Source organism: Streptomyces sp. NPDC079020, assembly GCF_044542225.1.
GTDB lineage: Bacteria > Actinomycetota > Actinomycetes > Streptomycetales > Streptomycetaceae > Streptomyces.
This window is the reverse complement of sequence record NZ_JBITUB010000004.1, coordinates 1-56401: the sequence shown is the minus strand read 5'-3', so window position 1 is coordinate 56401 and position 56401 is coordinate 1. Positions and strand designations below refer to the sequence as shown.

The 56401-nt window shown below is 72.0% G+C and carries 54 protein-coding genes and 1 pseudogene (1 of these 55 cut by a window edge); 32 read left to right on the top strand and 23 right to left on the bottom strand.

Going from position 1 to position 56401, the window contains the following annotated elements; genetic code table 11:
• The 3 genes from ACIGJO_RS09805 to ACIGJO_RS09795 all read right to left on the bottom strand — a co-directional run.
• Positions 1–3157, bottom strand: partial view of a DNA repair ATPase gene (locus ACIGJO_RS09805; protein WP_399954727.1) — the 5' portion only. 1820 nt of this gene lie to the left of the window's left edge; 3157 of the gene's 4977 nt are visible here — the first part of the coding sequence; its start codon is at positions 3155–3157; the stop codon falls past the left edge of the window.
• Between the two features lie 163 nt (positions 3158–3320).
• Entirely contained in the window at positions 3321–5429 is a 2109-nt protein-coding gene (locus ACIGJO_RS09800; protein ID WP_399954724.1) for a flotillin family protein, read from the bottom strand.
• Between the two features lie 99 nt (positions 5430–5528).
• Positions 5529–6152, bottom strand: coding sequence for a hypothetical protein (locus ACIGJO_RS09795; RefSeq protein WP_399954721.1), 624 nt, complete (start codon positions 6150–6152; stop codon positions 5529–5531).
• 710 nt (positions 6153–6862) lie between these two features.
• Between ACIGJO_RS09795 and ACIGJO_RS09790 the strand changes: the two genes are divergently transcribed.
• Entirely contained in the window at positions 6863–8044 is a 1182-nt protein-coding gene (locus tag ACIGJO_RS09790) for a vanadium-dependent haloperoxidase (protein WP_399954718.1), read from the top strand.
• Between the two features lie 36 nt (positions 8045–8080).
• On the opposite strand, the gene ACIGJO_RS09785 is transcribed toward ACIGJO_RS09790, so the two are convergent.
• Both ACIGJO_RS09785 and ACIGJO_RS09780 read right to left on the bottom strand, forming a co-directional pair.
• Positions 8081–9181 (bottom strand): CU044_5270 family protein, encoded by a 1101-nt coding sequence (locus ACIGJO_RS09785; RefSeq protein ID WP_399954715.1) that lies wholly within the window; start codon positions 9179–9181, stop codon positions 8081–8083.
• Positions 9178–9876 carry a sigma-70 family RNA polymerase sigma factor gene (locus ACIGJO_RS09780; RefSeq protein ID WP_399954712.1) on the bottom strand — a complete coding sequence of 233 codons (699 nt, stop codon included), beginning with the start codon at positions 9874–9876 and terminating at the stop codon, positions 9178–9180. Before ACIGJO_RS09780 ends, ACIGJO_RS09785 begins: the two co-directional genes overlap by 4 nt.
• Before the next feature lie 145 nt (positions 9877–10021).
• Here ACIGJO_RS09780 and ACIGJO_RS09775 point away from each other — a divergent pair, with 145 nt between their 5' ends.
• The 6 genes from ACIGJO_RS09775 (at position 10022) to ACIGJO_RS09750 (ending at position 15970) form a co-directional block, all read left to right on the top strand.
• The gene (locus ACIGJO_RS09775) at positions 10022–11596 is read left to right on the top strand and encodes a serine protease (RefSeq protein ID WP_399954709.1); all 1575 of its coding nucleotides are present in this window, start codon (positions 10022–10024) and stop codon (positions 11594–11596) included.
• Between the two features lie 381 nt (positions 11597–11977).
• Positions 11978–12901: an endonuclease/exonuclease/phosphatase family protein gene (locus ACIGJO_RS09770; RefSeq protein ID WP_399955646.1), complete on the top strand. Its 924-nt coding sequence runs from the start codon at positions 11978–11980 to the stop codon at positions 12899–12901.
• 76 nt (positions 12902–12977) lie between these two features.
• The gene (gene cseB / locus ACIGJO_RS09765) at positions 12978–13742 is read left to right on the top strand and encodes a two-component system response regulator CseB (protein WP_399954706.1); all 765 of its coding nucleotides are present in this window, start codon (positions 12978–12980) and stop codon (positions 13740–13742) included.
• 5 nt (positions 13743–13747) lie between these two features.
• The gene (locus ACIGJO_RS09760; protein WP_399954703.1) at positions 13748–15061 is read left to right on the top strand and encodes a sensor histidine kinase; all 1314 of its coding nucleotides are present in this window, start codon (positions 13748–13750) and stop codon (positions 15059–15061) included.
• A 74-nt stretch (positions 15062–15135) separates the two neighbouring features.
• Positions 15136–15798, top strand: coding sequence for a DUF6338 family protein (locus tag ACIGJO_RS09755; protein ID WP_399954700.1), 663 nt, complete (start codon positions 15136–15138; stop codon positions 15796–15798).
• Entirely contained in the window at positions 15782–15970 is a 189-nt protein-coding gene (locus ACIGJO_RS09750; protein WP_399954697.1) for a hypothetical protein, read from the top strand. Before ACIGJO_RS09755 ends, ACIGJO_RS09750 begins: the two co-directional genes overlap by 17 nt.
• Before the next feature lie 52 nt (positions 15971–16022).
• Here the strand turns inward: ACIGJO_RS09750 and ACIGJO_RS09745 are convergent, their stop codons facing one another.
• On the bottom strand, positions 16023–16577 hold the full coding sequence (locus tag ACIGJO_RS09745) for a hypothetical protein (protein ID WP_399954694.1): 555 nt from the start codon (positions 16575–16577) through the stop codon (positions 16023–16025).
• 62 nt (positions 16578–16639) lie between these two features.
• Between ACIGJO_RS09745 and ACIGJO_RS09740 the strand changes: the two genes are divergently transcribed.
• Genes ACIGJO_RS09740 through ACIGJO_RS09730 form a run of 3 tightly spaced genes read left to right on the top strand, consistent with a single transcriptional unit; the run spans position 16640 to position 20653 of the window.
• Complete coding sequence (locus tag ACIGJO_RS09740) at positions 16640–19939, top strand: CHAT domain-containing protein (protein ID WP_399954691.1); 3300 nt, start codon at positions 16640–16642, stop codon at positions 19937–19939.
• Between the two features lie 37 nt (positions 19940–19976).
• Positions 19977–20102 (top strand): hypothetical protein, encoded by a 126-nt coding sequence (locus tag ACIGJO_RS09735; RefSeq protein WP_399954688.1) that lies wholly within the window; start codon positions 19977–19979, stop codon positions 20100–20102.
• Positions 20093–20653 (top strand): P-loop ATPase, Sll1717 family, encoded by a 561-nt coding sequence (locus ACIGJO_RS09730; protein ID WP_399954685.1) that lies wholly within the window; start codon positions 20093–20095, stop codon positions 20651–20653. Before ACIGJO_RS09735 ends, ACIGJO_RS09730 begins: the two co-directional genes overlap by 10 nt.
• 307 nt (positions 20654–20960) lie before the next feature.
• Here ACIGJO_RS09730 and ACIGJO_RS09725 read toward each other — a convergent pair whose 3' ends face one another.
• Both ACIGJO_RS09725 and ACIGJO_RS09720 read right to left on the bottom strand, forming a co-directional pair.
• A complete protein-coding gene (locus ACIGJO_RS09725) occupies positions 20961–22145 on the bottom strand; it encodes a hypothetical protein (RefSeq protein WP_399954682.1) in 1185 nt (394 codons plus the stop codon).
• Between the two features lie 9 nt (positions 22146–22154).
• Complete coding sequence (locus ACIGJO_RS09720) at positions 22155–23117, bottom strand: LysR family transcriptional regulator (protein ID WP_399954679.1); 963 nt, start codon at positions 23115–23117, stop codon at positions 22155–22157.
• Between the two features lie 129 nt (positions 23118–23246).
• On the opposite strand from ACIGJO_RS09720, the gene ACIGJO_RS09715 reads away from it, so the two are divergent.
• Positions 23247–24452, top strand: a complete 1206-nt coding sequence (locus tag ACIGJO_RS09715) for an MFS transporter (protein ID WP_399954675.1) — start codon at positions 23247–23249, stop codon at positions 24450–24452.
• A 201-nt stretch (positions 24453–24653) separates the two neighbouring features.
• Here ACIGJO_RS09715 and ACIGJO_RS09710 read toward each other — a convergent pair whose 3' ends face one another.
• Together ACIGJO_RS09710 and ACIGJO_RS09705 are read right to left on the bottom strand one after the other, a co-directional pair.
• A complete protein-coding gene (locus ACIGJO_RS09710; protein WP_399954672.1) occupies positions 24654–25511 on the bottom strand; it encodes a choice-of-anchor K domain-containing protein in 858 nt (285 codons plus the stop codon).
• A 451-nt stretch (positions 25512–25962) separates the two neighbouring features.
• On the bottom strand, positions 25963–26193 hold the full coding sequence (locus ACIGJO_RS09705; RefSeq protein WP_399954669.1) for a hypothetical protein: 231 nt from the start codon (positions 26191–26193) through the stop codon (positions 25963–25965).
• 214 nt (positions 26194–26407) lie between these two features.
• Here ACIGJO_RS09705 and ACIGJO_RS09700 point away from each other — a divergent pair, with 214 nt between their 5' ends.
• The 4 genes from ACIGJO_RS09700 (at position 26408) to ACIGJO_RS09685 (ending at position 30185) form a co-directional block, all read left to right on the top strand.
• Positions 26408–26812: a peptidoglycan-binding protein gene (locus ACIGJO_RS09700; RefSeq protein WP_399955643.1), complete on the top strand. Its 405-nt coding sequence runs from the start codon at positions 26408–26410 to the stop codon at positions 26810–26812.
• 470 nt (positions 26813–27282) lie between these two features.
• On the top strand, positions 27283–27879 hold the full coding sequence (locus ACIGJO_RS09695; protein ID WP_399954665.1) for a hypothetical protein: 597 nt from the start codon (positions 27283–27285) through the stop codon (positions 27877–27879).
• A 392-nt stretch (positions 27880–28271) separates the two neighbouring features.
• A complete protein-coding gene (locus ACIGJO_RS09690) occupies positions 28272–29033 on the top strand; it encodes a polysaccharide deacetylase family protein (protein WP_399954662.1) in 762 nt (253 codons plus the stop codon).
• Between the two features lie 468 nt (positions 29034–29501).
• A complete protein-coding gene (locus ACIGJO_RS09685) occupies positions 29502–30185 on the top strand; it encodes a hypothetical protein (RefSeq protein WP_399954658.1) in 684 nt (227 codons plus the stop codon).
• A 403-nt stretch (positions 30186–30588) separates the two neighbouring features.
• Here ACIGJO_RS09685 and ACIGJO_RS09680 read toward each other — a convergent pair whose 3' ends face one another.
• Positions 30589–31056 carry an NUDIX hydrolase gene (locus ACIGJO_RS09680; RefSeq protein WP_399954655.1) on the bottom strand — a complete coding sequence of 156 codons (468 nt, stop codon included), beginning with the start codon at positions 31054–31056 and terminating at the stop codon, positions 30589–30591.
• Between the two features lie 205 nt (positions 31057–31261).
• The gene (locus ACIGJO_RS09675) at positions 31262–31840 is read right to left on the bottom strand and encodes a TetR/AcrR family transcriptional regulator (RefSeq protein ID WP_399954652.1); all 579 of its coding nucleotides are present in this window, start codon (positions 31838–31840) and stop codon (positions 31262–31264) included.
• A 119-nt stretch (positions 31841–31959) separates the two neighbouring features.
• Between ACIGJO_RS09675 and ACIGJO_RS09670 the strand changes: the two genes are divergently transcribed.
• The 5 genes from ACIGJO_RS09670 (at position 31960) to ACIGJO_RS09650 (ending at position 35456) form a co-directional block, all read left to right on the top strand.
• A complete protein-coding gene (locus ACIGJO_RS09670) occupies positions 31960–32163 on the top strand; it encodes a hypothetical protein (RefSeq protein WP_399954649.1) in 204 nt (67 codons plus the stop codon).
• Entirely contained in the window at positions 32157–33287 is a 1131-nt protein-coding gene (locus tag ACIGJO_RS09665; RefSeq protein ID WP_399954646.1) for an MFS transporter, read from the top strand. The genes ACIGJO_RS09670 and ACIGJO_RS09665 overlap by 7 nt, the downstream gene beginning before the upstream one ends.
• 140 nt (positions 33288–33427) lie before the next feature.
• Entirely contained in the window at positions 33428–34093 is a 666-nt protein-coding gene (locus tag ACIGJO_RS09660) for an O-methyltransferase (RefSeq protein WP_399954643.1), read from the top strand.
• Between the two features lie 311 nt (positions 34094–34404).
• On the top strand, positions 34405–34887 hold the full coding sequence (locus tag ACIGJO_RS09655; RefSeq protein ID WP_399954641.1) for a hypothetical protein: 483 nt from the start codon (positions 34405–34407) through the stop codon (positions 34885–34887).
• On the top strand, positions 34887–35456 hold the full coding sequence (locus ACIGJO_RS09650) for an AAA family ATPase (protein ID WP_399954638.1): 570 nt from the start codon (positions 34887–34889) through the stop codon (positions 35454–35456). The genes ACIGJO_RS09655 and ACIGJO_RS09650 overlap by 1 nt, the downstream gene beginning before the upstream one ends.
• Here ACIGJO_RS09650 and ACIGJO_RS09645 read toward each other — a convergent pair.
• Positions 35437–36183 (bottom strand): response regulator, encoded by a 747-nt coding sequence (locus ACIGJO_RS09645; RefSeq protein ID WP_399954635.1) that lies wholly within the window; start codon positions 36181–36183, stop codon positions 35437–35439. The genes ACIGJO_RS09650 and ACIGJO_RS09645 overlap by 20 nt on opposite strands.
• Positions 36184–36468: 285 nt before the next feature.
• Between ACIGJO_RS09645 and ACIGJO_RS09640 the strand changes: the two genes are divergently transcribed.
• The 3 genes from ACIGJO_RS09640 to ACIGJO_RS09630 all read left to right on the top strand — a co-directional run bounded on the left by ACIGJO_RS09640 (position 36469) and on the right by ACIGJO_RS09630 (position 40423).
• Positions 36469–37512, top strand: coding sequence for an ABC transporter ATP-binding protein (locus ACIGJO_RS09640; protein WP_399954632.1), 1044 nt, complete (start codon positions 36469–36471; stop codon positions 37510–37512).
• On the top strand, positions 37509–38324 hold the full coding sequence (locus ACIGJO_RS09635) for an ABC transporter permease (protein ID WP_399954628.1): 816 nt from the start codon (positions 37509–37511) through the stop codon (positions 38322–38324). Before ACIGJO_RS09640 ends, ACIGJO_RS09635 begins: the two co-directional genes overlap by 4 nt.
• A gap of 371 nt (positions 38325–38695) precedes the next feature.
• Positions 38696–40423: a sensor histidine kinase gene (locus ACIGJO_RS09630; RefSeq protein ID WP_399954626.1), complete on the top strand. Its 1728-nt coding sequence runs from the start codon at positions 38696–38698 to the stop codon at positions 40421–40423.
• Between the two features lie 217 nt (positions 40424–40640).
• Here the strand turns inward: ACIGJO_RS09630 and ACIGJO_RS09625 are convergent, their stop codons facing one another.
• Positions 40641–41120, bottom strand: coding sequence for a hypothetical protein (locus ACIGJO_RS09625; protein WP_399954624.1), 480 nt, complete (start codon positions 41118–41120; stop codon positions 40641–40643).
• Positions 41121–41750: 630 nt separating this feature from the next.
• Positions 41751–41966: a DUF6243 family protein gene (locus tag ACIGJO_RS09620; protein WP_399954622.1), complete on the bottom strand. Its 216-nt coding sequence runs from the start codon at positions 41964–41966 to the stop codon at positions 41751–41753.
• Positions 41967–43060: 1094 nt separating this feature from the next.
• On the opposite strand from ACIGJO_RS09620, the gene ACIGJO_RS09615 reads away from it, so the two are divergent.
• The 6 genes and pseudogenes from ACIGJO_RS09615 to ACIGJO_RS09590 all read left to right on the top strand — a co-directional run bounded on the left by ACIGJO_RS09615 (position 43061) and on the right by ACIGJO_RS09590 (position 47257).
• Positions 43061–43936 (top strand): sulfurtransferase, encoded by an 876-nt coding sequence (locus ACIGJO_RS09615; RefSeq protein WP_399954620.1) that lies wholly within the window; start codon positions 43061–43063, stop codon positions 43934–43936.
• A gap of 624 nt (positions 43937–44560) precedes the next feature.
• Entirely contained in the window at positions 44561–44911 is a 351-nt protein-coding gene (locus ACIGJO_RS09610; RefSeq protein WP_399954618.1) for a hypothetical protein, read from the top strand.
• On the top strand, positions 44908–45909 hold the full coding sequence (locus ACIGJO_RS09605; RefSeq protein WP_399954616.1) for a hypothetical protein: 1002 nt from the start codon (positions 44908–44910) through the stop codon (positions 45907–45909). Before ACIGJO_RS09610 ends, ACIGJO_RS09605 begins: the two co-directional genes overlap by 4 nt.
• A gap of 96 nt (positions 45910–46005) precedes the next feature.
• Positions 46006–46404, top strand: a pseudogene (locus ACIGJO_RS09600) (SDR family NAD(P)-dependent oxidoreductase); the annotation flags it as partial.
• A gap of 121 nt (positions 46405–46525) precedes the next feature.
• Entirely contained in the window at positions 46526–46798 is a 273-nt protein-coding gene (locus tag ACIGJO_RS09595) for an SDR family oxidoreductase (RefSeq protein ID WP_399955640.1), read from the top strand.
• Positions 46799–46828: 30 nt separating this feature from the next.
• Complete coding sequence (locus ACIGJO_RS09590; protein ID WP_399954614.1) at positions 46829–47257, top strand: NUDIX domain-containing protein; 429 nt, start codon at positions 46829–46831, stop codon at positions 47255–47257.
• A gap of 238 nt (positions 47258–47495) precedes the next feature.
• Here the strand turns inward: ACIGJO_RS09590 and ACIGJO_RS09585 are convergent, their stop codons facing one another.
• Positions 47496–48236: a putative quinol monooxygenase gene (locus ACIGJO_RS09585; RefSeq protein WP_399954612.1), complete on the bottom strand. Its 741-nt coding sequence runs from the start codon at positions 48234–48236 to the stop codon at positions 47496–47498.
• 105 nt (positions 48237–48341) lie between these two features.
• Between ACIGJO_RS09585 and ACIGJO_RS09580 the strand changes: the two genes are divergently transcribed.
• Entirely contained in the window at positions 48342–49319 is a 978-nt protein-coding gene (locus tag ACIGJO_RS09580) for a helix-turn-helix transcriptional regulator (protein ID WP_399954610.1), read from the top strand.
• 438 nt (positions 49320–49757) lie between these two features.
• Here the strand turns inward: ACIGJO_RS09580 and ACIGJO_RS09575 are convergent, their stop codons facing one another.
• Together ACIGJO_RS09575 and ACIGJO_RS09570 are read right to left on the bottom strand one after the other, a co-directional pair.
• Positions 49758–50390 carry a hypothetical protein gene (locus ACIGJO_RS09575; protein WP_399954608.1) on the bottom strand — a complete coding sequence of 211 codons (633 nt, stop codon included), beginning with the start codon at positions 50388–50390 and terminating at the stop codon, positions 49758–49760.
• Positions 50387–50824 carry a hypothetical protein gene (locus tag ACIGJO_RS09570; protein ID WP_399954605.1) on the bottom strand — a complete coding sequence of 146 codons (438 nt, stop codon included), beginning with the start codon at positions 50822–50824 and terminating at the stop codon, positions 50387–50389. The genes ACIGJO_RS09575 and ACIGJO_RS09570 overlap by 4 nt, the downstream gene beginning before the upstream one ends.
• A 727-nt stretch (positions 50825–51551) precedes the next feature.
• Between ACIGJO_RS09570 and ACIGJO_RS09565 the strand changes: the two genes are divergently transcribed.
• Positions 51552–52349: a hypothetical protein gene (locus tag ACIGJO_RS09565; RefSeq protein ID WP_399954602.1), complete on the top strand. Its 798-nt coding sequence runs from the start codon at positions 51552–51554 to the stop codon at positions 52347–52349.
• A 170-nt stretch (positions 52350–52519) separates the two neighbouring features.
• Here ACIGJO_RS09565 and ACIGJO_RS09560 read toward each other — a convergent pair whose 3' ends face one another.
• The 4 genes from ACIGJO_RS09560 to ACIGJO_RS09545 form a co-directional block, all read right to left on the bottom strand.
• Complete coding sequence (locus tag ACIGJO_RS09560; RefSeq protein ID WP_399954599.1) at positions 52520–52792, bottom strand: hypothetical protein; 273 nt, start codon at positions 52790–52792, stop codon at positions 52520–52522.
• Between the two features lie 41 nt (positions 52793–52833).
• Positions 52834–53100 (bottom strand): hypothetical protein, encoded by a 267-nt coding sequence (locus ACIGJO_RS09555; protein WP_399954597.1) that lies wholly within the window; start codon positions 53098–53100, stop codon positions 52834–52836.
• 105 nt (positions 53101–53205) lie between these two features.
• Complete coding sequence (locus tag ACIGJO_RS09550) at positions 53206–53433, bottom strand: hypothetical protein (RefSeq protein WP_399954594.1); 228 nt, start codon at positions 53431–53433, stop codon at positions 53206–53208.
• Positions 53421–53993 (bottom strand): DUF5994 family protein, encoded by a 573-nt coding sequence (locus ACIGJO_RS09545; RefSeq protein WP_399954592.1) that lies wholly within the window; start codon positions 53991–53993, stop codon positions 53421–53423. The genes ACIGJO_RS09550 and ACIGJO_RS09545 overlap by 13 nt, the downstream gene beginning before the upstream one ends.
• A 281-nt stretch (positions 53994–54274) precedes the next feature.
• On the opposite strand from ACIGJO_RS09545, the gene ACIGJO_RS09540 reads away from it, so the two are divergent.
• Entirely contained in the window at positions 54275–54769 is a 495-nt protein-coding gene (locus tag ACIGJO_RS09540) for a DUF5994 family protein (protein ID WP_399954588.1), read from the top strand.
• Between the two features lie 66 nt (positions 54770–54835).
• Here ACIGJO_RS09540 and ACIGJO_RS09535 read toward each other — a convergent pair whose 3' ends face one another.
• Complete coding sequence (locus ACIGJO_RS09535) at positions 54836–56035, bottom strand: PP2C family protein-serine/threonine phosphatase (protein WP_399954585.1); 1200 nt, start codon at positions 56033–56035, stop codon at positions 54836–54838.
• Positions 56036–56401: the final 366 nt, after the last annotated feature.

Sequence of the window (56401 nt, the reverse complement as noted above, 5' to 3'; positions counted from 1 at the left end):
AGAGGTACTCGGCGGCGAGGTCCCCGGCGGGACCGCCCATGGCGGTGGCCAGCTCGGCCCGCAGCCCGGCGATCGCGGGGGAGGGCCCGAACGCGGCGCGGGCGCGGGCCAGCGAGGTCATGCGCCGCAGCCAGGCCGCGCGGCCCGGACCGGTCGTGCCGTGCGCCCAGAACAGCTGGGCCTCGGCGCGTGCCGAGGGCGGGTAGCGCAGCAGACCCGCACCCTGGTGCAGGCGCAGCAGCGCTCCGAGGACCGCGGTGGCGTCGTGGTCGTGGACACCCCGCTCGTAGCCCTCGTCGTAGGCCGCCTCGGCGGCGCCGCGCACGAGGGCGGGCAGGTCGGCCCCGGCCAGGGCCTCGGGCCCGTGCTCGGTGAGCAGGCGTACGGCGAGGTATTCGGCGCGGTAGACCTCGGCGTTCTCGGACGGCAGCGACCGGCCCCAGTAGGGGCGGGTGGCGGCGAACTCCGGGTCGGTGATGGGGGAGCGGTAGTCGGTGCCGGTGAGGGCGAAGGCGAGCCCGTCGTCCTGCGGGACCAGGGTGAGTTCCAGGGACTGGGCGTTGACGGCGAACCGGTGCCGGCCCAGACGCACCGTCCGGCCGCCGTCCGCGTACAGCTCGGTGCGGTCGCGCAGCGCGCGGGCGGCCTCCTGCCGGGCCGCCTTGAGCCGGCCTTCGAGCTCCCCGGCCCGCACCTCCTCGCCCAGCCCGCGCAGCTCCTCGGCGATCCGGCGGATCCGCGCGGTCATGGGGTCGGAGGCGAAGTAGGTGCTGACCGCGTCGGCGTCGGCCAGCGTCGCCGCCCGGCGGGTGACCGTCTCCAGCACCCGGACGGCCGAGGCCGCCAGCCGCTCGGCGCGGCGGGAGCGGTCGTCCTGAAGCGTCTGCCGGCGCGCCGAGAACGCTTCGTACACCTCGGTGCGCTTGGCACCCAGTTCGGCGAGGAAGGCATCGGAGTCCGCGAACCGGGACTCCAGGTTCTCCAGCTGGAGCAGCAGCCCGGCGAGCTGCTGCTCGCAGCCGTCCGGCGTGTCCGCGGCGGCGAGCGCACCGGTGACCGACTGGCCGAACAGGCTGAATTCCGCGGCGAATTCGGCCCGGCCCTCATGGACACGGAGTTCACGGCGGCGGGCGTCGAGCAGGGCCCGGGACCGGTTGACCCCGCCGAGCACCTCGGCGATCCGCTCCAGGACGGAGGTGCGCAGGGTGGCATCGCCGATGTCGAGCCCGGCCACCACCTCGGTGACGGTCCGCAGCCCCGCAGCCCGTTCGTCCAGCCGGGCGGCGATCGGCTCCGCCGCGGCGACGGTGCCGATGGCCCCGGCCTCCTCGGCGAGCCGGCCGATGTCCTCGTGGAAGTCGGCGAAGGCGTCCTCCCGCTCCAGGAACGCGACGGCGCGCCGGGCGAAGGACGCGATGTCGGCGTCGGCCGAGGCGGCCAGTCCGTCGATGCGCCCGGTGTCCGCGTACCGCATCTCCTTGAGGGTGAGCAGATGTCCCTGCGCCCGCCGCAGCGCGGTCAGCCGTTCCACCCAGCCGGCGGCGCCGTCGGGCACCTCCCCGCGCACGCGGCGCACCAGCGACGCGAGGGCCTCGGCGGATTCGTCCAGTGCCTCGGCGGCCCGGCGGGTCAGCGCCGTCACGGTCTCGAACTCGGACAGCACCTGCTCGGCCGTGGCCCGCACCTGGTCCAGCGGCGTGCGCAGATCACCGGCCTCCGGGTCACCGAGCCAGTGGTAGCGGTCCTGGGCCCGGACACAGGCGGCGACGAGCGTCCCGTACACGCCGGTGGTGGGTTCCGTCCCCGAGACGCCGCGGGCGATCGAGAGGCAGTCGGAGATGCCCCGCACCAGGTCCGCGTTGCCGATGCGGGACAGGGCGCCGGTGCCGGGGGCCCGCGCGGCGGCGTGGGTGTCGGAGACGTACGGGGACCGCCACCGCTGGACGGGGTGCACCCGGGACGGCTCGTCGGACCCGCCGCGCAGCACCAGGAGGGTGCCGTCGTCGAAGAGCGCGTGGCCGTGGCAGGCAACCGGCGTGGCGACGGCCTTGCGGATGATGTTGTACGGGAGGAGAAGGCTGCGGCCCGCGGTCCGTGCGCGGAACTCGTACAGCACGTCCTCGCCGTTCGGCGAGCGCACCGTCCGCTCGAACTCCATGGCCTCGTCGCCGGACGCGTCGTCGGCGTGGTCCCCGGTGTCGAACGTCTTCGACTCGCCGGAGGTGAGGTAGTAGCCGCCGGGGAAGACGACCCCCTGGTCCTCGGGGAGACGACGGCAGGCCTGGCCGATGCCGTCGAGCCGCGTCACGGTCCCGGTGACGCCGTTGAAGACGAGGTGGCGCCGCCGCTCCTCCTTGTAGGGGCGCACGCGCAGCAGGACCAGCGGCCCCACCCGCGCGTACTCGATCTCGGCGTCGGCCAGCGACTGGAGAGGGTCCTCGACCGGCTCCGAGTGGATCCCCGTCCCCGACTCGGTGTCGTCCACGGTCTTCACGGTGAGCGTGCCGCCGACCGCGGCGACGAACACCTCGCCGCCGATGGACACATGCGGGTGGCGGCCCAGGACATGGTCCTCACGGGTGGCGGCGGTCCACTCGACGTCGTGCGAGGGCGGCAGGACATGGTCCCGCTCACCACGGGCGTCCAGGAACGCGGCCCTGCCGTCCGCGTCCAGGGTCCACCGCAGGACGCGGATGTCGTCGCTCTTCTCCCCGGTCCGGAAGACGGCGAGGAGTTTCCCGTCGATGTGCCGGAGCCTCAGGAGCCGGGCCTCGCGGAAGTAGCGGTACAGCGCGGCGAACTCCCGCCGGAACGCGGGGTCGTCGAGCAGACCGGGGACGGCGTCCTCGGGAAGCCGCTCCAGCTCACGGTCGTGCAGGGCGAAGACATCGCCCACCGCCGTCTCGGGCCGCAGGCCCGGGGACACGTTGTGGCCGAGGAGCAGCCGGTCCCCCACGGCGACGATGTCACGGGGCACGGACGGCTGCCCGGTGCGCAGGTTCTCGGTGCCCGCCAGGGTCAGCCCGGTGGAGCCGAACTCCTCGGTGCGGCGGGCGTTGAGCGCCTCGGCCCGGCGGGCCAGCTCGCCGGCCTGCGCGCCGAGCCGGTCCCGCAGCACCTCGTAGGTGCCCGCGTCCATGGCGGACGTGCTGTTCATGGTGATGGCTCCCTGCGGATACGTACGGTGCCCGGACGGTCGGACCAGGCGGGGTTGTGCGGGGCGGGGCGGTGCGGCCGGTTACCGTGTGTGCGGCCGCACCGAGCCGTGAGGGGCCGTGGTGGCCGCCCGGCCGCGGTGGCCGCGGCCCGGACCCCCGGCCTCAGACCCCCTTGGCCCCGGCCCCCGCTCCGGCCCCGTTGAGACCGACTCCCAGCTCGGCCAGCGGTACGTCGGCCAGCCCCAGCTGCCCGGCCTTCTCCAGCAGCTCACGCAGCGGCCCGGACTGGGCGCCACCGGACTTCATCAGCTTCATCAGCAGGGCCGACACCGTCAGATTCCGTACGTCGGCGGTGGACACGGAGCCGAGCACACGGGTGATGTCCTCGGTGAAGTCGGACGTGCCGTCCAGCCAGCTCCTCCCCAGCGCCTGCGCGGTGTCGGAGTTCTGGACGAAGGCGTCGACGCTCCTGCCGTGCGAGATGGAGGAGACGAGCCGGTCGAAGAAGACGGACTCGCCGCCGACGATGCTGATGTCGGCGCTCTCCAGGCCGGTCGCGATCATCGTGGCCTGCGCCTCGGCGACCTGGCGCTGGGTGTCGAGCCCGGCCAGCCGGATCTCCTTCTCCGCGTCCAGCCGCAGCCGGTACTCCTCGTGACCGCGCGAGGCCTCGTCCAGCGCCGCCATCGCGGCCGCCTTCTCGGTGAGCCCCGCCGCCTCGGCCTTCAGCTTCTCGCCGATGACCGCCGCGTCGGCCGCCGCCTGCGCCAGCGTGCCCTCGGCGACCGCCAGCGCCTTGAGCCTGGCCCCCTCGGCCTCCGCCCGCAGCCGGGCGGACGTGGCCTCGGCCTCCGCGAGGCCCGCCTTCTCGATGACGTCGGCCTCCTTCTCCCGCACCTGTACGGCGGCGAGTCCGGGGGCCGCCGCCTCCGCCTGGGTGCCCTCGGCCAGCCGCAGCTTGGCCCGCGCGTCCAGTTCCGCCGACTTCACCCGGGCCTCGGCGAGGGTGAGTTCCTCGGCGGCCCGGTGCACGGCCGCCTGCTCCGCCGCCTCCGCCGCCTTGATGTCCTTGACCAGCAGTTCCTGCGCCTCGGCCTCGGCGGCGATGACGATCGCCTGACGGTTGCGCTCGGCCTCCTCCACGGCCCGCAGCTTCTTGATCGACTCCTCCTGCTCGGCGACCGTACGGTCCACCGCGACCCGCTCCCGGATCACCTCGGCGATGTCCCGGCGCTCCGCCTCCAGCTCCTTCTCGGCGGAGATACGGCTCAGTTGGGTCTCCCGTTCCCGGGCGATGACCTCCAGCAGCCGGTCCTTCTCGATGCGCTCGCTCTCGATGGCGATGACCCGCTCGCGGTTCTTCTCGGCGACCGCGACCTCACGGGCCTGGTTCTCCCGCTGGACACCGAGCTGCTCCTCGGTCTTGAGGAAGGCGGCCTGCGCCCGCAGCCGCTGCTCCTCCTGCACCTGCGAGGTCTCGGCCTCCTCACGGGCCCGGACGGTCTCGATCTCGCGGCGCTGCCTGATCTCGGCATCGGCCTGACGCCGCTCCAGCTCCAGGATGGCCTCCCGGGCGTCGACGTTCTGCCGGGTGATCTCCTTCTCCTCCGTGCGCTGGAACTCGTTGGTGCGCACATGCTCGATCGCCGTCAGCTCGGTGATCTTGCGGATGCCCTGGGCGTCCAGGATGTTGGTGGCGTCCAGCTGCTGGAGCGGTGTCTGCTCCAGGTAGTCGATGGCCGCGTCCTCCAGGCTGTAGCCGTTCAGATCGGTGCCGATGACCTGGATGATCCGGTCCCTGAACTCGTCGCGCTTGGTGTACAGATCCGTGAAGTCGAGCTGCTTGCCCACGGTCTTGAGAGCCTCGGAGAACTTGGCGTTGAACAGCTCCTGCAGCGTCTCCTTGTCGCTCGCCCGCGCCGTGCCGATGGCCTGGGCGACCTTGATGACGTCCTCGACGGTCTTGTTGACGCGGACGAAGAACGAGATCCGGATGTCGGCACGGATGTTGTCGCGGCAGATCAGCCCGTCCCGTCCGGTCCGGCTGATGTCGATGGTCTTGACCGCGATGTCCATCGTCTCGGCCTTGTGCAGCACGGGGAGCACGACCTGCCCGGTGAAGGTGACGTCGACCTTCCGCATCTTGGAGACGATCAGCGCCTTGCCCTGCTCGACCTTCCGGAAGAGCCGGCTGACGACGAGGAGCAGGACGACGGCGATGAGCAGGACAACGGCGATGAGCACGCCGACGCCCAAGGAGATGGCTTCCATGGTGAAGTCCTAGCGGTGGAGGTGCGGCGAGGATCGCCGGAGAAGGGGGAGAGGACGCCGGGGCCGGACGGCCCGCGGTGCTCCGGCCGGGGCGGACGCTCAGGCGGCGGTACGTGGATCGAGCGCCGCGTCGTAGGGCGCGACCCAGAAGAACTCGCCGTCGTCGTCGTAGGCGTACAACAGCCCCGTACTGCCCCGCGTCAGCGTGGCCGCCAGGTCCTCGCCGAGGCGGCGGACCTGGACGAGGGCCGTGGAGCCGTCCGTCGCGGCGACCTCCGCCTGGCCGAACGCACCGTCCACCCGCCCCGTGCGAATGGTGCACGTCTGCCCGATGAAGTCCTCCCGGGACGGCCCGGGTTCATCGGGGAAGAGCCTGGCCAGTGGCCGTACGAGCTGCCGGGTGAGCCACCAGGACAGGAGCAGCGAGCCGAGGAGGACCCCGGCGGCGAGGGCGGAGTGGACCGGTCCGGCGGGTCCGGCGCGATGCAGGGCCAGCGTCCCGGCCAGGCCGGTGAACCAGGCGATGGCGGTCATCAGGGAGGCCCCGACCGTGACCGGCACCCCGTCGGCGATGCCCAGCGCGGTGCCGGACAGGTCCCCGTCGAAACTGTCGTGCTCGACAGCACCGAACAGGACCAGCAGCCAGAAGGCCACGACCACGACGAGCGCGGCGCTGAAGAGTGAGGCGGGAAATCCGAACGCGGCATCAAGGAATTCGCTCACTGTTGCGCCCCCTACGTCCGTGACTCCCGTCGGCGGGGACGCCGGTGCGGCCCCGCTCCGGATGTCACCGCTGCCGTGTTCCGGCAGTGGGACTGTCCCTCGCGCTCCCCGCGATCATCCTGGCAAAGGGGCACGATTGTTCGCATTGCCGGAGTCCGGCAATCTTTACGCGTTCTTCATGCCGGGTCGTGCCGGTGGTGGAATGGCCGCGTTCCTCCCGTTCCGGCACCGTGCGACGAGGCGTGCGACGAGGCGTGCGACGTGTCACCGGTGCGCACGGCGGCGCACGGGAGGGGCGCGGGCAGGGGAGCGACGCGCTGCGGCGTCCGGCTCATGGAGTCCGGGCCATGGCGGTTGATCTTGATCCCGCACTCCTGGCGGTGCTAATTCGGGCCTACCGAATCAAGGGAGAGCGCCGTGCGCCAGCTTCACCCCCTTTCGTTCCGCTGTTTCCCCTCCTTCTCCTTGTTCTCCTCCGCCACCGTCCGTCCTCCCCGTACGCCGCGTTCCGTCCGTACGCGGCTACGGGCCGCCCTCGGCGGCCTCGCGGTCCTCGCGGTCGTCACCGTCCCCGTGCAGGCCCCCGCGGCCGCGGCCGCGGGGGACATCCTCCGCCCGCCGCCGCGGACCCCGCGGCGATCCGCGACTGGAACGTCATCGCCACCGGGACGATCAGCGCCAACCTCGGCACCACCCGCCCCTCCGGGCAGGTGGCGATCTGGCACGGGTTCGTCTCCGCCGCCGTCTACAACGCCGTGGTCGGCATCACCGGCACCTACGCCCCGTACAAGTGGAACGAACGCGGGCCCGCCAAGGCGTCCCCCGAAGCGGCGGCCGTGACCGCCGCGCACCACGTCCTGCTCACCTGCTTCCCGGCCTCACGGGCCGGCCTCGACACCGCGTACGCCGCCTCCCTGGACAAGATCCCCGCGGGCCCGGCGAAGGACCGGGGCGTGGCCTTCGGGGAACGGGCCGCGGCCCACCTCATGGAGCTGCGCGAGGGCGACGGCCGCTTTGCGGACGTGCCCTTCACGATGCCGCCCGCACCCGGCGTCTGGCGTCCCACCGCGCCCGCCCGGCTGCCGTTCATCGACACCTGGCTCGGCAGGCTCCGGCCGCTCCTGCTCACCTCGCCCGGTCAGTTCCGCCCCGGACCGCCGCCCGCCCTGCCCTCGGCCCGCTACGCGCGGGACGTGAACGAGGCGAAGAGCATGGGAGCGAAGACCGGCTCGGGCCGAACGGCGCGGCAGACCGAGACCGCCCTCTTCTTCGGGGGCAATCTGCTGGTCCAGGTCCAGTCGGCCCTTCGCGACCACGCGGCCCGGCACCGCCTCGGCATCGCGGAGACGGCACGGCTGTTCGCCGCGGCGAACACCGCGGCGGCCGACGCCGCCATCACCGCGTGGGACTCCAAGCTCCAGTACGGCTTCTGGCGGCCGGTCACCGCGATCCAGCTCGCCGGGACCGACGGCAACCCCGCGACGGAGGCGGACCCGCAGTGGGAGCCGCTGCTCGTCACGCCCCCGCACCCCGAGTACATCAGCGGTCACGCGACGGTCGCGGGCGCGGTGATGCGGGCGGTCACCGGAGTCCTCGGCACCTCACGGGTCGACCTCGACGTCCCCTCCGAGACCACCGGAACCACACGGCACTACGAGTACGCCGATCAGCTCAACGCGGACATGATCGACGCCCGCGTGTTCGGCGGGATCCACCTCCGTACGTCGGACATCACCGGATGCCGGGCCGGCGACCGTATCGGCAGCTGGGCGCTGGCCCACTACTTCCGGCCGCTGGGTCCGGGGGACGTGCGGGCGTCAGCACGGCCGGCGGGCCCCGGCGTCACCGACCGGCCGAACTGTCCGGGCGGTGACGCCGGGAACGCCCCATGACCACCGGGGCTCCCGGCCTCCCGCGTTCCTCGGCCGTTACGCCGTCGTCGGCGCCGGGGTCTCGCCGGCGCGGCCGACCGCGGCCCTGGTCAGGACGGCGGAGGAGCCGACCACGGTCCCGGCCGGTCCGGCGTCGCCCGCCTCGGTGAGGACCGTGCGCTCCCCGAGGAACGCGTAGGTGGTCCGGTCGAAGATCCACTGCGTCTGCTGCCCGTGCGACGTACGGGCGACGGCGACGCCCTTGCGGCCCGCGGCGTCGGTGGCCGTGTCGACCACCGTGACCCCGGGGATCTTCCCGGCGGCGGCGTAGAGCGCGGCGCCGACCCGCGGCGGCGCCCAGGTCTCGGCCAGCAGGTCACCGATCGCGGTGAACGCCCGCTGGTCCGGGTCCTGGCCCGATCCGCTGGTCTCCTCGCGGATCAGCTTCAGCAGGGCGTCGGGGTCGGTGGGCAGCGACGCGACGTACGCGTGGGTCGGGTCGCCGACCGACGGCCCGCTCCCGGACAGCGTGCTCGGCCGGGGCTTCGCTCCGGGGCGGTCGAGGGACTGGACCGGGGTGTCCGCCTCGGCGCCGAGGCGGCTGTCGGGCTCGCCCTCCTCGCGCAGCAGTCCGGGACGACTGCCGTCGGCGGACAGCCACACCTGCCGGGAGTGCGCGGAAGGCAGGGTCACGGGGCCGCCGCCCGCGCTCTGTCCGGCGTAGGCGACCTTGCTCTCGATGTACACGAACTGGTCGTCGGCGACGGCCTGCCGCTTCTCCCCGCCGGCGGCGAGCGCGATGCGGTCGAGGAGCTGGGCCGCCTCCGGCGTGGCGGGGGTGGCGCTCACGGTGCCGGGGGTGCCGCGGCCGGGGGTGTCCGTGAGGTTCACGGCCACGACGCCGCCGACCGCCAGCGCGCAGGCGATGGCCGGTACCAGGAACCGGACCGTACGCCGACGCGGGCGCGGGGCGCGGGCGGTGGCGGTGGCGGAGGACTCTTCGGTACGGGCGGTCTCGCGCAGCATGGCTTCCTTCAGCATCAGTTCACGGTCGGCGCGCAGGCCGGGGACCGGCGGCGCGGGCAGCAGGGCGGTGAGGCCGAGGCGCTCGGCCTCCTCGGACCGGTGGTCCGGACGGGGCCGCGAGGGGTTGTTCATCCGAGGTTCTCCTGGGTCAACGGGGGGACGGCCGGGAAGCGGCCCGGTCCCGGCCTGTCGGGGGTGGCGGAGGGGGCTCTGCCCCCTGCCGCGGGCGGCCGGCCGGCTCCGGACCCGGTGGCGCGGGCCTCGGATCCGGTGGCACGGCCCCCGGATCTGGCGGCGCGGGTCTCCTCGGCGGCGAGTTCGCGCAGCCGGGTCCGGGCGCGGGACAGCCGTGAGCGGACGGTGCCGACCGGTACGCCGAGCGCGTCGGCGGCGGCCGCGTAGTCCAGACCGGCCCACACCACGAGGGTGAAGACCTCCCGGTCACGGCGTCGCAGGCGGGCGAGCGCGGCGTGCGCGGCGCGCAGCTGCTCGGTGTCGGCGAGATGCGTGACGAGATCGTCGGCGAAGTCCGGGACCGCGTCCCGTTCCGGGGCGCGGGCGAGCGCGATCTCGCGGCGCCGCCGTGCACGGGCGCTGCGGCGCATGATGTTGGTGGCGATTCCCAGCAGCCACGGGCGCAGACTGTCCCCGTCGGGGCGGAGTTTCTCCCGTCCGCGCCATGCCTCCAGGAAGGTCGCCGAGACGACGTCCTCGGCTTCCGCCCAGTCGCCGGTCACCCGCAGGGCATAGCGGTACAGCACTTGGGCGTGCTCGTCGTACAGCTCTGCCAGGGCGTCGCGGTCCCCGCGGCGGAAACGGTTCCTCATGAGTGATTCCACACTCTGCACTGCCACCTGCGTTGCGGGAGTTCCCGTGACGTGGGCCACAGGGGCCGGACGGAACGCCGTGGACCCTGCCGGTGGTGTGGCGCGGCTCACAGGAACTCCGGGGCCCGGCGGTGCAGTGCAGAGCATGAACAGTTCATCCGTATCCCGCCGGAGCGCCCTGCGGACCCTCGCCGTCGCCGTCGCGTTGACCGCCGGCGCCGCCCCGCTCTGGGAGGCCACCGCCTCCGCAGCGTCCGCCGCGGAGCCGACGACGTACACCCTGACGATCACCCACCTCGACCGCGCCGGTGCCCGAACGGCGGACTACACCACCCACGTCACGGGAATCTCCGGTCCGGGTGCCGAGGAGACGGTCCATCCGTACGACGCCTCCGGCACGACCACCGTGCGGCTGCCCCGGGGCCGGTACCTGCTGGACAGCTCCCTGACCACGGGGAAGGAGGGGGACGGTACGGACTGGATCGTCCAGCCGCGCCTGGACCTCGACCGCGACACCGCGGTCACCGTCGACGCGCGGACCACCGCCCCCGTCGACGTACGGCCGCCCGACCGCTCGGCGGGCTTCCTGCACAGCGCGATGTTCGTCCGGGTCACGCACGACGGTGTCACCCGGGACGCCAACCTGGTCAGCTCCTCGCCCGACCTGCGCGTCGCGCACCTGGGCCCCGACAGCGAACCCGGCTCGGTCCGGCAGTGGTTCGACGCGTACTGGAGCGCCGGCGCCGCCGACTACGCGCTCGGCTACACCTTCACCGGCCCCCGTGCCCTGACCGGGCTCACCCGGCACCCCGCGCGGCGGGACCTGGCCACACTGCGGGCGCGCGGCGCGGCCCGGCCGGGTACGGAGGGAGGCGCCTCCCTCGACCTTCAGCCGAGCGCCGGACCGACCGTCGGGCTCGCCCGGCGGCTGGCGGTCCCCGGCACGGCCACCTACTACGTGACACCGGAACGCGGCACCTGGGACCTCGCCTACACCACCCCGGGTGCGCCCGGCGCGCGGCCGAACCGCTACGCCGCCGACGGCATCGCCGTACGCGCGGGGCGCACGACCACCCACACCTTCGACAACGCCGTCTTCGGCCCCGACCTCACCGGACGCCCCGGTGTCGTACGCCAGGGCGACCGCCTCACCCTCGATGTCCCGCTGCTCGCCGACGGCGACGGCCATGTGCCCTCGGCACCGTCGTACGTCACGGCCCGCACCACGCTCCACCGCAACGGCGTGCGCGTCGGCTCCCGGACGGACGCCCCCGGGAAGGCCGCGTTCACCGTGCCGCCGGGGAACGCGGCGTACCGCCTCACCAGCACGGTGGACCGCGAGGGCGCGCCCGGCACCTCCACCCGGGTGACCGCCGAGTGGACCTTCACCTCGCGCACGACGGCCGGACCGGTCCCGGTGCCGGTGAGCGCCGTGCGGTTCTCGCCCGCGCTCGACCCGGCCGGTACGGCGCCGGCGGGCGCGGCACTGCGTGTTCCGGTCACCGTGCTGGGCGCCGGGGCGGACGGCCACGCCGGCGCTCCGGCGGTCTCGGTCTCCGTGGACGGCGGAACCACCTGGACCCGGGTGCCGGTGGAGCGCGGTGCGGTCACGATCCGCAGTCCGCGTGCGGGCAGGGGCGTTTCGCTGCGCGCCGAGCTGACCGACGACCGGGGGAACACCCTCACCCAGACGATCATCGACGCCTACCGGACGGCGTGAGGGTCTGACGGCCCGGGGGCGCGTGCGGGGGGGCGCGCTCCTGGACCGGCCGGCTCCGTACCGGCCGTCCCCGTACCGGCCGTCCCCGGACCGACCAGCTCCGGACCATGTGCGCGCCGATACCCACCTGATACACAGCCGCGCGATACCCGATGCCTTCCCCTGACCGGCCGGAAGCGCGCCTCCCGGAGGCTGGGGGACGTACCCGACCCCCGGCGTACGAGAGGTTGGGAGGCACATGCCGTGCTGAGTTCTCCGGAGGCTTCCGCACCCGTCACGAAAGCCGCACCTGCCACGGAAGGCGCACCCGTCACGGATACCGCACCCGTCACGGATGCCACACCCGTCACGGATGCCGGGCCCGCACCCGCCGGGCGCCGCATCCCCGGCCCCTGGCGGGACGGCGTACTGCTCGCCGCCACCGCGCTGCTGTGCGCGGCGCTGATGGCGCTGCACGGGCAGATCCCGAACACCGTCGGCCATCTCGGCAGCCTCTTCCAGACGCTGCTGCCCTGGACCGGGCTGATCGTCCCGGTCCTGCTGGTACCGGCGGTCCTGCGCCGCTCCCGGCTCGCGGCCGTGGCGGTGCTCGCGCCCGCCGCGGTGTGGGTGACGCTCTTCGGCGGCATGCTCACCGACAAGGGCTCCGGCGGCGGTGACCTCACAGTGGTCAGCCACAACGTGGACGAGGGCAACACGGACCCGGTGGGGACCGCCCGCGGCCTCGCCGCCGCGGACGCGGACCTGCTGGCATTGGAGGAGCTGTCGCAGGAGGCCGCGGACGTCTACCGGCGCGAGCTGGCCCCCGCCTACCCGCACCACGCGGTGATCGGCGGGGTCGGCCTGTGGAGCAAGTACCCGCTCAAGGACGTGGCGGAGGTGCCGATCATGCCGTGGACCCGCGCGATACGGGCCACGGCCCTGACGCCGAAGGGGTCCGTCGCCGTCTACGCCGCCCATCTCGCGTCGGTACGCGTCCACCCGGTGGCCGGGTTCACCGCGGGCCGGCGCGACGAGGCGGCCCGGGAGCTGGCCGCGGCGCTGCGGGCGGAGCGCTCGCCCCGGGTCGTGGTGGCCGGCGACTTCAACGGCACGTTCCAGGACCGGGCGCTGGCCCCGGTGACCTCGCGGCTGCGCTCCGCGCAGCGGGAGGCCGGTGACGGGTTCGGCTTCAGCTGGCCCGCCGCGTTCCCGGTGGTCCGCATCGACGACATCCTGGTGAGGGGGATGAAGCCGGTCTCCTCCTGGAACCTGCCCGCCACCGGCAGCGATCACCTCCCCGTGGCGGCCTCCCTGCGCCTGTGACGCCCCGCACCGGCCGGGGGACGGCGGACACCGCCCCGCGCCCCGGACGCCCGACTGACTACGATACGAGCGACAGATGACCCAGGACGGCCAGGTAGGTGCGGTGTCGGAAGCCCGGGTCCCGGACCCAGTCAGCGTGCTCGTCGTCGAGGACGACGCCACCATCCGCCGGGCCGTCCAGCTCGCCCTGGAACGCTACGGCTACCGGGTCACGGTCGCCGCCGACGGGCTCAGCGGGCTGGAGGCCTTCCGCGCGGGCGGGCACGATCTGCTGATCCTCGATGTGATGCTGCCCGAGCTCGACGGGATCGGTCTGTGCTACCGGATCCGGGAGGCGAGCCTCGTCCCGGTCCTGATGATGTCGGCGCGCGGCGACGCCCTCGACGTGGTCGCCGGTCTGGAGGCGGGCGCCGACGACTATGTGATCAAGCCCGTCGACACCGCCGTCCTGGTCGCCCGGATCCGCGCCCTGCTGCGCCGCGCCACCTTCGAGCCGCCCGCCGGGGGCCCGGCCCGGACCGGCGGGGGCGGCAGCGGCGCCCGGGTCCCCGAGGGGCTGCTGGTCTTCGGCGACCTCAGCGTGGACACCCTCGGCATGGAGGTGCGCCGGGCGGGTGAGACCGTGCCGCTGGCCCCCACCGAACTGCGCCTGCTGCTGGAGTTCGCCGCCGCCCCCGGCACGGTGCTGGACCGCCGCCACCTGCTCCGCGAGGTGTGGGACTACGGCTGGGAGGGCGATACCCGCGTCGTGGACCTGTGCGTGCTCCGCCTGCGCAAGAAGATCGGCAGCGCCCGGATCGAGACCGTCCGCGGCTTCGGCTACAAACTCGTCCGCGGCTGACCGCCGTGCGCTTCCTCAACCCCCTCTCCCTGCGCTGGAAGACCGCCGCGCTGACCGCCGCCGCCTGCTGCGCGGTCGCCGCCGTGATCGGTCTCCTCGTCCACGACGAGACCCGGGAGCGGGGGATGAGGGTGGGGAAGGAACGGGTCTCGGCCGCGCTGTCCGCCGCGGAGCGGGAGTACGCCCGGACGGGGGAGAGGCCGCCCAGCGCCGATCTCAGGGCGCCCGACGCGCTCCCCGGGCCGCTGGCGCGGGACCTGGCCGCCCAGGCGCGGGAGGGCGGGGCCTACGGCATCTGGTACGACGCCGAGGACCCCGACTGGTACTGGATGTGGGGGGCCGTGGCCGTCGGGGACGAGGTGCTGGTCGTACGGACGGACATGAGCGGCGAGGTGCGCGGCCTCCAGCTCCTGGACCGCAGCATCCTCACGTCCGTGCTCGCCGCCCTCGCCGTCGTCGTCCCGCTCGCCGCGCTGGCGGCCGAGCCGGTCAACCGGCGCCTGCGGCACGGCGCCCGCACCGCCCGGCTGATCGCCGACGGCGACCTGGACGCCCGCATCGGCCGCACCGGACGGACCCATGACGAGATCACCGAGATGTCGGCGGCCGTCGACGCGATGGCCGGGGCCCTGCAACGCAGGCTGGAGAACGAGCAGCGTTTCACCGCCGATGTCGCGCACGAGCTGCGCACCCCGCTGATGGGCCTGGTCACCGCCGCCGGGCTGCTCCCGGAGGACGACGAGGCGACGGAGCTGGTACGGGACCGGGTGCGGGCGCTGCACGGGCTGATCGAGGACCTGCTGGAGATCTCCCGCCTCGACGCCGGTGCCGAGCGTGCCCGGCTCGACCCGGTGCCGCTGGGCGAACTGGTCGCCGACGTGGTGCGCCGCACGGCGACGGACACCCGGGTCACCGCCGGGGACGCCCGGGTGGTGGAGACCGACCCGCGCCGGGTGGAGCGTGTCGTGGTCAACCTGGTCACCAACGCCCACCGGCACGGTGCCGCGCCCGTCGAGGTCACCGTCACCGGCGCGCGGATCGTCGTGCGCGACCACGGGCCGGGCTTCCCCGCCGCGCTGCTCGACCAGGGCCCGCAGCGCTTCCGTACCGGCGCGAGCGAGCGCAGGTACGGCCACGGTCTCGGGCTGACCGTCGCGCAGGGGCAGGCCGGGGTCCTCGGGGCCCGGCTCACCTTCGCGAACGCCCCGGACGGGGGCGCGGTCGCCACCCTCGACCTGGACCCCGCCGTCCGAGGACGGACCGGCTCCTGCGCCCCGGCGGGCGCGGGCCCGCGCGTCCGGCCAGAATGGGACCGGTAACACCGGCCGTCCACGGGGGAGTTCGCGCGGCTCCGGCAGCGGGAGGGCCGGCCGGGCGCAGGGGAGGAGACGATGTGCAGGCACCGTCCACGGTGAACCAACTGCTGGGGCTCGTACTGTTCCTCGTGCCGGGGATGACGTATCAGTTCCTGCGCGAGCGATGGCGCGGCCCCGTGCCCGGCGAGGCGGAACTCGGGGCGCGGATCCTGCGGGCCGTCACGGCGGGCGTGGCACTGAACGGCGTGTACGCCGTGATCGCCGGGCCCGCGCTCGTCGGCGCGTGGCGGAGGGCGGAGCGCGCGGGGATCGGCGGTGCGGTGGCCGAACGGCCCCGGACGGCGGGGCTGTGCGCGCTGCTGCTCTTCCTCGTCGTACCGGCGGCAGCGGCGGCCGCCGTGTCGTACGGGGAGCGGCGGCGCGCCCGTTCCGTGTACCGGCCGGTGCCCAGCGCGTGGGACTACGCCTTCGGTGTCCGGGCCGACAGCGGGCCGCGCTATGTGCGTGCGCGGCTGAAGGACGGGACCTGGGTCGGCGGCTGGTTCGGGGAGCGGTCCTACGCCTCCGGCTATCCGAGCGAGGCGGACCTCTATCTCCAGTCGTCCTACCGGATGGGGACGGACGGCTCGTTCGGGCCGCGGGTCGAGGGCACGGACGGGATCTATCTGCGGATGGCGGACGTTGATGTGGTGGAACTGGTCAATGCCCCCGGAGGGAGCGGTCATGACGGCACAGGATGACGAACTGACGCCGTGGGAGCGGGACTTCCTCGAAGGCGGGTCCGAGCCGCGCGGCTATCAGCCCAGGGCGGCGGGCGATGTGCCCCGGGAGCCCGCCGCGCCGCCGTCCGGCGCGGCGGGTCCGTCCGCGCTGCCGGACCCGCCGTCGGCGCCGGAGGGCTCCGACGCGTAGATCCCGCCGGCCGGCGCGTGGATCCCGTCGGCCGGCGCGTGGCCGGGACGGGTCAGTGCTCGATCATGTTCAGTTCGTAGCCCGCCTGTTGGAGCCGGACGGCCGTCTGCTGGATGTCGTCGTTCCGCAGTTCGCGCCAGGTGTCGAGCAGGGCCTGGAACGGGGCGAGGAGCGGCGGGTTCTTGTAGTGGGCCGGGGCGCCCCAGTGCGGAATGACGGTGGGCACGCCGGACTCACCGGCGGGGCCCCATTCGATGTCGTACGGGTGCCAGTGCAGCGTGTGCTGCTCGAAGTCCGCGTCGAGCAGGGCGATGCCCGTCGCGAAGTGCTCGCCCGGAAGTTCCAGCGCGGTGCGCATGTCGCAGTCCTCCCAGGCGACGAGGAGATGGGTCGCCATGAGCACCGACGGGAGCTGCCCGAGGTCCGCGACCGCCGTGACGGCGTCGGCGCCCCGGTAGAAGGGCCGGCAGGAGACGAAACCCACGTACGGCTTATCCATGTCCTCGGCCACCATGTGCACCTGCGGCGGGAGGCACATCCCGTGGTCGCGCAGCAGCGTGTCGCTGACATTGAGAAGACTGTCAAAGAGGAAAGCGGTAGCTGACATAAGATCAGTTTAGGTGTGTGCAGGGGTTGTTGGCCGGGTGATCGGTGAGAGGGGAGCCGCGCGTGCGGGAGCGGTGGACGAGGGCGCTGCGGTCCAGGACCGCCGGTTCCGGAGGGCCGTACGGTCTCCTCGATCCGGGCGCCCTGACCGAGGCGGTGGAGCTCTTCGCCGCGACGACGGAGACGTACGACATCGTCGAGACCTGCCACCTCGCGGGGATGCTGCACTGGCAGCGTGCGATGGCCCTCGCCGACGAGCGGTCGATGCCCGAGGTCCGGACCGCCATGGCGCTGCTGGTCCTGGTCAGCCGGGCCGGGACCGGCCTTCCGCTCCCGGACCAGGTGCCGGTGTTCCCGCCGCGTCTGATGATCCGGGGCGGCGAACCCACCTGGGAGGACCTTCTGGAGGCCCTGGGCCTGCTGTTGGAGGAGGGGACGGACGCGCACACCGCCCGGATCGCGGTCGCCGCCGGCCGCAACGCGGTGGCCGACGCGCTCGGCGATCCCGCCCGGCTGTCGGGGCGCCTGCGCGTCCTCGGCATCGCGTGGCAGCGCCTCTTCGAGCAGACCGGCGAACCGGCCGCGCTGGAACAGGCCGTCTCGGTCGCCCGCGGCGCCGCGGCACAGGCGTCCCCGGAGAGCGGGGACCGGACGATGGCCCTGCACAACCTGGCCGGCGCGCTGCGCGTCCGGTACGAGCGGACCGGTGACATCGCCCATCTCCGCGAGGCCGTCACCATCGGGCGGGAGGTCGTCACCCACCAGGACCGGGCGGTGGCCGGGGACAAGCCCTACCTCGCCCTCACCGGGCACGCCGACTCGCTGCGGATGCTGTACGAGCGCACGGACGACGCCGCCGTCCTGGACGAGGCCCTCGCGGTCGGCGCCGCCGCCCTGGACTCCGTGGCGGAGCACGAGGAGCCCCCGGCGGCCGTGCTGGTGAACTCCTCCATCCTGCTGCGGTGCACATTCGAGAGCACGGGGGACACGGCCGTGCTGCACGACGCCCTCGCCATGGCGCGGCGCGCGGTCCGGTCGGCGCCGCCCGGCACACCGGGTCGTCGGATCAGCCAGTACAACCTCGGCTCCCTGCTCCAGGTCCTCGCGGGCCGTACCGGTGACCTGGACGCGCTCGACGAGGCCATCGGGAACGTACGGGCCGTCGTCCACGACACGCTCCCCAGCCATCCGGACGGCCCGCTCTACCGCTCGACCCTCGTCGGACAGCTGTACGAGCGCTTCCTGGGGGCCGGGGACCCGGCGGCCCTGGACGAAGCCGTCGATCTGGGCCGGCAGGCGGTGGAGGCGACTCCGCCGGACCATCCCCAGCGGTGGATGCACCTGGCGAACCTCGCGGTCTGTCTGAAGGCCAGGGCCGAGCGCACCGACGACGTCGGCGCCCTGCGCCTCGCCATCGGGACGGGACGCCGGGCGGCCGAGGCGGCCACCGGAACGGGCCGTCACGGGGCCGCCGCACTCTCGAACCTCGGCAACGCGCTCCGTCTCCTCCACCACCGCACCGGCGACGCCGCCGCGCTGGAGGAGGCGGTCCCGGTCTGCCGCGCGGCGGTCGCCGGGACCGGCGAGGACCACGCCTACAGGTCGCAGTGCGAGTTCAACCTCGCCATGGTGCTGAGCGAGCACGGCCGGCGCACCGGCGACGCGGGCCCGGTCGAGGAGGCCGTGCGGCTGCTGGAGAGCGCCGCGTCCCGGAGCACCGCCCCGACCGGGGTCCGGGTGTCGGCCGCCCGGGAGTGGGGCGCTCTCGCCGCCCGCGGCGGCGACCACGAGGACGCCGCCCGCGGCCTCGCACTGGGGGTGGGGCTGCTGCCGCGTCTGGCCGCCCGCGGTCTGCCGCGCGCCGACGCGGCCCGGTGGATGGCCGAGTACGGGCGGCTGGCCGGGGACGCCGCGGCCTGCGCGCTGACCGCGGGCCGCCCGGAGCAGGCCGTCGAGCTGCTCGAAGTGGGCCGCGGTGTCCTGCTGGCCCAGGTGCTGGAGTCCCGCACGGACCTCACGGAACTGCGCGAGCGCGCCCCGGACCTGGCCTCCGGCTTCGACCGCCTCTGCGCCCGGCTCGACGGCGACGGCTCCCCCGACGCGGTCCTGGACATCGCGGCGGGCACTCCCGCCGAGGACGACCCGGACCGCCGCCGCGCCCTCGCCCAGGAGCTGGACGCCCTGGTCGCCGACATCCGGGCCCTGCCGGGCCTGGAACGGTTCCTGCTGCCGCCCCGGGCCGCCGCGCTGACCGCCGAGGCGTGCGACGGCCCCGTGGCCGTGGTCAACGTCAGCCACCACCGCTGCGACGCGCTCATCGTGACCACGGAGGGCGTCCAGGTCTGCGAACTGCCCCGGCTGGACCCCGACGAGATCCACAGCCGGCTCGGCGCCCTCCAGAGCCTGCTGGGCGGAATCGGCGGGCTCGACGCCCCGCAGCGCCGGGAGGCGGAGCACGGCCTGGCGGCCGGGACGCTGCCCTGGCTGTGGGACGCCGTCGCCGGTCCGGTGCTCGACCACGTCGGCTTCACCGGGCCCCTGGACGAGGACAGCCCGCGCCGCCTGTGGTGGGTCCCCTGCGGTCCGCTGGCACACTTCCCGCTCCATGCGGCGGGCCACCACCTGGAGGCGCCGGCAGAGGGCGTGCCCCGGCGTACGGTCATGGACCGGGCGGTGTCCTCGTACACCCCGACGGTACGGGCCCTGGCCCACGCCCGGTCCCTGCGCGCCGGCCGGCGGGCGTCGGCGGCCGGGGAGCCGCGCGGCCCGCTGCGCGCACTGGCGGTCGCCATGCCGCACACCCCCGGCGCGGCGGAACTGCCGGGCGCCGAGCGCGAGTACGAGCATCTGGCCCGGCTGCTGCCCGCCGTCGACGAACTGGTCGCACACGACGCCACCCGCGCGTCCGTGCTGTCCCGGCTCCCCACCCACCCGTGGGTGCACTTCGCCTGCCACGCCGGTACCGATCCCGCCGACCCGTACCGCAGCCATCTGCTGGTCCACGACCACGCCCGCCACCCGCTGACCGTCCTGGACATCTCCCGACTGCGCCTGGAATCCTCCGAGTTCGCCTACCTCTCCGCGTGCAGCACCGCGGCGACCGCGCCCGAGCTGGCGGACGAGTCGATCCATGTGGCGACCGCGTTCCAGCTCGCCGGCTTCCCGAACGTCGTCGGCACCCTGTGGCAGGTCGACGACACGATCGCCGCCGGGATCGCCGAGCACATCTATACGGGTCTCGCGGCGGACGGGTTCGACTCCGCGCGCGCCGGGGAGTGCGTCCATCGGGCGACGCGGCTGATGCGGGACCGCTACCCCCGGTTCCCGACGCTGTGGTCCGCCCATCTCCACCTGGGGGTCTGACGGGTGCGGGTGAAACGGGTGGGCGTAAGGAGTGCGGATGGCTGAGGGGCCGGTCCTCGCGGACCTGCATTTCGGGCGCGAGGACGCCGAACGGGACGTGACGGATGGGCTGTTGCTGCGCGGCGGGTTCCTGCCCAACGCGGCCTACCGCGCGTGGCGCTGAGCGGCCGGAAGATGCTGATCATCGGCCGCAAGGGTTCCGGCAAGAGCGCCATCTGCATGCGGCTGGCGGCCGACGGGGCGCACCACGTCGGCAAGGCCCTCATCACTCCGGACGAGGCGGCCGGGGAGGAGATCCGGCGCTTCGAGCTCCAGGGGCTGCCCGGGGACTCGGCCAAGGCGCTGATCTGGCGGTACGTGTTCGCCGTGCACGCGGCACGCCACCTGGTGAACCATGCCAAGGAGGCGCACGGCCGCAGGCCCGACGCGGTGAAGGCGCTGGCCCGGTTCCTGAAGCAGAACGACGAGCTGCCCGGCGGACGGCTGGCCGACCGGCTGGCGCAAGGGGCCCGGGGTCTGCAGACGTCCCTGTCCCTGGAGGCGTTCGGCGTCAAGGCGAGCATGGACATGGCCCGCTCGCCGTCGGAGGGCGCCCGCGCGGCGGCGCAGCTGGAGGTGGTCGAGCAGGGCGTGGCCGCCGCGCTCGACGAGCCGGCCTGCGACGGCGCGCACGGACCGCTGCTGCTCATGGTCGACCAGCTGGAGCAGGTGTAGTCGGCCGAGCCGGACAGCAACTCCCTGGTGAGCGGGCTGCTGTTGGCGGCGAAACACGCCGCCGGCCTCTACGGACGGTCCGTGCGGTTCCTGCTGTTCCTGCGCGCGGACATCTATGACTCGCTCTCCTTCGGCGAGGGCGACAAGTTCCACGGCGACGAACTGCGGATCGTGTGGACACCACAGGCCCTGCGGGAACTCGCCCTGGCCCGTGCGCGGGCCTCCGCGGGCGCGGAGCTGACCGGGGACCGGCTGTGGGGGGGAGGTCTTCCCGGCGACCGTGGGCGACGAGGACACGGCGCAGGGGCTACGGCCCGTTCGGCAACCGGAGCCCCGTGCAGTTCCCGCGCCGCACCTGGTCCTTCGCGAACGCGGTTACGTACGTGCTCAGCAGCGCGCTCCGCTCCTTCCGCTCGGCGGCTGTCGGGGGCTCGGGCTTCTCGCCCTCGGCCCGGTGGGGGTAGCCCTCGCCCCAGTGCGCGGCGAAGCCGGCCTGCTCACCGCCGCACTCGGCGACGGCCCACGCCCGGCTCTCGTTCAGCGCGGGCCGCCAGGTGGCACCGGTGTCCTCCGGCGGCATGTCGGGTCCCCAGCTGCTCGCGGGCAGCCCCGTGCCCCAGTCGCCGCGCCAGCCGGTGAGTTCGACGACGGGCCTGCCCAGTGGCTCACCGTCGCTCCGCGCCGTGCGCTCGCCGTCCGCCGCCGGTGCGTACAGGGTGCAGCGGCCGACAACTCCCCCGTCGGCGAAGGCGATACGCACCCTTCCGCCACGGCCCTCCGCCGGGACCCGTGTGGTGGCGAGGGCGTCGCAGGCGGTGCCCTTGGCCTCGGCGAGCGGCACATGTCCGCCCGTGTCCGGCACCGCCCCGTCCTTCGGCGCGGGCAGCGGCTCGCCACCGCAGCCGAGCTTCTCGGTCACCGCGTTCGTCAGCCGCACCGCGATCCGCAGCATGGCCGCCTTCTCCGCGGGGCTCTTGGCGAAGTAGGCCCAGGTGCCCACCAGAAGGCGACGGTCCTCCCCGGAGGCTCCCTCGCTCCTGGCCGGGCACTCGGGCATCAGATAGACGAGGCTGTGCTCGGTCTCGAAGCCGGGCAGCCCGCCCGGCAGCACCGCGTGCGGCGGATAGGAGCGGGCGACGAAGGACAGCTCCTCGTCCCGGTCCCGCCCGCCCGGATAGGCGTCGACGGCGACCACGACCTTGCCCTTGTCGCTCGTCAGCACGCAGTGGTACCCGCCGCGCTCCTCGTCGAAGGACTCCTCCTCCGCCCCGAGGCGGACGCCCGCGCGTACGGTCTCCAGATCGGCGCCGGTCAGCTCGCCCCCGCACGCCTCACGCGCCAGCCACCACTGCTTCACCGGTGCCCGGACGGAGAACGCCACGATGACCAGTACGGCCAGCACACAGCCCGAACCCCACAGCCACCCGCGGTGCTGCCGCGCCCAGTTGCCCATCTGTTCCCCCGTTTCCCCGTACCGGTCTGCGTACGTCATCTCCGTACGTCATCTCCGTACGCCGTCCTCGTACGAGTATGCGACCCGGTTACGGGACACCCTTCGAGGCGTGTCCCGAAGGCGGCCGGTGACGGTGGCGAGGGCCTGCGCGAAGCCGCGTACGCGAGCGGTCTCATGACCCCGGTGCCAGACCAGGCCGAGCAAGGAGTCGGGGAGCCCGGTGACGGGCACGAAGGTGACCCCGCTGCGGCCGTAGTAGTCGGCGGTGGGGTGGCAGAGCAGCAGGGAACCGCGGTCCGCCCGCACCAGGGCGAGGCCCTCCTGCAAGGTGGCCACCGTGGGCCCGACGGGGATGGCGAGCCCCTCGGGGGTGGTGTCCGGGGCCTGCGCGCGGCGCCAGTACTCCGGCGCCGCGCCTCGGACGCTGATGAGCGGGCAGGCGGCGAGTTCCTCGGCGCTCAGGCCGTCGCGTGCCGCGAAGGGGTGCCGGGGGGAGACCGCGAGAGCCTGCGGCTGCGCGGAGAAGACCTGCCCGACGACGAGTTCGCTCTCCTCGGCCGGCATGAGGACGACCGCCGTGTCGACCTCGCGCCGCAGCAGCGGGCCGAACGGGTCGGAGAAGGCGATCTCCACCAACTCGGTGGCGCAGTCCGGGTGTTCCTTCTGGAACAGCGCCATGGCCTCCATTACGTCAGTGTTGACCGTGCCCTGGAAACCGATGCGCAGGAGCCCGCCGCCGCCCGCGGCCACCGCGCGGACGTCGTCGAGCGTGGTGTTGATGGCGTCGAAAGCGGGCCGCAGGCCCCTGTACAGCTGCTCGCCGAGAGGGGTGAGCCGGACGCGACGGCTGGTGCGCTCCACGAGCCGGGCGCCGACCCGGTGCTCCAGGGTGCGCAGCAACTGGCTCACGCGGCTCTGCGATACGTAGAGACGTTCCCCGGCCCGGCCGAAATGGAGTTCTTCGGCGAGGGCGAGGAACGCCTCCAGCTCGCGGGTCTCCGGAGTGCCCACGGGTCTCCTCCCCTCGGACGGCGGACCGGTATGTCCTGCGTCGCCAGCCTATCGATCCATGAGCCCGGCTAATGAATCGATGAGGGATTCGCTGTTGTTCGGGCGGCCGGCGGTCTGTTGTCTGGGGGCATGACGCAGGCAGAGGAATCCGTACGGACAGCGGACACACGGGAACGTGCCGGGGTGCGGGGCCGGCTGGGGGTGGTGGCGCTGGCCGTCGGCACGTTCACCGTGGTCACCTCCGAGATGCTGCCCGTGGGGCTGCTCACCCCGATGAGCGGCTCGCTCGGGGTGTCGGAGGGCACGGCCGGCCTCACGCTGACGATCACGGGGCTCGTCGCGGCGGTCTCCGCGCCCCTGCTGATCTCGGCCGGGGGCCGGCTCGACCGGCGCGTGGCGCTCTGCGCCCTGGCGGCCGTGCTGGTGATCGGGAACCTGGGCGCGGCCTGGGCCCCGGGCTTCGGCGTCATGGTCGCCGCGCGGGTGCTGGTCGGTATCGCGATGGGCGGGTTCTGGGCGATAGCGGCGGGACTGGCGGTACGCCTGGTGCCGGAGAGGTCGGTCGCCGCCGCGACCTCGCTGGTCTTCAGCGGCATCGCCGTGGCCTCCGTGCTGGGCATCCCGGCCGGGGCGTACGCCGGAGCCCTCGCAGGCTGGCGCACCGCCTTCGTCGCGGCCGCCGCCCTGGCACTCCTGGTGCTCGTCGCGCTGGCCGTCCTCCTGCCGCCGCTGCCGGCGGAGCGGCCCGCGCCGCTGGGCGACGTGCTGCGGCTGCTCGGCGACCCCCGTATACGCACCGGCCTGGCCGTCGTCGTCCTCCTGGTCACCGGCCACTTCGCCGCGTACACCTATGTCCGGCCGGTCCTGGAGGACGTCTCCGGGTCGGGCGAGGGCCTGATCGGCACGCTGCTCCTGGTCTACGGGGCCGCGGGCATCGCCGGAAACTTCCTCGCGGGCGCCGGTGCGGCCCGCTCACCCCGCAGGACCCTTCTGGTGATCGCCACGGCCATGGTGCCCACCGTCGCCCTTCTGCCGGCCCTGGGCGGATCACTCCTTGCCGCGGGCACCCTGATGGCCGTGTGGGGCCTCACCTACGGTGGGGTCTCGGTGAGCACCCAGACCTGGATCCTGGCCGCGTCCCCCGAAGCCCGCGAGGGCGCGTCCTCCCTGTTCGTCGGAGCGTTCAACGGCGCCATCGCCCTGGGCGCGCTGCTGGGCGGCCTGGCGACGGACGCCCTCGGCACCACAGCGGCGATGTGGCTGGGCGCGGCCCTGGCGGCCGGAGCGGCGGTGACCACGGCGACGGGCCGGGCCCCGGCGGGCATCGGGGTCTGACGACGAGTCACGGGACACCCCCTCCCCGGATCGCCGGGATCCGCCGGATCGCCGGGGCCGTCCGGGTCAGCGGGTCAGCGGGTCACCCGGTCACTGGGACCCTCCGGATCACCCGGGTCGTCCGGGTCGTCCGGATCACCCGGGTCGTCCGGGTCGTCCGGATCACCCGGGTCGTCCGGGGAAGGGGCTTCGGGCAGGGGATCAGGGGTTGCCGGCGCCGTAGCTGTAGTCGGAGACGACCGTGTCATCGGCGTCGCGGAGGTGGGCAGTGTCGCCCTTGTCGTTCCAGAGGGGACGTCCGCTGCCGTAGGTGTAGCCGCCCCATTCGGGGTGGACTTCATTGGTGTGGATGCGGATCCGCTGACCGGGCCGGAGCACGGTGCCCGGCGGGAAGGTGAAGTTCTGGCCGGGGTCGTCGGCGAAGAGCGTCCAGCCGGAGATGTCGGCGGATGCCGTGCCCTGGTTCACGATCTCGACGTACTCGTCCGCCTGGGTCCGCTTGACCCGGCCCTTGGCGTGGACATCGGCGATGACCACGTCCGGCGCACCCACGCGGGACAGCACCGCGACGATGTCGGCGCTGTTGGCACCGTTCTCCGGGCTGATGAACTTGTTGACGATCTGGCCGTTCTGCTTGAAACCGGTGATCACGACGGCGTACTCCTCGCCGTCGATGGTCACGCTCTCCGGGGACACCCGGGTGGGCAGGTCGACCTCGTCGTCGGGGGTCGGGCCGTCGTTGGGCGTCTCGAAGTGGTGGAACCGGAAGCTGAAGGCACGGTCGGAGTCGTCCTCCTCGAACCGAATACCTACCGCGAGATCCACATCGAATTGGTTGTTCGCCCCGCCCTGGATCGGGAAATTCTGGTGGGTGAAGGTCCCCAGAGTGAATTCCGTGCCGCCGACCTTCACTTCGGTCGTGCCACCGGCGAACCGGTAACCGCTCTTGCCTCCGCCGACGGGAACACCCCAGGTGACGTTGTCGCTGGAGAGACCCGAGAGGTTGGGCGGGGCAGGGCTGACAGCCGTCCAGGTTCCGGACGCCGTGACTGTGGACATGTGCTCGATCTCCCTCTTCACCCGGGCGTCGCAAGCAGGGCAAGCGCCCGCGTTTCGGAGGCAGTTGGCGACGGCGAACCGTCTGCGGAACGGCGAACAGCGTCCGGGCTCGTCGAGCCGGCCACTTCGACGGACCGGCGTTCCCGCCAGGACACCGTGTCCGCCGTGCGGGGCACCCAAATCCGGTCATTCGCGAGGTGGCCGCGACCGGCCGGAACGGCCCGGCTTCCGTCCGGCTCCCGCCCGGCTACGCGGGCCCGGCCGGGACACGACCGGAGTTCCGGTGTTCCGGAGCGGCAGGGGCCGGTGAGGCCGGGGGACTTCTCGGGGCATTTCCCCACCGGGCAGCTATGGCCGATAAAGCGCTCTCGGTCGAGTGAACCGGGGCCGAAACCAGGGCTGATGCACCGCCGCGGGCACGTTCCGCATCAGGCCCGTGTTCCGTCGGCGGCTACTCCGGGAAAACGCAGACCCACACATGATCCGTGTGGAAGCAGAAGCCGCCGGAACGCGCTGTCGGCTCCGAGAAGGAGACAGCGATCTTTGCGGACAGCTCCACATGATCACTGTCGCCGTCGCCGGCGCGCAGCTTTTCCGTGGCGTCACGAAGAATTGCGGAGAGCAGGGCACGGCCGAAGTGGTCGGGCGTGCCGATCTCGTCGGGGACCTGGCTGACTGCCAACTCCTGCTTGGTCCGGCCGGGTGAGGATATGACTGATCATCCCTCTCACGGGAGAAGCGAAACGCTGTACGTCCAGCGTGTCGCACGGAGGACGACCACACATCCGGACCGGAGGTGGCACAGGCGCGTCGTCCGGGGGACGCAGCCGCGCACGGGCCGTTTCTTACGGCATGCGCTTCCATGCTCCGAGTGCCACGCTGGACGCAGGTGAAACCTGCGGCCATATTGGAGGAGAGATGCTGCCGTATGCCACCCTCCCTGGGGGAATACCAGGAATCGAGCAACCGGGCCCCAATTCCCTCGTGGAGCTGCTCCAGAGAGCGCTTCGGAGGGAAGGGGTGTACGGCGGCCCGTCAATGGAGGTTTCACGGCCGAGACGGGCACGGCGGTCAAGAGTTTCCAGGCCGCGCGGGGAATTGCCCCTGACGGTGTCGTTGGACCGGCGACGTGGGAAGCGCTCCCGGCGGAAGACCTGCAAGGTATACCCACCATCAGCGAAGGAGACGCGGGTGGGGCCGTGGCGCTGCTTCAGCGGTGCCTGAGACGGCAGGGGTACAATCCCGGACCCATAAGCGGCATCTTCGGTCCTGAGACGACCGCGGCGCTGAAGGAATTTTAGACCACGGGCGCGCCGGAGATTATCGTGGACGGTGTCTGCGGGTCTCAGATGTGGCCGTACATGGGCTGACTGCGGAGGAGCCGCACCGCCACTGTTCCCGGGCATGTACCGGGGAAATGGATGGCGAGAAAACTCGGCTGGGAACGGGAAACCCGTGCGATTTCGATCGACGGGGTTTCCCGTTCCGTACGTGCGGTTCGCTGCTTTGCCCGGATGTGGAGGCAGAATGCTGTGAATGGGTAATTTGCTTGCTTTGTTCCTCGCTCACGCGATCCTCGTATCGAAGTTCTTGACGACGTGTCCGGGCGGCCGCTTCCGTTACCGAAAACGGAGCGGAAGCTTGGTGAAGTCTTCTTGGGTGTGGCCGCAATTACCGTGAGCTGAGGGCGCGCGTAAGGGGAAGTGGCCGGTCCTTTTCGTGGTAGAGTCTTGATGAATTCACAGGACGCCGCGATTAAAAGGGGAATGGCGTGAATACCGAGAAGGTTACGGCTCGACGTCTTACGGCCGAGGAGATTTCAGGCTTGGGTCTCCAGGACGCCATCTTCGTTTCGGCAGGGATGGATGGCCTTCCTCTCGACTGCTATGCACCGGCATTCCTCACGGAGCCGGGCAAGAATTTTGAGGGAGGGGCCTTCGTCGCGAGGACGGTGTTCGGTGAGGAGATTCACGTCCTCCCGGAGAACGCCGAAGAGGCCGGGATCTGGATCGCCGACAAGGCGGGGGAGGAGATCGAGGTCCTCCAGAGTGCCGGCGTCCTCCTGAACCTCGCCCTCTTCGTTCCCGGCGGGAACAAGGAAGCCCTGGACGCGCTCTACTCCGCCGCGCGGGACGCGTTCGGCGCGGGGGTCGTTCAGCGCTGGAGCGAGGAAACCGTCGCGGTTCCCGACGTCAAGGTCGACCTCTACGAGGAGCCGGCCCGGGGGCGGAAGGGCAACAGCCAGAACCGTGACCGCCGCGCCCTGGACATCTACCCGACCCGCGTGCGGTTCCTGGAGCCCAGCGAGGGCTGGAAGTTCATCATCGAGCCGCACAAGGAGATCGTCGACGAAACCCCGACGATCTGACCTGATGGCAGGTCAAAGGCTGTCCCGTCATCCCTGACGGGCGCGCGACGACCGCCACGGCACCTCGCGGCGTTGTCACACCGTCCGCATGCATCCAGTCTGCGGATGCCCCTCGGCCTTGCGACGCACCGCATCCGACGCCGCGCGCTGATCCACCACGGATCACGGGACACCCTTCTGCCCCGGCCTTTCGCGGGAGCCCGTCAGCTTGCTGACGGGCTCTTCGCCGTTTGCGGGGCGCCGCGCGGCCCCTCGTCCGTCCCGGGGCTCCGGTGATTGTCGCCGGTCCCCTGCGGATTCGTCCGCGATCGGTAACAGGGGGATCTTGTGCGGGCTTTCGTATGTCTAGATGGGGGCAGGGCATCGGCGGAAACGGCAAAGGGGCGGGCGACATGGCGAAGCACAAGGGAAAGGGATGGCACGGCCGGCTTCTCTCGGCGGCACTCGGGGTGACGGTGGTGGCCGCCGGCGCCTCGGTGTGGACCGCGCAGGCCGAGCCCACCGGGAACCGGCAGCCGGAGGCCCGTGTCGCAGCGCCGGACTCCCGGCCCGTGGCGGCGGACATCGTGCACGCCTCGGACCGCGGCAAGCGGGGCGTCAACATCACGATCGACGACGGACCGGACCCGTCCTGGACGCCGCAGGTGTTGCGACTGCTGAAGGACAGCGGCGTGAAGGCCACGTTCTGCATGGTGGGCACGCAGGCCCAGGCATACCCGGACCTGGTCAAGGCGGTCGTGGCGGACGGGCACCGGCTGTGCAACCACACCGTCTCGCACGACACCGCCATGGACACCAAGTCCGAGGCCTACCAGTCCCAGCAGATCCTGGATGCCGAACGCATGATCACCAAGGCGTCCGGCGGCGTCCGGTCGCAGTACTACCGGGCCCCGGGCGGCGCCTTCACCCCGTACAGCCGTCAGCTCGCCGCGTCCCGGGGGATGCGGCCGCTGGGCTGGAACGTCGACACCAAGGACTTCGAGCGCCCCGGCGCGGACACCATGGTCGCCACCGTCAAGAGAGAGATCTCCAACGGACCGACCATCCTCTTCCACGACGCGGGCGGCGACCGCTCCCAGACCCTGGCCGCTCTGCGCGAGATCCTGCCCTGGCTGAGGGAGCAGGGGTACTCCTTCGGCTTCCCGGTCCGGTGAACGAGGGCCGCACGCACGGCCATCAAGCCCGGTGACCGAGTCGGCCCCACCCCGCTCACCGCCCCACGCGCCGTGCTGGCCGGCGGGATTCCGTGCCCCACGCGCCGTGCTGGCCGGCGGGATTCCGTGCCCCACGTGACCGTGCTGGCCGGCGGGATTCCGTGCGCCACGCGCCGTGCTGGCCGGCGGGATTCCGTGCGCCGCGTGCCGTGCTGGCCGGCGGGATTCCGTGCGCCGCGTGCCGTGCTGGCCGGCGGGATTCCGTGCCCCACGCGCCGTGCTGACCAGGGATATCCCCTCCATGCCGGGAGGTGGGCCGGACCCTCGCACACCCGTCGTCCTGCCGGTTCGTCACGAGGCCGGAACCCTGCCGGTCCCCGAACTCGGAAGCCGCCGAGGGGTCAGGGCCGAACATGCCTTGGGCCTCCTTGGCCATGCACTGTCAGAGGCGGCCTGTACCTTCACCCAATGCAGAACTCAAAGATGATTGTCGTCCTGATCGCGGCCGGACTCCTCGCCACCGGTTGCGGCTCTTCCGATGCCGACGGGGGTGCGGGCGGCGCCGCACAGAAGGCTCTGCCGGTCGCCATCGACGGCCCCCAGAAGGACGTGGTTCCCCAGCGCGAAGCGGGCGAGAAACTCAAGATCAAGCCGCTCCCCGCGATGGACGCGCCCTTCGTCGAGAAGGTGGAACACCACCTGCGCCAGGCCGTACTCCGCTCCGCCCGGGTACCCGGCGAGACCAGTGCCGAGTGCCCCGACGGCGTGGACGAGAAGGCCGGCGCGGTCAGCCAGTGCATCGCCACCTACGAGGGAGCCGAAATTCCCTACGAGGTGAAGATCAGCGATTCGGCCAAGGCAGGCAGCTCCCTCGTCTTCTTCGACACCACCCCCAAGAAGGGCCTGCTGGTGGCGAAGGCGGTCTACGACTCGATGAACGAGAGCTACGGTTCCGAGTCCGGTCGCACCGACGCCAGCAAGCCGGCGTGCGAGAAGATGCCTGCGGCCAAGGCGGTCCCCCTGGGCAAGGACACGGGCTTCACCTGCCAGTACTGGACCAAGTTCGCCAACAAGGGCCAGCCGGGCTATACGACCCTGCGGCTCAAGATGGGCGCCCAGGGATACGGGATGGGCTTCGAGACCGTCGAGTAGCCCACCGGGACCGATCCCCCTCGAACTCGCGGGCCGACGGGGCGGCATGGACCGCGAGCGGGCGCTCACGCCGACAGGACGCGTGAGCGCCGGACCGACAGGAGCCGCACGCGTTCCGCGGCGGTTGCGCGGTAGGAACGCGCTATGCGCGACAGCCACGAGGCCCTGGCCGTGGCCGTGTCGAGCACCTGTGACGTCACTTCTTCACGGCTCTGGGAGCAACCGCAGGGCCGGAGAACGGTATTGCCGGGGACCGGTCCGCGGACAGTGGGACCGGTGGAACTGGCGGGACCGGTGGAACTGGCGAGCGGGGCGAGGTGCCGGGCGTGGAGCTCGGCCCCGGTGAGCGGATCGGTCAACTGCCGCTCGCGGCGGAGCCGAAGGACGCGATGCCGGGGACGGCTCAGTGCTGGATCAGGCCGCCGACCGGAACAGGGGCGACGTGGCCGGTTTCCGGAAGGGCCAGTGCCAGGGAGAGGCCATTGTCGACCAGCCCCGACCGGCGGAGACCGGTGACGTCGGGGATCGGCGTCCAGACCGACTCGGCGATTTCGCCGTTCGGCTCGGGCCGGAGCCGGCCGCCGGTGATACGGACCCGGTAGAAGACGCCGACGTTCTGATGCTCGATTCCTCCACGGGCCTCGGCCACCGGGATCACCCGTGAGTCCACGCCCAGCAGGCGCTCCACCACCGCGGTGCAGCCCGTCTCCTCGGCGACCTCCCGGATCACCGCATCGAACGGATCTTCGCCGGGCTCGACTTTACCGCCCGGAAGAGTCCAGACGCTCTCGCCCACCGGTGGCACGTGACGGGCGAGCAGCACCTGTCCGTCCTCCATACACACGGCGTACGCCGCCAGCCGAAAGCTCATCCCCCCGTACCTCCCACTCGGACCCCGCACATGGTCCACCATCCGCGCAGCGCTCCGCAAGCGGCGCCGGATCCACCCCCGTACGCCCGGAGCGGCTTCTGTTCCTCGCGGTGGAGCCGGAGGAAGCGCGCACCACCAACGTGACGGCGGGCGGCCCGGTTCCACTGCCGGCGCGACGGCAGGCGGGTCGGGGTGCCGGGGCGGCTCATGCCCCCGGATGGTTCAGGGTGCGCACGAACTGCTCCGAGAGCTGCTCGGTGTCGATGTCGTCCGCGCTGTGCCCGGACAGGATGTGGAAGAAGGGCGGGCCGATCAGGAGCGCGGTCGCCTGTTCGAGCGAGAGGGGGGTGCCGCTCGACCTCCGCGCCGCCTCCACGACCTCCGCGGCGCTCTCCCCGAGGATGTCGCGGGAGGCGAGCAGCGCGGCGACGTCCGCGTCGTGCTGGGCCTCCCCCATGAGGGCACGGTAGGCCGCGCCCGCGTGGGAGCGGGACAGGAAGGCGACGAGCGCGTCGAGATACGCCGTGAGGTCCTCGCGGGGGTCGCCGCTGCCGGACACGGACAGCTCGTGCCGGGCATCGATGGCGCTGGCCTCGTAGAGGACCTCCGCCTTGTTCGACCACCAGCGGTACACGGTCTGACGGCCCACGCCCGCCCGCTCGGCGATGCCCTTCATGGTCAGGGCCGCGTACCCGACTTCGACCAGCAGGTCGTCGACGGCGTGCAGCACGGCGGCGCGTGCGCTTTCACTGCGGGGCCGTCCGCGACCGCTTCCATCCACCATGTCGCCACTCTATACGAGGCACAGTGTCTCGTATGTGTTACCTTTGCGGGGCACGGTGACTCGTAAGTGGGTGTCCGGCCGTGCTCCGTGTACGGCAATCCCAGAAGGAATCGAGAGCGATGGCTCGCATACCGGAGGGCGCTCCGCGCCCGGCGCAGCGGTCCGGCCCGGTGCTCGCCTGCGTGAGTGTGTGCACTGCCCTGGTCGTCGGATTCGTTGCGGCGATCAACCTGGCGGTGCCGCAGCTGGCCGCGAGTTCACTCTGGGCGGCGGCCACCGGTATCGGGGGCTCGTCGGCAACGTCGGCGGCGGCGCGGTGCTGAGCGCGGGCTCCTGGCGCGCGTTGTTCGAAGCGGTCGCCCTGATCGCGGCCTGCTGCCTGGTGTGGGTGGCACGGTCCGTGCCGCGCAGCGCCCGGCTCGAACGCACCCTCGACCTGCCCGGCACGCTGTTGTTCGTGGCGGCCTTCGTGGCCCTGCTCATCGGCATCATCGAAGGGCCCGAACAGGGCTGGGGCAGCACGGTCGTCCTCATCGCCTTCGCCTGCAGCGTTCTGCTGAGCCTGTGGTGGGTGCGTACCGAACTGCGCGCCCCCCATCCCATGCTCGACCTGCGGCTGTTCCGCAGCGCGGCACTCAGCAGCGCCGCGCTCGGCATGACCATCACCTTCTTCGGAGGCTTCGGGCTCTTCTACGTGAACGCCTCACTCCTGCAGTACGGGCGCGGCTTCTCCGTCCTGCAGGCAGGGCTCGGGATCATCCCGATGACCGTCCCGCTCCTGGTGGGCACCCGTTACGTTCCCGGGCTCATCAGCCGCATCGGTGTCCCCGCGACGCTCTCCGCGGCCTTCGCGCTCACCGGTGCCGGCCTGCTCGGCCTCTCGTATGCCTCGACCATGGCCTACCCCGTGTACGCGGCCGCCCTGTTCGTCATCGGGCTGGGCATCACGCTGGCAGCGCCCTGCCTGACCGCTCAGATCGCCGCGGCCCTGCCCGTGGAGAGGGCGGGCATCGCCGGAGGTCTGCAGTCCGCGACCCGCGAACTGGGCAGCGCTCTGGGCGTGGCCGTCGTCGGCACCATCCTCGCAGCCGGGTTCACCCACCAGCTGCCCGACGGCCTGAGCCGGCACGCCGCTCCCGCGTACGGTGCGGGAAGCGCTCACACCGGCCCCGGCCGAACACACCGCCGTCACCGAAGCGTTCACCCAGGGCGCCAACACCGCGCTGCGCGCCGCGGCCCTCGTCGTACTCCTGGCCGGAGCCCTGGTCGTCACCGGCGCCCGCCGAGCCCAGCGGACCGCCCAGCGGACCGCCCAGCGGACCGTCCAGTGAACCGCCCAGCGGGCTGCCCCGCGGACCGTCCCGCGGTAGTGGGGGGCCCCTTTCGGCTTCGTCCCCGCCTTCCCCGCCTTCCCTCTCCTCCCTCACCTTCCCCGCACCCGCCATGACCGCGTCCACCCACGCGACCAGGCAGCTTCTCTCCCGGGAGCCCACCGGGCCGTCCCTGCGCGCGGACATCGATCCAGGCACCCGCACGCCTGAGGGGACGGCCCATCCACCCCTCGCACCGCCCGAAGGAGCCCGTACTGTGCCCACGCAACCCTGCACCCTCGCGGAACCCCGTGTCTCCGCCGCCCTGACCCGCATGTTCGGAGCCGCGGCCCGTGACGACGAGACCGCGGCACGTCTGTGGAGCATCCCGATCGACGACCGGGAGTCGCTGTCGGCGCAGGAACTCGCCGACGCGGCGCAGGAGATCTACATGCCGGTCTCCGCCGACGGCGGCAAGCTCCTGTACAACCTCATCCGCGCCACCGGGCCGACCACGGTCGTCGAGTTCGGCACCTCGTACGGCATCTCCACCCTGCACCTCGCCGCCGCTGTCCGCGACAACGGCGCAGGCCAGGTCATCACCACGGAGATGAGCCGGATCAAGGCGGCCTCGGCCCGCGGCACCTTCGCCACCACCGGCCTCGACGACGTGATCACCGTGCTGGAGGGGGACGCCCTGCAGACGCTCGCCGCACTGCGGCAGCCGGTCGACTTCCTGTTCCTGGACGGGTGGAAGAACCTCTGCCTGCCCGTCCTTCGGCTCCTCGAACCCCACATCGCCCCCGGAACCCTCGTCGTCGCCGACGACGTGGACCGCCCCGGCCTCGGCCCCTATCTCGACCACGTACGCGACACCGCCAACGGCTACCACAGCGTCACATTCCCCGTCGAGGACGGCCTCGAAATCAGCTGCCGCCTCTGACCGAGCTCCCCTCCGGGCCACCCGGCGGTCCGTGCTGCGGTCTGCGGTCTGCGGTCTAGGGCTTCTGGCGTGCGGAACTCGGGGTGGAGGAGAGCGGTTTACGCGCCAGGACGCCGTACGAACGCCGGCCGCGCCGGACGCTGTACGAACGCCGGGAGTACGTGGCCCACGCCGGGGGCACGTGGCCCACGCCGGAGGTACGTGGCCCAGGCAGGCCGGGCGCCCGGGACGTGGAGGCGCCGGGCGGTTCGCCGGGCCGGTGCGAGACCATGTGCACGCTGATGTGCAAGGACGTGTCGTAGGGGGACAACATGGCCTCGGAAGTGTGGACTTCGGTCCTCTCGCTCACGGGTGTCGCGCTCGGCGGCGGGCTGACGGCCCTCTCCCAGCGCGCCACCCAGCGGTCCGCGGACCGGGCCGAGGAACGACGGCTGAGGGCGGCCACCGGCGAGGCGCGCAGGGCCGAACAGCTCCAGGCGATCAAGGAGTTCATCGCGTGCGCCCAGGCGGCCGAACGAGCGGCCTACAGCCGCCCCGATCCATGGGGCGGCGACGACGGCTGGAGTGCACCTGCCGGCGGCACCATGACCGCGCTCTGGGTCGCCGAACGGCACCTCGTGCTGCTCTGCGATCCGGACCTGCACGCCGCTGTCCACGCGTATGGTCGCGCGCTCAACCAAGCGGTCTGGCGGGACATCGGCGACACCGAGGTCAACGAGCACCTGGAGGAGCGCAAGGCCGCCTTCATGACCGCAGCCCGCGCGAGCCTGTCCTCCCTGTCGGACCAGGCGTGATGAGCTCCGGGCCGAGGGTGGTCCCCGCAGGACTCGTCGTACTCGTCGGACCGCCGGCCTCGGGCAAGACCACCTTCGTTCGTGAGCTGGTCGCTCAAGGGAGTCTCGAACCGGATGCCGTTGTCTCCAGTGACGACATCCGTGCGGAGTTCTTCGGGGGCGAGGCGGCGGACGCCGTGTCCGACACGGCTGATGCACGGGTCTTCGACGAGCGCGACCGCCGGATCACCGACAGGCTCGCCGCGGGCCGGACCGCGGTCGCCGAATCGACGAACGTCACCCCGCGGGCACGCGCACGCCTCGTGGCCATCGCCGGACGATTCTGTGTGCCGGTGACCGTGCTGCGCTTCCCCCAGGACGAAGCGGACCTGCTCGGACAGAACGAGGAGCGGGGGAGGAGCGACGTCTCCGCCGCGGACGTGAGCGCCTACGCCGCCCTCATGAGGCGGGATGCGAGCGCTGCCCAACTGCGCGCGGAAGGTGCCGCGTTCGTGTATGACGTCCCCGGCCGGGGACAAGGAGTCGCGCCCGCGGAAGCCGCCCGGCGGTTCACGTTCCGCCGGGCCTGAGCCGCCCCGGGGCGGGCCGCCCCTGGGTGAGATGCCCCGGGGTGAGTGGATCCTGCCCCGGCGGGACCAGACCGGCCTCGTACGCGGAGATGGCCGCCTCCACCCGGTTGCGCACGCCCAGCTTCGTGAGCACCGCGCTGACGTGCGCCTTCACCGTCCCCTCGACCAGGTGCAGCCGCCCCGCGATCTCCGCGTTGGACAACCCCGCCCCGAGTCCGGCCAGCACCTCGCGCTCCCGTTCCGTGAGCCGTTCCAGCGAGCGGTGGGGATGCGCCGCTCGGTGCGCGCGCAGCCCGGCGATGACCCGGCCGGCGACCCGCGGGGACAGGTAGGCCCCGCCGGCTCCCACCGCCCGTACCCCGTTCAGCAGTTCTCTCGGGTCGTCCGCCTTCAGCAGGAATCCGTCGGCGCCCTCCTCCAGGGCGCGGGTGACGTACTCGTCCTGGCCGAAGGTCGTCAGCATGATCACACCGACCGCCGGCAGTTCCCGGTGGAGCCGCGCCACCGCCGTCAGACCGTCCAGGCCGGGCATCTGAATATCCAACAGGACCACGTCCGGCCGGTGCAGGCGGGTGAGCGCGATGGCCTCGTGTCCATCACCCGCCTCGGCGACCACCTCGACGTGCGGGTCCCTGGCCAGGATGGCCCGCACACCCGCCCGGACCATCGCCTCGTCGTCGGCCACCAGGACCCGGACCGGCCGGCTGCCCGGCGTCGTCTCTTCCACGAGGCGAGCCTACGGCCGACGCACCACCGTGCGAACGGCAAGCCCCGCGGATCCACCCCGGGGCGGGGCGCACCCCCGACGAAAGGCAGGCCGCCACTGCCGTTCGACCGATGGGCGCCGGTGCCGCGGACTCCTAGCGTCGCTTCCGTGGAGAAAGGCGGCGTACTCGCACCGGTGGGAGCGCGCCGCAGCATCTTCCGCGTTCCGCACTCCGCGTTCCGTATTCCGCGTTCCGTATTCCGCGTTTCGCGTTCCGTACTCCGCGACCGACAGCGAAGGAACTCCGTGATCACCCTCCAAGGACTCACGAAACGCTATGGCGACACCCTTGCCGTGGACGGGCTGACACTCGACATCAAGGCCGGCCGCGTGACCGGTTTCCTCGGCCCCAACGGCGCCGGGAAGTCCACCACGATGCGCATGATCCTGGGCCTGGACCATCCCACCCGGGGGCGGGCCCTGATCGCCGGCCGGCCTTACGCGGCCCTGCGGCGGCCGCTGTGCGCGGTCGGCGCGATGCTGGACGCCCGAGCCGTCCACCCGGCCCGTTCCGGCCGTGCCCACCTCGTAGCCCAGGCCCGGGCCAACGGCATCCCCGTACGCCGCGTGGACGAGGTGCTGGAGGCGGTGGGCCTGACCAGGGCGGCCCGGCGGCCGGCGGGCGCGTACTCCCTCGGCATGAGCGGGCGGCTCGGGGTCGCGGGCGCGCTGCTCGGCGATCCGCCGGTGCTCGTCCTGGACGAGCCGGTCAACGGTCTCGACCCGGACGGTGTGCGGTGGATCCGCCGGCTCGTCCGTGACCAGGCTGCGGAAGGACGCACGGTGTTCCTTTCGAGCCATCTGATGAGCGAGATGCAGCTGACGGCCGATCACCTCGTCGTCATCGGACGGGGCCGGCTGCTGAGCGACACCTCCATGACCGAGTTCCTCGCCGCCGCCTCTCCCGTATCGGCGCGCACCCTGGTACCCGATCCCGAGGAGCGGGCGACACTGGTCCGCCGTCTGCGGGAGGCCGACGGGGTGAGCGTCGAGACGTCCGCGTCCGGCGAACTCGCCGTCGAGGGCCGCACAGCCGCCGAGATCGGCGACCTCGCCCACCACTGCCGGGTCCGGTTGCACCAGTTGAGCGACGTCAGGGTCTCGCTGGAGCAGGCGTACATGGACCTGACCGCGCGCAGCGTCGAGTACGTGACCGGCGGCAGCACCGAGTACGCGACCGGCGGCAGCGGCACGGACACCACCGGCGGCAGCGGCACGGACACGACCGGCGGCAGCGGCACGGACACGACCGACGCGGCCGTTGCGCCGAACGAAGGGGGAGCACAGTGACCACGACGACACCCGGCGAGCGGACGGACCCGCTCCAAGCTGTGCGCGACACTCCTGGCCGCGGCGCACCCGGCGGCTTCGCCGGGGCCATCGCCTGCGAGTGGACCAAACTGTGGTCCGTCCGGGCCCCCTGGCTCTGTCTCCTGGCGGGCCTCGCGATCACGGGCGTCTACACCTTCTACTACGCCTCGATCGCCCGCATCAACGATCATCCGATCGAGCCCGTCGGGAACGCGGCGGCCTCCTCCGTCGTCCTCACCCAATTCGCCGTCGCCGTCCTGGCCACGCTCGTGGTGACCTCCGAGTACGCGACGGGGACTGTCCGGGCCTCCCTGCTGTGGGTGCCCCGGCGGCAACGGGTCCAGATGGCGAAGGTGCTGGTGGTGGCCGGCGTCTCGTTCGCCGCCGGCGTCGTCTACGCGGTCGTGGGTGCGGCGGTGGCGTGGGGGGCGTTCGACGGACGGGCCTCGTTCGAGGCCGGAACGGCCCTCCGGCAGATCCTGTCCGTCGGTCTCTACCAGGCGCTCGTCGCCGCGCTGGCTGTCGGGGCCGCCTTCGCCGCTCGACATCCGGCCGGCGCACTGTCGATCCTCGTCACTCTGCTGTGGGCGCTGCCGAGCATGCTCCTGGGGCTCGGAGGCCCGGCGCTCGCAGCCGTCAACGACTACCTGCCGCACGGTGCGGGGGATCACTTCGTGCGCGTCGGAGCCGGGGCCCCGTACGCACCGGCGACGGCGATGATGATCGTGGTGGCGTGGGCTTCCGCGGCACACCTGATCGGCCTGTACGTGCTACGCCGCCGGGACGCCTGACCCTCACGCCGGAACGGGTCCCGCCGCCCGCGCCCGCGCCTGTACGGGACCGGTTGCCGCCCGCGCCCGCGCCGGAACGGGACCGCACGCGTGAGCCCCTGCCGGAACCGGCCCGGACGCCCAAACTCAAGCCCGAGGTCACGGCCCTCGACGGGGCCCGCGCCCGAACAGGACCCGATGCCCGACCCCGCGCCGGAACGGGACCGGACACCGCCCGGCTCCCCGCCTGAACCGGACACCGCCCGGCGCCCGCCCGGCGCCCGTCCGGCGCCCACCGCGTCGTCGGGCGTCCGGGCCCGTCCCACAGAATCGACCGAGCAGGTCAGGAGATCCCTCGGAAGGACGGTCGACGCACCATGCCGCACCCGCGTATGCCCTTGCTCCCGGCCAGGACCGTGCTCGGCGACGTGGCGCTGTGGGGTGTGCTCGCCGCAGCGACCGGCTACGGGTTCCGGGACGCGGGCGCGGCCTCACCGGTCCTGGACCTGCTCCTCCCGTTGGCGGTCCTGGCGGTCGCCGTACCGCTGTCCCGCCGCCGGCCGGGGGCCGCGACCGTCCTCACCAACGGGCTGTGTGTGCTGGGCCTGGCCGACTCCGCGACCCCCGCCAACGCCCACGTACTGTCGCTCGCCGCCCTGAGCTGTCTGCTGGGTGCCCGGGTCGCCGCGGCCCGGGGCCCGCTCCTGGTGCTGGTCTGGTGCCTCGCGGCCGATGTCGCGACATGCGCCGTGCTGCGGGTACAGGCGGTGTGGTGGTTCTACGCGCTGACCGTGCTGCCCGCCGCCCTTCTGCTGCCGTGGCTGGCCGGACGGCACTGGCGTGGCCGGCGCGAACTCGTGCGGGAGGGCTGGCGGCTGGCCCGGAAGCTGGAGGAGCGGCAGCACCTGGTCGCGGAGCGGGCGCGGCTGACCGAGCGCGCGGACATCGCCGCCGACATGCACGACTTCCTCGGCCACGCGCTGAGCCTGGTCGCCCTGCGCGCCGGGGCCCTGGAACTCTCCCCCGACCTCACCGACCGCGACCGCACCGACCTGGCCGAGCTGCGCGGGACGATCGCGGACGCCGTGGAGCAACTGCGGGAGACCATCGCCGTCCTGCACGATCCGCCAGGACCGGGAACGGGTACGGGCCTGCACACCAAGGACACGGTCGAGGACCTCCTCGGACGGGCGGCCGCCTTCGGCGCGCCGGTCCGGTGGGAGCGGTGCGGGGCGGTGCCCACGCTGTCCCCCCTGGTGGAGCGCGGGATGTACCGGATCGTGCAGGAGGCGCTCACCAACGCCGTGAAGCACGCGCCGGGCAGTGTGATCCGGGTACGGATCACGCACCAGGCCGACCGTACCCGCGTGAGCGTCGTGAACGCCGCCCCGCCGGCAGGCGGACCGGCGTACGGGGCCGAAGGCCCGGCGGCCGGCGGCGGCAGGGGACTGGCGGGGCTCCGGGAGCGGGTGACGGTCCTCGGGGGCTCCGTGCGGACCGGCCCGTACCAAGGCGGCTTTCGCGTCGCCGCCGTGCTCCCGCACCAGGTCCCGGCCCGCCCCCGACGACGGGGGGCCGGGACACCGGCGTCGGGGCCCGGGACGGCGACCGGGACGGCGACCGGAACGCGGGCCTGGACCCGAGGGCAGTACGACGGGTCCGCGCCGCCCTCCGATACCGCTGCTCCCCACCCGGTTCCCCACCCGGCTCCGTACACGGACACCGCCACCGCCCCGGAGTCTGCCAGACGGCTCGCCGACGTACGCAGCGCCGCCCGCCGCCGCTCCGTCGCCGCCGCCGTCGCGCCCGTCGCCGCAGCCGCCTTCTTCGTGCCCGCCGCCGTCTTCCTGGCCTGGCTACTGACCACGAGCGTGCTGCCGCCGTCCCGCTACGACGAGCTGACCACAGGCCGCCCGCGCGCCGAACTCGCCTCTCTGCTCCCGGCCCGCCCCTACCCCTTCCCGCCCGGCCACGCCCGTTCCCTGCCCCGGCCTCCCGGCACCACCTGCGACTTCTACCGGTCGGGCCGCGACCTGTTGGACCAGGTCGACTTCTACCGGCTCTGCTGGTCCGCCAACACGCTGGTGGCGAAGGACACCGTGCCTGCGAGCCGGCCCTGACCTCGACTCCACGCCCCGGTGATCCGAAGCTGGAACCTCGCAGGAGCCGCGCGATCACCACTCGTGCGACTGAGCGCTCCGTTCAGAGGTCCGCCCCGGGTCAGGATGGTCAACCAGCGGCTACGGTCCAGCTGTTGGCAGGCGTCACTGACTGTTGCTCGCCGTGCCGGCCGGTGCGCTCCCGGTGCAGCCTTCTGCTGCGCCGGTCACCGGCGCCTCATCGCCCGGTGAGGGAATCGACTGTGCCGAGGTCTCGGCGCATCACGTTGCGGAGCTCGATCACTGCCGCGTCGAACCTGTCCTCAAGGTCTCCGTAAGCCGGGCTGTCGACCGTGGATCCTGCCACGAGCAGGTCTCGTGTATCCCTCAGGACCACGAACGCGGAGCGAGCGGCATCCACCACCTCTTGTGGTGCCACGATGGCCAGCTGGTGGCGGATCTCGTACGCCCCAGGTGCCAGGAACAGCTCACGCACCCTTTGAGAGCGCTCCTCCGCGGGGATGTCCATCTGCGCACACTCGTTGAGGGCCGTTCGTATCCGCGAGAGCGCGGCGGTGTAGTCGCCGTACATCTGCCTCCGCAGGTCGAGATGCTGGCCGTCCCGCTCCCTGCGCCACCTGAACCGATCGGTGAACAGTGTCGATCCCACCCCGATCACCGCACCAAGTGCCGTGCTGACTGGCGATATCCACTCCATGCCAGGGGAGATGAGAACACTGGGAGACCATGGCGACGCTGTCTCCGGCCGTGTTCTCGCAGACGCCCGTGAGCCGGTCGGCCTCAACTGAATTCCGGTCTTTTCCCGACCTCACGCCTGACGCCGTGCTCCGGTGGCTCCTCCAACTCCGGCATTCCCGCCCGGCAGTTCCCACTTTCCGTCGCCCGCCCGGCGGATCGCCAGGAGCCGCCCGCCTTCCCCGCCGGGGCACCCAGCTCGATTTCCGCCCTATACGCCCTATACGCCCCCCCCGCGCCTTCGGCGGCGGGACCGGCATTACGGAACCTCATCGCCGAACGCCCCATCGCGTTCGGCAAGGTCGGCAGCCACGTCAGCATCAAGGAAAGCGTCCTGATGACGTGATGGCGTGCGTCGAGGGCACCACCGTCCGGCCCGTCCGGCCCGTCCGCCATCGTCGCTCCCGCTACCGACGGGCCGCCTGTGGGGGAACGCGGAGGGAAGCCGCCGGCGCTTCGGTGCTGTGCTCCACCGGGGCCGCCACGAACGTAGCCAAGTCGTACGCGGGCCCCCGGTACGACGGCAGGGCCCGGACCGTGCGTGACGGTCCGGGCCCTGCCCCGCGTGGTGCCGCCCTGCGGCGGCGGCGCGTCAGCTCTGTGCGGTGTCGTCGCCCGTCTGCCCGGTGCCCTCGGGCGCGCCTGCCTTCTCGCGCATCTTGCGCACCAGCTCCGCCTTCCGGTCGCTGGCACCCTGACGGTCGAGGTTGCGGTGCGGACCGTTGTTCTGCCGTTCGGCGCGGGACAGCCGCTTGCGCTGGCCGCCGCCCATGCCCACGGGGTTGTTGATGTTCTTGCTCACGGTCATGGGTTCTCCCGGGATGATGTGAAGTGATCTACGGATTCATCGGTGGGGGACGGGCGCGGCGACATCGAGGGACGTCAGCAGGGGCCCATCACGCTCTCACTCGTAAATCGGCGTCTGGAAGAACATGACAAAGACGTTACCCGGTTCCGCCGACCCCGCACGCCAGGCCTTTCGCCGCCCCGGCGCCGGCCGGGCTTTCGGCGAGCGCCCGGGTCAGGCGTTCCCCTCCGGGAACCTCACCTCCGTCGGCACCCGTCGGCACCCGCTGGCACCCGTCGGCATCCGCCGATGGTCGCCGCGCGCCCGGCGCGGGTCCAGACGGACGCTACCGGGCAGCCGCAGCCGCAGGTGTGGTCAGTGGTCGCGAGCACACCGACGGCATGAGCACCAGATCCGTGGAACCCGTCGTACACCTACGCGACAGCCGGCCCATCGGCCCACCCGTCACGAAATTTCAAGGTCGAGCCTCGGTAAAGGCAGTGACGGCACACGAATGGCACGCGCCAAAGAGGTCCGGACAACAAACGGCGACTGGGTGGCCAACCCCTGGCTCACCCCGCAGGGCCCGTCGTACGACCGTTTGGTGAAGTCGGCGTGGGCGGTCCTCGCGGAGATGCCGACCATGCCGCAGTCGCCTTCCACGCCGAGTTCTGGATTACGCCCGACGACCGGCCGGCTTTCTGCGGGACAGCTGGCCGCACCGGCGGTGGAACGATCAGCTCGATGGTTCGGCACGCGTTGGGGATCAACCTGGACGAGGAGTGGTTGTACGCGGAATGCGGCCGGCCCTCGACGCTCGGGACCACCGCATACCGGCTCACTGGGGCGCTCCGCATCCCACCACGGAAGGGTGTTCTTGGAAGAGATACCGGCGCTCGTTACCGGCACCGGGCGGTCCGGTGCGCCCGCGAGGCGACGCTGACAGGGGAGGTCGGTCCGGAGTTCCGCGACGGGGTCTAGCCCGGCCTGTTCCTGGCCGGGTTCGTGGTCGACGGCGACACGGAGGAGGATATGGCGGCCAACCCCGAACCTGTGGCGGCCTGGTTCCCCGACAACACCCGGTGGCGGACCGCCGATTCCTCCGGAGGTACAGCGTGAGCGCGACAACACCCACCACCACCGCTCCTGCCGTCGGACTGCCCGGCCCGCTGGTCGGCGCCGACTGGGTGGCCGCACGGCGGGGGAAGGGCCTGGTCCTCTTCGACGCCTCGGTCGGCGCCCACCGGGGCGCGGCCGCGCGCATTCCGGGGGCCCGGCCGTTCGACCTCGACGGCGACCTGTCCGACCACACCTCCGCCGCGCCCCACACCATGCCCGGTGCCCGGGAGTTCATGGAGGTGCTGCGCGCGCTCGGACTGAACGACACCGACACGGTCGTCGTCTACGACGCACAGGGCGTCTACTCCAGCGCACGGGCCTGGTGGATGCTGCGCGCCATGGGCTTCGACCGGGCCGCCGTGCTCGACGGCGGCCTGCCCGCCTGGACCGGGGGCGGCCACCCGGTCGAACCCGTGCCCGCCGCGTACGACGGTCCGCGAGGCGACTTCACCGCTCGGCCCCGGCCCGGCCTGATCGTTGACGCGGAAGCCGTCACCGTGGCCCTCGCCGACCCGGCCGCCGCCGTTCTGGACGCACGCACCCGCGAGCGGTACGCCGGGACCGCTCCCGAGCCGCGGCCGGGCCTGCGAAGCGGCCACATGCCCGGCTCTGCCAGCCTGCCCTTCGGGGAACTCCTGGCCGACGGATTCGTATTGCGTCCGGTGAACGAGTTGCGCGCGGCCTTCGACGCCGCGGCCGGGGGCCGTGAGCGGCTGCGCTTCAGCTGTGGCTCCGGAGTCACCGCCTGCGTACTTGCGCTCGGGGCGGCTCTGGCCGGGTACCGCGACCTGGCCGTGTACGACGGCTCGTGGAGCGAGTGGGGTCTGCCGTCCGGCCGGCAGGTGGCCACCGGCGAGAGCCAGCCTCTGTGACCAGGGGCGGACGTCGAGGTGGCGGGCTCACCGCGAAATGGCGGACGTTCAGCGGCCTGCCGCCCGGCCTCAAGGCCTGACCGGCCCTTTTCCGTCGTCGCTCTCGGCAGCTGCATGGTCACCCCGTTCATGGGAGTGCTCATGGCCAAGGCTGTCGGGCCGAGGTGAGAAGGGCGGTCGCCAGCCGCCCTGGTACGTGTGGCCGGGCGGGGGGCCAGGATTCGGTCCCGCCCGGACAGGGCCACTGGCGGCCCGCCCATTCACACTCCGGGATCGCGCCTTCCCAGTCATCGGTGCACCGGTCGGCCCAGGCACGGCCCACCATGACTGGCCTGGTCACCACGCCGTCGGCGGCCTCCTGCACCCGCACCACCAGGCCGAGCCCGTTGACTCCAGGGTTCCCCCGCGGACCGTAGGACACGTCGAGCACCCCACACTCGTGAGCGTGCGAGAGGAAGTGGTTCGACACCGGTCCGTTCGAGGAGGTCGCCGACGTCCTCGCCACCTCCTACCTGGAACGCTCCCGGCACCCCCGTACTGACCCGGGCCGAGTGCCGGGCCGGCGCCATCACCTCTCGACTCCTTCACGTTCTCGCTCTCATCGGCAGCGGGGCGCTGGTCCCCTTGTGGTCCACCCCCGGCCTGGCTCTGCCCGCTCCGGACGCGGCCACCGACGTCGCTGTAAGCCTGCGCGACGGCATCCAGGCCGCTATCGAGATCCGCCGCCAACTCCTCAAGGGAAGCCCCGACCTCCGCGCCCTCTACAAGGTCGCCGCGCTGCTCGCGAAGATCCAGCTCCGCCTCAGTGGGATCGAGTGCCCCTCCGACAGCGACGCCCTCGCCGTCCTCCTCGACGCCACGCGGCAGGACACGAGCCTGATCACCACCGCCCGCACCGAGCCGCTCGCTGCCGAAGCGCTCGCACTCCGCGTTCTCCGGGCTTGGCTGGACACCCTCCCTGGGGAGACGCGGTGAGCGCGAACGTCCGGCGGTCCATGGCAGCAACGGGTGTCTTCCACAAGCCGGTGGCGACCCGGGAGCGGGCCGAAGCCGAGGCGAAGGGATGGGTGCGGCTCGCCTCCCGCATCGCGGTTCCGGCCCTTCACGGACAGATCGCGATACCGGGCAGGCAACTCCTCGTCTACGAGGATGTCTTCGCCACCGGCCGGTGTGAGCTGCTCATGGGCGACGTGATCGCCCTCGCCGACCGCGAACCGACCGTCCAGCCCCGCCTGGACCGCCTCGTGGACGGCGTCTGCACCGACCTGCGGGCAGCGGCTGAGGAGACCGGGAAGAGCGTGCCGCTGGCCGAGTGCGTCCCGGACCTCTATCTCGACCGCATCCGCCCCGGTGGCCGGCTGGACCGCTGGTACCTGCGCCGTGGCCTGCCGCTCGCCCTGCCTCAAACCGATACGACCCTCACCCTCCGGGAGCTGGCGGACTTCACCCTCACTGCCAACGGCAGACCGCTGACGTTGAACGTGGCCGACACCATCGACAACCTCCGCCATGCCCTGGCTCCCGACCGCCGCAGGTTCGCCGGCCTGACGCAGGGCGACCCTACGGAACCGAACATCGCCGACCCGCTGTGCTGGCTCGACTTCGAGTTCGCCGGGCGCAACACCGTCGCGGGCGAGGCCGCCAACCTGCTCTGGTACCTGATGGCCCTGGGCGGCTGGCTCGTCCCCCACTACCAGCCCGACGTGTACGCCCGCACCCTCCGCCTCGCCCTGTCGCCCCTGACCGCCCGCGCATCGAGCACCTGGAACTGCACCGGAGCAGTCGCCACATTGACGTCCGGTACTCCTGGAACACCGGCCCCGGCCGCGCTGCGGCCATCACCCGTGCCCTGGACGGCCTTCGCAGGGAGAACGGCTGCGGCCTGGAGGAGATCCGTGCCTTTCTCGCCCTGCGCGTCCTCGGCGTCATCCCTCCCTCCCGGCTCACCGGACACGACCTCCTGCTCGTCCTGATCAAACTCGCCGAGAGCCAGGACCCGCACACGACGCTCGACACCTTCTTCACCACCACACCGGCCCCTCACCCCCACCCCGGCGAACGGAGCAGCAATGTCCCTGCCCCTTCTCGAGACTCCTCTCCAGACCCGGCCGCTCCAGGGGCGCACCGCCCTCGTCACCGGCGGGGCCACCGGCATCGGCGCCGAGATCGGACGGGCCCTCGCCACCGCCGGAGCAACCGTCGCGGTCAACCACCTCGGCCAGGACCCCGACGCCCACGCCCTCCTCGCAGCCTTCGAGCGTGCGGACAGCCCCGGGGTCGCGGTGAACGCCGACCTGACTGATCCGGGCAGCGTCCAGACAATGGCCGGCCTCGTCCGCGCCGAGATCGGACCCGTCGACATCCTGGTGAACAACGCCGGCTCCTACCCCCGCGTTGCCTGGCAGGACACCGACGAGACCGCCTGGAACTACTCCCTCGACGTGAACCTCACCACTCACTACCGCGCCTGCCACGTGCTCACCCCCGGCATGATCGAACGCCGCTGGGGCCGGATCGTGAACATCGGCAAGTGTCAACGCCCGCGCCGGCCGGACGAACCTCGTCGCGTACAGCACCGCGAAGGCAGGGCTGCTGGGACTGACCCGCTCCCTCGCCCGCGAACTGGGCCCGTACGGGATCTGCGTCAACACCGTCATGCCCGGGGCCATCCAGGTCGAGGCCGAGAACACCCTCCCCGTCCAGCACCGTGCGCGGCCGGAGGACCAGATCAAGCGCCAGTGTGTTCCGCGCCGTGGACGGCCCGAGGATGTCGCGGCCCTGGTGGCGTTTCTCGTGGGCCCCTCCGCCTCGTTCATCACGGGGCAGTCCGTCCACGTCGACGGCGGCTGGCTGCTGCACTGAGAACACCAACAAGCAAGGAGACAAACCGAAATGATGGAACGAGTCCGCGCCGTCCTCGTCACCGCAGACGACACGGTGCTGGTCATCCGCCGTACCCGGCCCGGCATCCCCGAATACTGGGTCCTGCCCGGTGGCGGCGTCGAACCCAGCGACGCGTCCCGGGAGGCCGCCCTCCACCGGGAGATCCACGAGGAAATCACGGGGAAAGCCGACATCATCCGCCTCCTCCACACGATGGAGTCCGACGACGAGCGCCAGATCTTCTACCTCGCCCGCATCTCGACCTGGTCCTTCGACGACCGCACCGGTCCCGAGTTCAGCGCCGAAGGCCGCGGTGAATACGCGCTGGAGGAGATTCCGCTGACCATGGCGGGGCTCGACGGCATCGACCTCAAGCCCGAGGAAATCGCCCACGTCCTACGGGGAGCCATCAGTGCCGGAAGCCTCGGAGCCTCGTAGTCGAGGCATCGCTCTGAGCCTTTGACGTGTAAGGGCGCAGAGCATCCCGACCGCGCATGTGACGCAGGCCACGTGAGATGAATGGTGAGAAGGAGGGCGGTGGTGGCGGTGCTCTTGTCGGCGGGGCCACCCTGCGTGTCATTAGTGCAGGCCGGAAGGGCTCTTGTGCCACGCGAATGGCACGCACCATTCAGGAGGTCTGAGGGATGTCCCACGGGGAGAGAGGACGCCCCGTCTCTCAGCGGATGAGTGAGCGGCCTGTGGGCGTCAGCCGGAGGAGCCGGGGAGCTGCGGCCTGCGCTCGCTCGATGCCCGGAAGTATCTCGTCCCGTACGAGGGGATGGTCCATCGCCTCGGCGATGTGGCGACGGTGAGCGTCCTCGTCCGCGTAAGAGGTGAAGACCGAGACGATGTTCTCCCCGGTGCGGACCGGGAGCCGGGGGAATGTGTTGTCCGCCGGCTCGGTCGCGAGTACGGCGAGGGGCGCGGGCCCCGTCTCCCGCAGCGCCGGGACGAGACCGTTGTGGATCAGTGCGGCGCCGTCCTGGTGGCCCGGAGGGGAGTGCCACAAGGCAGCGGCCACGAACCGATCCGGGGCCGCGGCGCCTTCCTGCGGCCGTTCGGACGGGGACACTGCGAAGCCGCTCCGGGCCACCAGGGGCCGCAGCAACAGGACATCGTCGGAATCGGCCATGGTGGCGTTGGCCTGAGGGCCGTGCTTGGTCCAGACCGGCCCGTCGTAGAAGGCCGACAGAGCCTCCCGCCGGGCCTCCATGTCCGTGAAGCCGCGCAGCCAGATGAAACGGTCTGGATCGTCGAGGTCCCGGAACTGACCGAGGACGATCATCCCGGTCTCCTCCTGGGTTTCGACGAACTCCCGGTCGAACAGGTCGATGAGCTCGTCCCGGCGGCCGGGGCGCAGGGTGTACTGGCGAAGCTCGATTACAGCAGGGTGGCCGACAGGGTCGGTTCTGGGCACAGCGGACTCCTCGTTCGCGTTCTTCGGGCCGTGTGGACCGACCTGGACCGACGGTAGGGCCCATGTGTGCCAGAACCTGTCAGTGTTCTGGAGCAGAATCCTCGTATGACTGCCGACCGGTTGCTGTCGATGCTGTTGCTGCTCCAGACCCGCGGTCGCATGTCGGCGCGGCGGCTTGCCGATGAACTCGGGGTCTCCGTGCGTACCGCCTACCGCGATCTTGATCGCCTGCAGGCCTCCGGGGTCCCGGTCTACGCCGAGCAGGGCCGCACCGGCGGCTATCAGCTGCTCGACGGCTACCACACTCACCTCACCGGGATGAGTGAGAGCGAGGCCAGGGTGCTGTTCCTCGCCGGGCTGCCCACGCCCGCCGCCGACCTGGGGCTGGCCGCGGAAGTGGCGGCAGCGAGACTGAAGTTGCTGGCCGCTCTGCCGACAGCCCTGCGCGAAGAGGCGACGCGCACCGACGCGGTGTTCCACCTGGACGCTCCGGGCTGGTACCGGGAAGCCGAGGCGACTCCGTACCTGCCCCTGCTCGTGGACGCGGTGTTCAGCCGGCGTGCGGTGGACGTCCGATACCGCCGTTGGCGCGAACCGCAGGAGGTGGACCGTCGGCTGCATCCCTACGGCCTGGTGCTCAAGTCGGGTACCTGGTACCTCGTGGCTGCGGTCAACGGCAGGACCGCCACCTTCCGGATCACTCAGGTCCTCGACGCGATGTTGAGCGACGAGCGCTTCGAACGGCCGGAGGGCTTCGTCCTGGGTGATTACTGGTCGTCCTACTTGGACGACTTCCAAGCGCGGCGCTATACGGGTACTGCCACCATCAGGCTGTCTCCGAGGGGGCGCGAGCGGCTGGCTGCCAACGTTCCCCCTGAGGTGGTGCGGGCATTCGACGCTACCGCAACCGCGGTTGGCGGTGACGGCTGGACCGAGGCCGTCATCCCGACCGAGAGCACTGAGCATGCCTGTGGCGAGCTGCTGCGGCTCGGCATCGATGTCGAGGTCATCGCGCCGGACGAACTGCGCCGGGTCATGGCTGAGGCCGTGTGCGTACTCGCTCGGACTTACGGACACAGCTGACCGGGCGGGTCAGGGGCGTCTTGGCGACGTGGTGCGGACGTGGTGCGCGACGTCTGAATTGGTCTGGACAACACAAGGCCCGGCTCTGGGGCGATGTCCCCGACCGGGCTTGAGGTCCTGGAGCGGGTGACGAGAATCGAACTCGCGCTCTGAGCTTGGGAATCACCCGGTACTTGGTCCCGTGTATAGCGTCTGACCTGTGGGAACGCGCACCGGTGACATCGTCCAGGCTGCTCCGTCGGCACCCTTGGTGACCGCTGTTTACCGCCGCTTCTGGCACGCTGTGGCACGGCCTCCCGTACGTGCGACCGCTCGGACGAAGCTGCCCGGTCCGGGCTGCGTGGCCGATGATGATTGCCGAGTGAGCACCATCAGAATGCGGCTGTTCGGACGCAGCAGGCCAGCTCTCGGGGCGCCCTGGTGCGGTGTGTCCAGTCGCTACCACGTGGTCAGGTCGACTACGTGGACACAGTGGGGGTCGGATGCGTCTGTCACCCAGCGTTCCTCTTCGCCGATGAGCGAGGGCAGGGCGGCCAGCAGGGCGGTCAACGCGCCGGTGAGCTGTACGTCGGCCGCGATCAGGCCGTCGGCCCTCTCGACTGCGAGGTAGAGGCGCATGGTGTCCTGGCCGGTGAAGAGGAACCCGCAGAGTGCTGGGCTGGGCGGGGTCTCGACGAACGGCCAGGCCAGCGTGCGCAGCACGCGCAGCGCTTGATCCGTGCTGGTCGCGTCGGCGGGGTCGAGGACGGTGGTATCCACCGGGACCAGGGGCATGCCCATCACGGTCGCGTCCGTGTGGGGGAGAGGGCCGGATGTGAGCGTGCGTGTCCAGCCAAGTACCAGTGGGGCGGTCACCGGCTCCTCGTCCTCGTCCGACAACGGGACTTCATAGGCGACCAGTTCGTGTGGCGCCACTGTGCCGGCGGCTCCGGTTACGACCCGAACCGCATCCCGCGCCGGCAGCACACCGCGCAGGAAGGTCCCCCTGGCAAGGGGCATCGCTGTGTAGTCGAGGAGGAAGCGCGTGATGTATGCCTGCTGCTCGACCGTTTCCCCGGCGGGGTTGTTCACTCGTTGATCCAGTCCGGGCACCTGTTCATGCCCTTGCAGTAGGCCGTGATGACACCGATCTTCTTGCCCCTGCCCGCGTCGTACTCACCATCGGACGTGCGGCGGGCGTATTGCACGATGACCACGATCGTGACCAGCTTGGTCTGGTTGCGGGCGACCCCGTAGTACTCGAGTCTGCCTCCGTTCTTCTTGTCGACCCTCCCGGCCAGAGCTGCGTCGACCACCCGGCACCTCTTGATGTTGTGTTTGCCGGAGAAGTGGTTCCAGCCGAGATCGGCGTTGCCGTAACGCGTAGGGATCACCCGTCCCTCGGGGTCGGTCTCCTCACACTTCACGCTCTTGTTCCAGTGCTGCGCCGCTGACGCCTCGCCCACGGGGGCGCCTGCGAGGCAGGCGCTCGCGACAACTGCGGTGAGAATCTTGATCATCTTCATGACCGGACCGTGCCACCCCACCGCACGGCATAGTCCTTCCCCACGGTCAGAATCGTTTCTCTTCCCCTGGACGGATGAGGTCTGATGGACAGCCGAGTGAACATGTCCGGGTCCGTCGCAGTGTCATCAGCTGCCTGGCGATGCTGACGGACAGGTCATCAGGGGCGGCAGTGGTTGGTACCTCCTGGACACCGAGACCCGGACGCGGGACCACGCCAGAAGTGTTCCGACTGTCGGGTTCCGGCACGGCGCGGCGCGGCGCGGCATAGCGAGGAGAGCGACGTGCGTGAGAGGCGTCTGTCCGTCCCGGAAGTGGCTGAGCTCCTGGGTATGGCCGAGCGCTTCCCTCGGCGGCTTGTGGGGGTCTCTGAGCCGCCGAAAGAGGGGCAAGGTGGTGCGTAGGTGGTGCGCGATGCTTGGACCGGTCCAGGCAGCAAAGAAGCCCCGGGTCGTCGGCCTGGGGCTTCTTCATGGAGCGGGTGACGAGAATCGAACTCGCGCTCTGAGCTTGGGAATCACCGCCGCCCACCTCGATCGTATGAGGTCTGACCTGCGGAAACATGCCCTGGCGACCTCATCTCGCAGGCTCGTGGACACCGGTGTCGACCGCTGTTATCCGCTGCTGAGGGCACGGATGGGGCACGTTTCTGCCCGATGCCTTGCCGATGTCGGGCGCCCGGTCAGGTCCTCCCCGGTGCTGGCGGTTTCCGCGACTAGCCTCCGCATCATGCTGCGTATCGTCGACACCCGTACCGGCGGCCTCGTGGAGATTCCCTCCGTACGCCGTCATCTGCTGAGCATCTGCGTCCACCTGTTGGCCGGCGACGTCGGGTTCGGCCTGGGGGACCTGCGGGCGCTCCTGGTCGGTGACGTACTGGCGCGCACAGCGGAGCTGCACGGCCTGCAGTCCCGTACGTCCCTCACCACGCCGGACCTGCCGCCCGAGCAGGCCGAGGCACTTGAGCGCGCCATGTCCGCTCTCGGCGTCCACCCGCCCGCCACCGTCGATGTTCACCATCTGAACGGAACGCTCTGCGCCGCTGCCGACGTACACGTCCACGCGTACGGGACCGCGGCACAGGACGCGGTCGGCGGGGTCCTCATCGAGGTGAGCCCGGTTCGGGGCGCCCAGGACCGTGCCCACCTCCTGGACGCCGCCGCCCCGGAGGGGACCGATCCACTGGCCGTGAGGTTGCTGATGCTCGGCCACGCCTACCGCACGCCGGTCACGGTCACCGGTACGGCGCTCGAAGGGGCCCGGCGGACGCTGGGGGACTGGCGGCAGCTGGTGGCCGACTGGGCACAGGAGCCGTCCCGGCCGATCCCTGCCGATGTGCTGCGGCACGCCCATGACGTGCTGGCGGACGATCTCGGCGTCCCCGCCGTCCTGGACGCGCTGGTCACCGTGGCGAGGCGCGCCGACGTACCGGCCGGTGCCAAGTTCGAGACGTTCGCCTTCCTCGACCGCGTCCTCGGACTGGACCTCGCGCGCGAGGTGGGTCACCAGCACTGGGCGGCGACATGACGTCGGGTGCGCGGGCCTCGTGGCGGCGGTCGTCACAACGGCCCCAGCGCATTCACTCCGCCGAGGCCGCCCTTCCGGATCGCCACACGTGAGCGTGCTCGATCCACTTCAATTCTACGACCGCGGGCCGGACAGGACGAGAGGGAGAGCGGGCCCGTGGGCGGTCCGGCTCAGCCGCGTTCTTCCTCCTCGGCCTCCATGCGCCGGATTCCCTGGTGGGTGAGGGAGACCATCGCGGGGGTGTTGCCCGGTTCCCAGTCGACGGTGATCAGTTCCTCGCCGGCGAGGTAGGTGCAGGCGGCGGCCAGGTCCTCCTCCGGAATGCGAAGGTCGTTCCGCAGCTTCCGCCCCGGGATTCCCAGGAGACGGTTGCCTTCGGTGGCTTCGTAGAGGGCGGCCAGGACCCGTTCGCGGTAGACCTGTCGCTCGCGGAGTGTCGCCATGACCGAGTCCTTTCATGCGGGTGAGGAGCGGCAGGCGCTCCTCACACCTCGTCGACGTGGGTGCCGGTGCGAGAGGACGGTCCGCTGGTGGCGAGCCAGGAGAGGGCGGGTTCCGCGCCTGATCCGGTGTCGACGGTGAGGTGGAGCCGTGTGCCGCCTTCGGGCCCGGGGTAGCTGCGCTGTTCCGGCCCGGCGAAGGAGCGGCGGATCACTTGGGCGACCGCGCGGGCGGCTTCGGGGGTGGCGGCGACGATACGGATCTCGGCGTGTCCGGCCGAGGGCAGGGTCGTGGTGTCGGTGGGGTACAAGGTGCCTGGTCCCTTCGGAGGGCGAGCGAGGGGCCGGCGGGTGGGTTGTCCCGGGTGTCGGGTGCCCCACCCGCGGCCTTCGGCCGGAGGAATGGTCTGGGGTGGTCAGGGCCAGGTGCCCGTGAGCCTGCGGCGGGAGGCTTGCCCTGCCGAGGTGTCTTGCTCCGTCGGCGTGGGGTGGCTGTGGCCGGGCGGCCGGCGAATGGCCGGGAAGGGGTCGCCGAAGTGGTGGGCCGCGATGCGGGCGTCGTGCTGGGCGTTGAGCCGGTGGATCAGGCGCGTGCCGAGCGCGATCAGCAGGGCGATGACGGCGATCGTGATCAGGGTTTCCATGGGGTCACCTCCGCAGGTGCCTCGGCATGGGGATCATCCGCGCGCCGATGAGTGGGTGCCGCAGGGGCGCCGGGGGCGGCCCCGCCATCGGCCTCCCAGCCGTCCTCGCTGCTGCGGGCGTCCCGCATACGGCGGCCGGTCTCGACCTCGTCGGACATCAGGGCACCGGCGGCCAGGACGCTGCCGGGGATCGCTGCGGCGGCCATGAGCCGGGCGGCTGCGGCGGGTTCGGTGTCGGGCGGAATCACCAGCAGGTCGCAGCGGCCGACGGTGTAGGAGAGCAGGATCATCTTGTCGGGATCCTGTTCGGTGAACCAGCCGACGTGCACGGTGTGCCCGGTGACGGCGACCTTGTGCGGGACGACGGGCCAGCGGGTGGGGTTCACCGCGACGCGCGTGATGCGTCCGAAGTGCTCCTCCAGTGCGTCGACCAGAGGCGGAAGTTCGGCGGCCAGGTCATGCGAACGAGGCCACCAAGCGCCGTCCAAGAGGCCGGCGAGTGTGGTCTTCGGTGTCAGCGACAGGCGCGCAGAAAGGGCGGGTGCGAGAGTGGTGGTCATGATCGCGGACCCGTCTCCGGGCCGCCCTGCAGGGCGGCCCAGTGTCATGATCGCCGGAAACGACGTCCGCGTGGGAGCGGGTGCTCGACTTACTCCCGGTACTTTCAGCGTACTCCGCCCAGCGGTCGGACGAGCCACTCTTACCAGGTGATTTCCCGCCGGGCACGCCGTCCGGCCGATGGTCACGGGTATGACCGCAGGCCCGCGGAGTACCGTGTGACCACGGCGGTATCTCGCCGGCCATGAGGCGTCGGCAGCCCCGCGCAGGCAGGCGGACCACCATGGCCGAATCCGATACCCCCACCCCTCCCCAGCTCCTTCCGGACGAGATCCACCGAGCGGTGAATCCCGGCACGGCCCTGCTCCGACTGCGGACGACCCACTCCCGCGAAGGCGTCCTCGACGGCGCCTGGTGGCCCCGCTCCCGTGCCGTCGGGACCGAGCTGCCCGCCCTGGTCCGGGCGCTCACCACGCACCTCGGCCCCGTCACGCGCGTCGGCCGGGACACGGACGCCTGGGAGGAGGTCCCGGCTCGTGTGGTCGTCGACGACCGGGTCGTGCACCTCGACTCCTTCCCCGTCGGAGACGCCACCGTCCTCATCACCCGTGGCGACACTGACCACTTCGCCCTTCTGGTGGTGCCCCCGGACACGACACCCGACGCGGCACGTGATGCCATGGCCCGTGCGGTCGACGCCCGTAACGTCACCCGGGCCGCCGAGATCCTTGTCGCCACGCATCCCGAACCGGTGACACACCGCCCGGAGCCGGCGTGATCCGTACGGCGAAGCTCCTGCCGCCCTGCATGCCGCCTCACCGGCACCTCACGGCACGGCCCTCCGTCACCCGCGCCACTCGACCAGGACCAGCGTGGCGTCGTCCGAAGTGGCGTTGCCCCGTGCCCGCTTGAGGGTGTGCGAGAGGTCCCGTACCACCGCGCGGACCTCTCGGTCCGCCCGCTCCAGTTGGTTCACCCAGTCGATCAGCTGGTCCTCGCCGAACTCCTCCTGTCCGCTCGCGTGTTCCTCGATCAGCCCGTCGGTGAAGCAGAGGACGCGATCCCCCGGTTCGAGCGTCACGGCGCTGACCTGCGGCTGCGCCCCTCCGAAGCCGACCGGCAGGGTCGTGGGGCTGTCCAGACGTCCTACGACGTGGTGTTTGCGGATCAGAATGGGGGCGGGGTGTCCGGCGTTGACCCACTGGAGGCGGCCGGTGTTCGTGTCCAGCCGCATCATCTGCGCGGTCACGAAGTGGTCGGGTGCGAACTGCTCGTCCACGGCCCGGTCCATGAAGAGGTAGATCTCGGACAGCTCGATGCTGATCCGGCGGGCGTGCCGGTAGGCGCCGATGGCCACGGTGGCCATCGTGGCCGCGTCCAGACCGTGACCCATGGCATCGATCACGGCGAGGTGGAAGGTGTCCCCGTTCAGGGCGTAGTCGAAGCTGTCGCCCGCCACGTCGTACGCGGGCTCCAGCACGCCGGCGACGGTGACGCGCGGCGTCACCATCGTCAGCGGTGGCAGCAGCGACCACTGGATCTCGGCGGCGACGCTCATCGGTTCGGTGCGACGGGTCCGGAAGAAGAGATCGGTATGGCCGTTCTTGGTCTGCAACATGTCGGCGATCAGACCGGCGATCCTGCGCAGCAGGCGGCGGTCGTCGTCATCGACGGCGTCCAGCGTGACGGCCAGAACGCCCGCCTGGTCGCCCCCGTCCAGCAACGGCAGGAGGACCCGCACGCCGTCGGCCAGCACGAGTTCGACCGGGCGCGAGGTGAGGAAACACCGGCCGGCCTCGGAGCCGTCGATGAGCTGCGGTTCCCCGCCCGCCAGCCCTTCGCCCGGCAGGGGGACCAGCCGCTGCTGCCCGTAGTCCTGGAGCAGGATCTGCGGATCCCGTCCCCCCAGCCGCGCCACCGTGTCGGCGAGCACCGGCCCGACCCGATGCGGCGGCAGCTCGTGGGCCCGGTCCAGGAGCCCGCCCAGCAACCCCTCTCCGAAGCTCTCCGGGCGATCCGGATCCCCGGCCGATCGGACTGTCATCCCGCTCCCTTCCGCAGGGCGACGGACGGGCTGCGCAGCGTCTGCGCTGCTGTCCGGCCGTACCGGGCTGACGCAGGCCGGTGTCAGTCGGTGTCTGGCAGACACGGGGCCGGGCCCGTTGGCGGCGGTCTCGCCATCAGGATGCGCCTCGGCGGCAGGGCACGCCACACGGCCAAAGGCCAAGCCGGAAGCCGCCCGCCCCGGCCTCGCTCGCGATTCGCCATCTGGATCAAGCCTCACGCTGGCCAGCGCGTTTTAAGGGCTGTCCCTTAGAGCGACCGGCAAATGGTGGGCGGGGCTGCCCAGCCGGGCCCGAACGCAAGGCAGGCACGAGCCTGAGTGATCATGGAGTTCTTGACGCTCAGT

Excerpts from the sequence above, each read along its gene's own strand:
- ACIGJO_RS09540 (WP_399954588.1), top strand. The coding sequence starts at position 54,275 with ATGGCCGAATCCGATACCCCCACCCCTCCCCAGCTCCTTCCGGACGAG.
- ACIGJO_RS09735 (WP_399954688.1), top strand. The coding sequence starts at position 19,977 with ATGGCTGAGGGGCCGGTCCTCGCGGACCTGCATTTCGGGCGCGAGGAC.
- ACIGJO_RS09780 (WP_399954712.1), bottom strand. The coding sequence starts at position 9,876 with ATGAGGAACCGTTTCCGCCGCGGGGACCGCGACGCCCTGGCAGAGCTG.
- ACIGJO_RS09680 (WP_399954655.1), bottom strand. The coding sequence starts at position 31,056 with ATGAGCTTTCGGCTGGCGGCGTACGCCGTGTGTATGGAGGACGGACAG.
- ACIGJO_RS09565 (WP_399954602.1), top strand. The coding sequence starts at position 51,552 with ATGCTGCGTATCGTCGACACCCGTACCGGCGGCCTCGTGGAGATTCCC.
- cseB (WP_399954706.1), top strand. The coding sequence starts at position 12,978 with ATGACCCAGGACGGCCAGGTAGGTGCGGTGTCGGAAGCCCGGGTCCCG.
- ACIGJO_RS09545 (WP_399954592.1), bottom strand. The coding sequence starts at position 53,993 with ATGACCACCACTCTCGCACCCGCCCTTTCTGCGCGCCTGTCGCTGACA.
- ACIGJO_RS09725 (WP_399954682.1), bottom strand. The coding sequence starts at position 22,145 with ATGACGTACGCAGACCGGTACGGGGAAACGGGGGAACAGATGGGCAAC.
- ACIGJO_RS09655 (WP_399954641.1), top strand. The coding sequence starts at position 34,405 with ATGGCCTCGGAAGTGTGGACTTCGGTCCTCTCGCTCACGGGTGTCGCG.
- ACIGJO_RS09745 (WP_399954694.1), bottom strand. The coding sequence starts at position 16,577 with ATGTCAGCTACCGCTTTCCTCTTTGACAGTCTTCTCAATGTCAGCGAC.
- ACIGJO_RS09630 (WP_399954626.1), top strand. The coding sequence starts at position 38,696 with ATGCCCTTGCTCCCGGCCAGGACCGTGCTCGGCGACGTGGCGCTGTGG.
- ACIGJO_RS09750 (WP_399954697.1), top strand. The coding sequence starts at position 15,782 with ATGACGGCACAGGATGACGAACTGACGCCGTGGGAGCGGGACTTCCTC.
- ACIGJO_RS09675 (WP_399954652.1), bottom strand. The coding sequence starts at position 31,840 with ATGGTGGATGGAAGCGGTCGCGGACGGCCCCGCAGTGAAAGCGCACGC.
- ACIGJO_RS09785 (WP_399954715.1), bottom strand. The coding sequence starts at position 9,181 with ATGAACAACCCCTCGCGGCCCCGTCCGGACCACCGGTCCGAGGAGGCC.
- ACIGJO_RS09690 (WP_399954662.1), top strand. The coding sequence starts at position 28,272 with ATGGCGAAGCACAAGGGAAAGGGATGGCACGGCCGGCTTCTCTCGGCG.
- ACIGJO_RS09590 (WP_399954614.1), top strand. The coding sequence starts at position 46,829 with ATGATGGAACGAGTCCGCGCCGTCCTCGTCACCGCAGACGACACGGTG.
- ACIGJO_RS09570 (WP_399954605.1), bottom strand. The coding sequence starts at position 50,824 with ATGAAGATGATCAAGATTCTCACCGCAGTTGTCGCGAGCGCCTGCCTC.
- ACIGJO_RS09710 (WP_399954672.1), bottom strand. The coding sequence starts at position 25,511 with ATGTCCACAGTCACGGCGTCCGGAACCTGGACGGCTGTCAGCCCTGCC.
- ACIGJO_RS09535 (WP_399954585.1), bottom strand. The coding sequence starts at position 56,035 with ATGACAGTCCGATCGGCCGGGGATCCGGATCGCCCGGAGAGCTTCGGA.
- ACIGJO_RS09650 (WP_399954638.1), top strand. The coding sequence starts at position 34,887 with ATGAGCTCCGGGCCGAGGGTGGTCCCCGCAGGACTCGTCGTACTCGTC.
- ACIGJO_RS09800 (WP_399954724.1), bottom strand. The coding sequence starts at position 5,429 with ATGGAAGCCATCTCCTTGGGCGTCGGCGTGCTCATCGCCGTTGTCCTG.
- ACIGJO_RS09670 (WP_399954649.1), top strand. The coding sequence starts at position 31,960 with ATGGCTCGCATACCGGAGGGCGCTCCGCGCCCGGCGCAGCGGTCCGGC.
- ACIGJO_RS09560 (WP_399954599.1), bottom strand. The coding sequence starts at position 52,792 with ATGGCGACACTCCGCGAGCGACAGGTCTACCGCGAACGGGTCCTGGCC.
- ACIGJO_RS09685 (WP_399954658.1), top strand. The coding sequence starts at position 29,502 with ATGCAGAACTCAAAGATGATTGTCGTCCTGATCGCGGCCGGACTCCTC.
- ACIGJO_RS09775 (WP_399954709.1), top strand. The coding sequence starts at position 10,022 with ATGAACAGTTCATCCGTATCCCGCCGGAGCGCCCTGCGGACCCTCGCC.
- ACIGJO_RS09620 (WP_399954622.1), bottom strand. The coding sequence starts at position 41,966 with ATGACCGTGAGCAAGAACATCAACAACCCCGTGGGCATGGGCGGCGGC.
- ACIGJO_RS09715 (WP_399954675.1), top strand. The coding sequence starts at position 23,247 with ATGACGCAGGCAGAGGAATCCGTACGGACAGCGGACACACGGGAACGT.
- ACIGJO_RS09625 (WP_399954624.1), bottom strand. The coding sequence starts at position 41,120 with ATGGAGTGGATATCGCCAGTCAGCACGGCACTTGGTGCGGTGATCGGG.
- ACIGJO_RS09580 (WP_399954610.1), top strand. The coding sequence starts at position 48,342 with ATGACTGCCGACCGGTTGCTGTCGATGCTGTTGCTGCTCCAGACCCGC.
- ACIGJO_RS09550 (WP_399954594.1), bottom strand. The coding sequence starts at position 53,433 with ATGGAAACCCTGATCACGATCGCCGTCATCGCCCTGCTGATCGCGCTC.